The following is a 43,601-nucleotide window of genomic DNA, read 5'->3' as shown; positions in this document are numbered from 1 at the left end:
GGATTGCCGTTTATTCCTGTAGTTTTAGGACTGTGGACTAAAATTACCAACGTAGATGTCTAACATTGGCTACCTATGAGTAGCTTTGTCTAGGTTTCTACGAGCGGTTTTAGCATTACTATTAATCAATAGAGGCATTTCAAATTGTCAAGTTAAGTTTTTATGATTGAGACCTTATTTCACGCTTATACGCCTCTAGTTATCTGGACAGGCTTGGGACTGCTGCTGTTTCGGTACATCCCAGTTGATTTCCCCAAGCTGCTAAGCCGCTTTCTTTACTGGATTGGGATACCGCTGCAAATTGCAGTTTTAGCCCGTCAAAGTGATTTTTCTGGTGCTGTGGGATTCACGCCGGCGATCGCCATATTCGTGTTATTTCTGAGTACGAGTTTAGCTTGGTTGACTTGGCTGTTATTACGGCGGCTGAGCGCGCGGCACGTCAAAAAGCCATATTTTCAGGGCAAACATTCTCTAGTTAATTTATTTTTATTCAATATAAATTCCCTGACGCGATCGAGCCAAGGCAGTTTTATCCTAGCTGCAATGTTAGGGAATACCGGCTTTGTGGGATTAGCAATCACCCCCGCGATCATCAGCAGCGATAACAACAACTGGGCAGTCTTATACAGCGTCACCAACAACGTGATCGGAAGCTACGGTTTTGGTGTATTTATTGCCAGCTATTTCGGGCGTTCCGATGAAAAAAATCACTGGTGGATTCAGCTCCGGGACGTGCTGACAGTTCCCGCTCTGTGGGCATTTATTATTGGTTTTTTTACGAGAAGTATCCCCCTACCTGAGACAGTAGAATCGGGATTGCAGACTGCAATTTGGGGGGTAATTGCTAGTGCTTTAGTGCTGGTTGGTATCCGCTTGAGAGCTATTAAAACATGGCAAAGTTTTGAACTAGCCTTGGTTCCGTCGCTGTTAAAAGTGGTAATTGTGCCGGTGCTGATCGGATTGGGTGCTAGTTTTTGGGGATTGAGCGGCGATCCGAGGTTGGTTTTGGTGTTGATGTCGGGAACGCCTACAGCTCTTTCGGTGCTGATTTTAGCAGAAATCTATGAACTCGATCGCGATTTGTTAGCTAGCAGCATCGCCCTCACTTCTGTCGGTTTGCTGTTGATGCTTCCGCTGTGGCTTGCTTCGTTTAGTTAATGTTAGCTGAAGGAAGAAGGATGAAGGAAGAAGGAAGAAGGAAGAAGGAAGAAGGAAGAAGGAAGAAGGAAGAAGGAAGAAGGAAGAAGGAAGAAGGAAAAATAGTCGCACAAAGTCTATCTGTATGGCGCACTGCGTACCTTACCCCTAACAATAGCTTGGTTTAGCTAATATTAGCTGAAATTTTAAATCAGCTTGCTAAAATTTCGGATTACAATTAACAATAACTGCACGGGAAAAGACGTTGACATCCTCCACTGCCTAAAGGCGAGTGGAGGATGTCATCACTGCATCCATCAGCTCGACCTAGAGCATAGGAGAGCTTTTACTAATAACTGGTATGCTGCTTGACGAAATTCCTTTAATCGTTCACTGTTCCTGACGGGAGTGGATAGGTTTTCTTTTTCACCCTTATTCTTTCCCGGCGCGGTGGCTCTAGTTCTTCTGAAAGCCACCATTCTCATCTTTATCGGCTGATAATAGTCTAAGAAGTCACTGCGCCGAGCACTGGTGAATGTGGTTGATTTGTATTCAAAAACTCCAGATTCAGTCGGTAGCCGACATTGCGCACAGTTTGAATCAGGCTCGGCTGTCGCGGGTCAATTTCTATTTTTTTACGCAGAGAGAGTACGTGAGTGTCGATCGTCCGGGGGTTGTCAATGGCATCAGGCCAGGCCCGACTGAGCAAATCGGAGCGGGATAGTGGCACTCCTCCAGCTTGAGCCAGCACGTACAGCAGGCTGAATTCTTGAGGAGTCAGCTCGATTTGTGCCTCATACAGCCTGACTCGGCGCTGCACCAAATCAATTTTCAGCAGCCCACACTCCAGCATCGCCGGCGGTATCATCGTGCGGTTGCGGCGCATCAGAGCTTCTACCCTGGCCATAAATTCTTGCATCCCAAACGGTTTAGTCAGGTAATCGTCGGCGCCCGACTTCAAACCTTCCACAATATCGGCTTCCGAATTCCGCGCCGACAGCATCAAAATCAGCGATTGCTGCTGCTTCCCCAGCCAGCGACAAAATTCTAAACCGTCCCCATCGGGCAATTGGGCATCTAAAATCACTAGGGTTGGCTGACGGCTGAAAAATATTTCCCTAGCGTGACTGATATCCGCTGACTGATGCACCCAATGACCGACTTGCTGTAGATGCCAGCCCAAGAGCGATCGCAGGTGCGGATTCCCTTCAACAATTGAAATACTTGCAGATCCCACAACGGCGAGCTTCCTTATCACTAATGGCTACCAGGTTAACAGACCTTTTGTCAAGGTTTTGTAACCATCGTTACTCAAGCCGTAGCTACACTTAAAGCTGCGAACAAACTGATGGTACTAATTTTAAAGATTTGGTCAAGTTGCGATCGTCAGACCGGAGAAAGGTTAAATCATTCTGGCGGTGAGCTTACAATGAAAATAAGACAGTCTACAGCCGATCGACCCCATGACCCAACCGCCTGCTTTGACCGAACCCCCCGACCCAGCCCCCAGTCCCAGGAGGTTGACAAATTGCACAACTGAAACTAGAATTCCTGCAACCGTTCGCTCGGTAGCCGGAACACTCGCCCACTTTGACCGCAAAATTCAGCAACATCCCGACTCTATTAAACGCACGGTGAATTATCTAGGTGCGCGCGAAAGATTCGAGCCACTGCATTGCAGCAAGTGAAATTTTTTCTGGAGGGTAGCCTGTTGAGCAGGGTAAAAACTTTTATTTAGCAATCGCCTCTCTTCTGAGCTTACTCAGTATGAATCTAGGCCATTCCTAAATCCCGCCGTCATTATACACACCACAAAGGATTTCAAACTCACACCATGCTACAAGACACCCAAACAATCCGGCACTACCAAAAACTCACCGACGCCCTCGTCGAAATGTGGCATAGAGGTTATCGCTTCGATGACCTGCGGCTTTACTTAGATGGCTACTTAGCAGCCCTGCGACATTGTAACGGTCTGGAACCCTATCTGATTCACAGATTGGAGGAAGAAGCAGCACGTTACATTCACGACCCCTCGAATTTTGAAATGCCACAGACACAGACACAAACTGAAGCAGACTACTATTAATGCCAAATTCGGTTTAATAAACCCGCTGATTATTGGGTAATTGGCAATTGGTAATTGGTAATTGCCTTTTCTGATACCAAAACTTATTACCAGAATGATTGAACGGGTCAGACCATCCGGTTTTGATAGCAGAGTCAGGAAGTTGCAAGCTGTAGCTGCAAAATAGATGTTTAGTAGGGCGGGGCTGTGTCCGCCCTACTGTTGTTAAAATTAGAAGTTGGGAAAAGTTTTGAGTTCCGAACTAAGAATTATTTAAGTCTTTAACTCACAATTTCCAACTCAAAACTCAAAACTTTCTTTCTCCTTTCCCTTGACTTTTATTTAAGAAGCCAAAGCCACTTCTACAACTTCTTGCAATTCGCCCTTTTGATACATCTCGATCAGAATATCCGAGCCGCCAAGAAACTCGCCATTGACATAAACTTGGGGAATTGTCGGCCAATTGGAATACTCTTTAACACCTTGACGAATTTCCTGGTCTGCCAAAACATCAACAGTTTCGTAAGGCACTCCCAAAGTGTTGAGAATTTGCACCACAGTATTAGAGAAACCGCACTGGGGCATTAACTTATTTCCCTTCATAAATACCATGATTTTGTTTTGCTTAACCAAGTCGTCAATTCTTTCATGTGCTGTAGTCATGGTAGCTCCTAATATTGTTTGAAAATTTTTAAACGTTGACTGACCCAGAAACCGGGTTTTTCAGGAAAATCTCTCGTTATAGCCCTAGATTCCGGTTAAAAAAACCTGGTTTCTTGGGTTCCTAAACGTTGACTGAGGCAGAAACCGGGTTTTTTACGAAAATCTCTGGTTATAGTCATAGATTCCGAGCAAAAACCCGGTTTCTTTGGTTTCTGTGCGCAAGTGCAGCAGTTGACTGAACAATTAAGCAACTGGACTTTTCGCTGCCCATTCTGCGGGAGTTAAGGTTTCCAAGGCCAAAGCGTGGATAGCTTCACTAGCCATTGCCTGTTTGAGAGCGCCGTAGACCAGTTGGTGCTGCTGTACTCGGCTTTTCCCTTCAAAGGCCGCAGAGACTACTCTCACCTGGTAGTGGTCGCCGCCACCGTTCAAATCGTCAATTTTTAGCTTAGCGTCTGGCAATCCAGTCTGAATCATTTCTGCAACTTGAGACGGTGTGACCATTAGTTTCTGTGATAGACGGCTGTAATTTAAATTTTAGTGGAACTACTTGTTAGACGATCGCGGTTGAGTTGCAGCAGGCCGGGGATAGGGCGCATCCACAAAACCCAATTCTAGTAACTGCTGGTAAGCTTTTTTGCCTAAGTCGCGAGTTGGCTGCTGCGATCGAATAATCTGAATTAGTAGGGGGACAGCCAGTTCGGGCTTATTTTGTGCCCGGTGTACCAATGCCAGCCGATAGGTAGCTTCGTCGCGCATTTGGGCTGTTTCCACAGCTTTGGTGCGGTTGCTGTCGGCTAAACGGATGTCAATTCCGGCAAAACTGCTACTCAGTTGTTGATAGAAGTTGGAGAGTTGATTGAAAATTTGGCGAGATTCTTGGAGCTTTTGAGCAGCGACAGTGTAATTTTGATTGGAAATAGCACCGCTGGCTTCTGTCATCAAACGCTGACCTCCTGGAATGCTCAGCACGCCACTGTCTTGCGCCGTAGGGCGGAGATTGCTGGGGTCTGTGGGGTCGTCGGCGGGTTCGACTTGCGGTTGGTTATCTGGTCGAGAAGGTTGTTGTGCTTGGGCTTGGAGCGGTTGCAACAAAGTCAAAACTGCGATCGCCCCGATCGTCATCCGGGCAGTGAAGCGAAGCCAGCAAACAGTTCCAGAGTATACCATGAAATTACTTTGCGCCTCGGCGCTTTAAAAAGATATTTAGCATGAGCCGATCTTACCATTGGCGATCGCAACCGGCTAAGTGTAAACCAATTTTGTGCAAATGTCAAAGGGTGCGATCGGGCAAAAGGCTGTTTAGGAAAAATTCAAGTAGGGACTTGACAGATTGTTCTCGACATGAGAACATAGAGGTGTCGTTTAAAAAACGGTAACCGAATGAGACTAATTTCTCGCAAAAATCTTCTGAGTGCGATCGAACCCTATGCAGATGCCCAGAGTGCGATCGAATCCTGGTACAAGCTCATCAAAGACAACAATTGGGAATCACTAGAAGATCTCCGACAGAAATATTCCAAATCGGTCGATCAAGTCTATGGATATACCATATTTAATATTAAACACAATAGGTATAGATTGATTGTACAAGTTAAATACAAAAGCAAAATTATATATTTTAAAAAATTCTTAACTCATGCCGAATATGACAAAATAAAGTGGAATGATGAAGATGAAGTTAAACAGAAAATAGGTTAATATCCCACTCAATACATCAGGGAAATATTACAGATTCCCTGATGTACTCAATAGATCCAAAACATTTACTCCAAACGTCAAAATCATGATACCGAGAAAGAAACACCCACCTACTACTTGAGAACCATGTCTAAGTAAGCAAGCAAAGGAATGAGAAATGAACATCACAATTGAAAAAACAGCTTACGGTCAACTGCTGGCGAAATCTCAGCCGAAGCCAATCCTGAACGAAGAAGATAATGATCTTGCCCTCGCAGAAGTCGATTTTCTGATGTCTAAGGAAGAATTAACACTAGAAGAAGAAACTTTACTGAGTCTCTGGGGGCTGTTGATCGAAGAATACGAATCAAAATATTACCCAATTCCAGAAGCGACTCCCCAAGATGTTCTGTTACATCTCATGGAAGTTCGCGAACTCAAACAAGCCGATTTAGTGGGTGTGATTGGTTCCAAAGGAGTAGTATCTGAGGTGGTTAATGGGAAACGGGCGATTAGCAAAGCCCAAGCTAAGGCGCTGGGAGAATTCTTTAATGTTAATCCTAGTGTGTTTATTTGAGAGAAGACAGAGATAAGATAATACGGCGGTTGAAACCGCGACTACACAAACACTCACCCGCCTCCGCGGGTTGAAGAGATTGGGCGGTTGAAACCGCCCAGTCTTCTCTCCCAAATTAAACAGGAACATTTCTGATGGTACAATCAAGCAAACCCACCTCCGACACCCTCCAAAACTATCAAGGTATCGGAGTTCCAGAAGCAAGTCTGGCAGTGATTTTGCAGCGCGGCGGCGATGAATTGTTGCTGTCAAAAGTTCCCAACCGCTTTACAGTTCGCCCCTCATCAATAGCATCAGTCTCAAACAATTGGGCTGTAACAATTCCGGCAAAATTTAACCGTCGTGTCGGACAAAGCAATCTCGAAGAATATTTGGTTGCGCCAGAAAACCTAGATCCAGCAATGCAAGCAGCCCGCGCCAGCGATGATGTAGCTTTTGCTAGCCATGTTTATTGTCCGGCGAATAATCCGAGTACATTCTTTTATTTAACTAACCAAATTACTATTCAATTTGGTGAACAAGTAGACGAACAATCGCGAAATGCGATCGCCAACGCAGCAAATTTAACCATAAGTCGGCCAGTCGAAGGAATTCCCAACACCTTCGTCTGCTTCGTCACCAAACAAGCAACAGAAAACCCGATCAAAATTGCCAACCGCCTGACAAGATATCCAGAAGTTCTGGTGGCGGAGCCCAACATTATACTAGAAACTCAGCAGCATTATACACCGCGCGATCCGCTTTATCCCAAACAGTGGTATCTCAATAACAAAGGTGGCAACGAACTTGTCGGCGGTGCTCAAATTTATGCAGAACCAGCTTGGGATATGACTCGCGGCGTGCGATCGATCGTAATTGCGATCGCCGATGATTCAGTAGACTTGACACATCCCGATTTTCAAGGCCAAGGCAAAATCGTCTCACCCATTGATTTCAAAGACGGCGACACTTCCCCGATACCAGTCGCCGAATCGGACAACCACGGCACAAGTTGCGCCGGTGTCGCCGCTGCGGAAGAAAACGGCAAAGGCATTGTCGGAGTCGCCCCCGGATGCGCCCTGATGCCCATCCGTACCACGGGTTTTCTCGATGACGATTCTGTCGAAAAAATATTCAATTGGGCAGTGGAAAAAGGGGCCGCCGTCATCTCTTGCAGTTGGGGCCCAGGGGCAGTTTACTATCCGCTTTCCCTGCGACAAAGTGCCGTCATCACCAAAGCAGCAACCCAAGGGCGGGGCGGTAGAGGCTGCGTGATTCTGTTTGCTGCGGGCAATGCCAACCGCCCTGTCAACGGTACTGTGGACGAGAAAGGCTGGCCGAATAACATTTTGGGCGATCGAACTAAATGGCTAGCAGGATTTGCGGTGCACCCGGATGTGATTGCGGTGTCTGCTTCCACTTCCCTCAACAAAAAAGCAGCCTACAGCAATTGGGGCAACAGCATCTCGGTTTGCGCCCCCAGCAACAACGCGCCGCCGGGAACTTGGCTGCCAGAAACCGGATTTATTGCGACTGGGCCGGAGGTGTCGCAGTATTTGCCAGGTTTGGGGGTTTTTACTGCCGATCGAGTCGGTGTTACCGGCTACGATCCGGGGGACTACACGAATACCTTTGGCGGCACTTCCAGCGCCACTCCAGTAGTCGCTGGAGTGGCAGCTTTGGTGCTTTCCGCCAACCCCCGTTTGACGGCGCGGGAAGTGCGGGGAATTCTCGAACAAACTGCTGACAAAATTGTCGATTCCGAGCCCGATCCGCAGTTGGGAAATCGCATGGGAAATTATGATGCTAATAACCGCCGCAGCGATTGGTTTGGTTACGGGAAAGTGAATGCTTTGAAAGCTGTGCAAGCTGCGGTGAGAAAGGGCGGCGGCAATCCGAATATCGGCGGTGCGAGGTTTAGCGATATTTCTGGACATTGGGCACAGAAATTTATTGAAGCTTTGGCTGCGGCGAATATAATTAGCGGTTTGCCTGACGGTTCTTTTGGGCCTGACAACAGCTTAAATCGCGCTCAATATGCGGCGCTGTTGGTGAGTGCGTTTAGTCCGATTCCGAAGGTGCCGGCGACAAATTTTATTGATGTTTCTGCTAGTTTTTGGGCGAGAAGTGCGATCGAACGGGCGAATCGGGCGGGGTTTTTGTCGGGGTTTCCGGGCTTGAAGTTCGGCCCGAATCAGAATTTGACTAAGGCTGAGGCGATCGTATCTTTGGTTAATGGTTTGGAACTTAAGGGCGGAAATCCTGATGTTGTAAAAGTTTACACCGATCGATCGCAAATTCCTAATTTTGCTTTAAGTGCGATCGCCACTGCAACTGCTTTGAAGATTGTAGTTAATTATCCGGCGCGCGATCGGCTGTCACCGCAGCGGGACATTACCCGCGCCGAGATTTCGGCTTTGATTTACCAGACGTTGGTGGCAATTAATCGCGCAAAGGCGATCGATTCTCCTTACATTGTCTAGCCAATAAATCAACAATAACTATTGTTGGGGCGGGTTCATCAACAATCTATAAGATCAGCCAGAAAACCCGTAAACCCGCCCCAACCCGAATCTTGCGATCGATCGACTCAATAAATATCTGGCAAAATTCACTTTTTAATCAGGAAAATATCTGCGTCAATCTGTGTTTATCTGCCTTGAATCTGCGGTTACTCTATCAATCCAATTTTCGGTAGTCCTATTTAGGTAAGGATGGACATAGCTCTTTTCATGTAAGGCTTTCAGAGCTTGGAGCCAACCTTACAGACCTGAAGTATCCTGGCTTTTTTAATGTATTTGCAGCTACAAAGCCAAGACATGAACGAAATAATCAGCACTTTGAACCCTGTCCTGAGCAGATACTTGGATCTTTCTACACGGTAGTAAATCAATGAACTCCAGACTGCCAAGGAATTTCAACCATCCTTACCTTTAGGGCACTACCGAGAATTCTACACGGTAGTAAATCAATGAACTCCAGACTGCCAAGGAATTTCAACCATCCTTACCTTTAGGGCACTACCCCAATTTTCAACCTCGAAAATCCCCCAAAGCTTTCAATGCAAACTGTGGCAAAGCCAACATTCTACGCCAGCGCCAAGGTTCTTGATAAAGCCGGTACAACCATTCTAAATGATTGTCGCAAAACCAAGCCGGCGCGCGGTCTTTTGTTCCCGCCCAAATATCGAAACTGCCGCCAACTCCCACCCAAATCGACTGAGGACAAAGATGCCGATGTTTGGCAATCCAAAATTCTTGGCGTGGCACTCCCAAGCCCACAAAAATCAGTTTGGGCTGTATCTTTTTAAGACTTTCACAAAATTCTTGTTCTTCATCTGCCGAAAGATAGCCGTGTTGGGAAGAAATCGACAATCCATTAACTTTTTGCTGCCAAGTCTCAGCAGCCGCCGCCGTCACTCCGGGGGCACCTCCAAAGAAAAATATTGGTTCCGAATCCGGCAATTTTCCAGCTAGTTGCAGCAGCGATTCTGCTAGTTCAATCCCTGGATAGCGCTGGGCCGGTTTGCCGCGCATTCGCAAGTACAGCACTACTCCAGAACCGTCGGGTATCACGAGCTCCGCAGAGCGAATTACATCGCCTAAAGCCTGGTTTTGCTCGGCTTGCATTGCCATTTCAGCATTCAGCGTTACGACGTGACTGCCTAACCCTTGATGCAGCCGCTCTATCAGCCAACCTGCATAATCGTCTAATATGTGAACTGGTAGTCCCAGTACGGAAAATTGCGGGCGCGATCGATCCATATTTCTTTCTTTGGGATTTCTGTATACTTAGTTAGTTAAATTAGTTTAGTTTGGCGATCGCCCCTACACAAGTCTGGAACGCCAAAAACCCGATTTTTGCCACCAAAAGTCTGTTAAGTCATCATTCCGTGGCCGATAAACCGGGTTTTGTACGAGACGCAGTACGTCACTGACTTAGAGTTTTGGTCGAAATTGTGATCGCCCGTTAGCGTTCAATTTTCTTGACAGAGCCGTCAGCATACCATTCCATCGGTACTAGCTCAATTTTACCATTAATTTTGACTGTAGAGTAAACGATTTTCACGAAAGCAACGTTGTTGTTATTGTTGTTGTGGCTAGACATGGCAATCACCTTGTTATGTTTGAAAAACTTGAGAAGTGATATAATTTCTGATATATTTAAAAGTCTATTCACCGCAATTCGGCTCGCATCAGGAAAAAAAGGAACACGAAATGGCGATCGCAACAACCCAGCGGCAAACCAGGTTAGATTATTACTACCAGCAAATCAAAAACGTCATCCTCAAGCGCCAGAACCCAATTACCGGTTTGCTGCCGGCGAGTACGGCTGTTACTGCACACGGCGACTACACCGATGCCTGGGTGCGCGATAACGTGTATAGCATTCTGGCAGTTTGGGGCTTGGGTTTAGCCTACCGCAAAATTGATGACGATCGCGGTAGAACATTTGAACTCGAACACAGCACAGTCAAACTGATGCGCGGTTTGCTGTTTGCGATGATGCAGCAATCAAGCAAAGTAGAAAGCTTTAAAAATACTCAGTTGCCGCTAGATGCCTTGCACGCTAAATACAATACTCAAACTGGCAGTATTGTTGTCGGCGATGACCAGTGGGGACACTTGCAGTTAGATGCTACATCTATATTCTTGTTAATTCTTGCTCAAATGACGGCTTCTGGGCTGCACATAATTTTTACAATAGATGAAGTCAATTTCGTCCAAAATTTAGTTTATTATATTGGTAGAGCCTATCGCACACCCGATTATGGAATTTGGGAAAGAGGCCATAAAATTAATCGTGGCAATGCCGAATTGAATGCCAGTTCCGTTGGCATGGCAAAAGCAGCGCTGGAAGCAATGAATGGATTAGATTTGTTCGGAGTTAACGGTTCTCAAGCCTCTGTAATTCACGTTTTACCAGATGAAATTGCCAGAAGTCGCATCACTTTAGAATCACTTTTGCCTCGCGAATCTAGTTCCAAAGAAGTAGATGCCGCTTTATTAAGTGTAATTAGTTTTCCCGCTTTTGCTGTGGAAGATAAAGAATTAGTAGAACGGACTCGCAATAAAATAATCGACAAATTGCAGGGAAAGTACGGCTGCAAACGGTTTCTGCGGGACGGACACCAAACAGTTTTGGAAGATGCCGATCGCCTGCACTATGAACCGACAGAATTAAAGCAGTTCGATCATATAGAATGCGAATGGCCGCTATTTTTCACTTATCTACTCTTGGACGGCATATTTGAGGGAAATCAAGCCCAAGTTGAAGAGTACCAGCAGCGTTTGGCATCTCTGGCAGTCGATCGCGCTGGTTCGCCACTACTACCAGAATTGTACTACGTCCCCGCCGCAAATATAGAAGCAGAAAAGTTAAATCCCCGCAGCCAGCAGCGCTTACCCAATGAAAATGTTCCCCTGGTTTGGGCGCAAAGTTTGTATTTTCTTGGTCAATTACTCAACGAAGGGTTAATCGCAGTTGGTGATATCGACCCGCTAGGGCGCCATTTGTCAGTGGGCCGGCACAGAGAACCTTTAGTGCAAATTGCCCTGTTAGCTGAAGATGAAGATTTGCAAGCAGAATTAGCTGCTAACGGCATTGCAGCCCAAACCCCCAAGCAAGTAGCACCAATTCAAGTCCGCCAGACTAAGGAATTATCCGCTATTTACGCGGAGATTGGACGCAACGATCCACTAGGCTTAACTGGCCGCCCCGTGCGCCGTTTGCGGAGTTTGACGACTTCCCAGGTGTTTAAAATTCGCGGAGAGGCGATCGTATTTCTTCCCTCATTTTTGGACAGAGAAGAATTTTACCTAACTCTAGACTACCATTTTCTAGTATCTAAAATCCAAAGCGAAATAGCTCACATTCACCGCCACTGGTATCAGTTGGGACGACCCACGGTAACGCTGATGCTGACTCACGCAATGCTCGAAACCGGCCGCGAAGCGCTGCTGAAATTGATGAAGCAACTCCGCGACGGAAACTCGGAAAATACGCCTGTCAAACTGGGGAATCTCAACCAGTTAATGCTGACGGCTGGTACCGAGAGCATTGATTTCATGCAACATTTTGAATTCACAGAATCTCCAGTGACAGGTGCAGTAGAAATCCCAACATATCTGAGTTACAATCCCGAAAAAACTTGGCCTTTGGGTCACACCCAAGAATTTAAATTAGAGTGCGAAACTAATCCTGAATTATTGCTCGCCAGCCTGCGAGATTCAGAGAATTTGTACGAACAAATTGAGTTGCTGCACACGCTGATTCGCCTCAAAGGATTAAATTTTGATACAGGATTTGGCGGTAGGGAAGCAACTGTTGAAGTTGTGGATTTGCTCAACGAAGTTTATACGAAAGCTGGAGAAAGTTCGCAATCAAAAATTCAATGGGCAGTTGTCCGCCACGCTGCTGGATTGCTGGACAAAGTTGATATCAGCTTGTCGGATGCGGTAACAGACATTTTGGTGCGGCAAAAACAGATTGCTGTGGGGAAAGCCTACAGCGAAGACTCGCTGATTTCGCGGCCTGGTTCTTACACGGAAATCATGGACAAAATTCGCGAATTCTGTGGAGAAGACGTTCGCGAGCGAGTTCTCACCCAAGAAATTCTCATTTACCTAGGCTTGTTAATTAAAGCAGAACCGCAGTTATTTAAAGGGTTGCTGACTCTGAGAGTGAGTTACTTTATTTTGCTGCTAACTAGCGAATTAGCTCGCGAATTGGGAGTTACGCAAAATGAAGCTTACGAATATTTAATGCAGCTAAGTCCCTTTGAAATTAAAAATCGCCTGCGCCAAGTATTGGCAGAATACGAGGAAATGAATCAAATCCTCAAACAGCAAGAATCCCTGCGCGTCAAACAGCCGGAAAAAGATATTGAATGGGTAGTCGTGTCAGTGTTTGAGGAACCCAAAATGCCTGCGGGTGGATGGCGGCGCAAGCGGCAAATGGAAGGTGCAGTCAACCGCGTACCGAAGGATTTTTATCCGAGTGTTTGGGGATTGTTGCGACACTGCAAAGGCTTGATTATTGGCGATAAATTAGAGCGTCGCAACCGCTTAGATAGCGATATTATTTTAGCGGAAATGACACCGGGAGAAAAGAATTTTGCGCTCCAAATCGAGCATTTGCTGAACAAAATTGTAGCGCCGGAATACCGACAAGTCAATATTGAGGCGCTGATGGAGTTGGCGGCGATCGCCCAGCTAAATCCCGAATTGAAAGTAGAAGAATACATTGTTTTAGATGTATTAGTCGGTCACGCGGTGCGGCTGAATTGGCTGGGAAGACACTCGGAAAGAGCGGATATGTACGATGAAGATAAGGCGGCGGCTTGGCAAGGTTTTTACAATACTTCGCCCTACGTTTGTGCGAGTCACGTGCTCGATGCTTTCCGATTTTTGACGAGGTTTGGATAGATAGTAAGGTGCGCAGTGCGCACCCTACACGTACAGGTTCTGCATTGATATTTAACTTTTTGGGCGGGCTAGAAGCCCACCCCATTGATTGTTTGATTGTTTTTTTGGATGCAGTTTCAATGCTGATCGATCGCTACTACAAACCCCAAACTACAAAACCCCTTTAGAACTGGGAATCCGACTGGCGCGCCGAGGATCGACTTCTACCGCCATCCGCAGAGCCCGTGCAAATGCTTTAAACGCGGCTTCCACAATGTGATGAGAATTTCCACCCTGCAACTGTCTAACGTGCAGTGTCATCTGAGTGTGGTTCACTACCGCCGAAAAGAACTCTCTCACTAATTCGCTATCGTAAGTGCCGATTCGCTGGTTGGGAATTTCCAAGTTGTAACTTAAGTGAGGCCGTCCTGAAAAATCTAGCACTACTTCAATTAATGCTTCATCCAGTGGGGCGATGAAGTGTCCGAAGCGAGAAATGCCCGATCGATCTCCGACAGCTTTTGCTAGCGCTTGGCCTAACGTAATGCCCACATCCTCGTTGGTGTGGTGGTCGTCAATCGCCAAATCGCCGATCGCCTGTACGTCCAAATCAATCAATCCGTGAGAAGCAATCTGCTGCAACATATGGTCTAAAAACGGAATTCCCGTTGAAGCCTTGCAAGTTCCCACACCGTCGAGATTCAGGCTGACAGTCACATCTGTTTCCAGTGTTGTGCGCTTCACCAAGGCGGCCCTGGCTGGTTGAACTGAACTTGCAGGAGGAGGAAGAGGTAGAGAAGGGCGATCGATTATTTCCATAATTCCCAATTTGTCATTCATAGTTATTGATAATTAGTAATTGGGGATTAACACTTTTGTAGCAAACAACAGACAGTTATTGACAGTTGACTGTTGGCAAATCTTGCTGTCAACTGTTAACTATCTAAAAACTTCGCTGACAACTGTCAACTGACAACTGACAACTGACAACTGTCAACTGTCAACTGTCAACTGTTTACAAGCTGTTACATTCCCATGATTTCGTAACCGGCATCGACATACAAAACTTGACCCGTAATCCCGCTAGAGAGATTGCTGCACAGAAAAGCCGCAGCATTTCCCACTTCCTGCTGAGTCACAGTCCGCCGCAGCGGGGCCACTTCCTCAACGTGGTGGATCATGTCCAGAATGCCGCCAACTGCTGACGAAGCCAAAGTCCGAATCGGGCCCGAAGAAATCGCATTTACCCGAATATTTAAGGGGCCGAGTTCCGCCGCCAGATAGCGAACATTCATTTCCAAAGCGGCCTTAGCAATGCCCATCACATTGTAATTAGGAATTACCCGCACGCCGCCCAAATAAGTCAGCGTGATAATACTGCCGCCCTCGGCCATCAGCGGTTTAGCCGCAGCACAAAGCCGCACCAGCGAGTAAGCGCTAATATCCAAAGCATTGGAGAAACCTTGGCGCGAGGTGTTGGTGAAATCTCCCGAAAGTTCGTCCTTGCCGGCAAAAGCCAGACAGTGAACCAGGATATCTAACTTGCCCCATTTGTCGGCGATGGTTTGAAAAGTAGACTCAATTTCGCTCTCGTCTTGGACATTGCAGGGCAAATACAGACTGGGATTGAGCGGTTCCACGAGTTCAGCGACTTTGCGCTCGTGCTTGCCTTTTTCGTCCTTCAAAAAAGTTATGCCGAGATTAGCCCCAGCTTTGTGGAGCTGCTGAGCGATGCCCCAGGCGATCGAGCGATTGTTGGCAATGCCCGTAACAAGAGCATTTTTTCCGGTCAAATCTATCATCTGTAGTTTATCTAGAAGAAATTTGCACCGTTCTCGTTGGCTGTATGCGACAACCCCGCCAGTTTAGACACAACTGATTCAGATTTAACTGATTCAGACACAATTGAGACACAATTGAGACACAATTGAGATTAATTTTGCTGTGGAGCTACATGGAGGGGGAATTGAAAAACTTAAGAGAAGGGCTAGATTTAATCATACAGCGTGTGCTTACCTTAACATTAGAGGGAAGTAACAGAATCCCTGGACATTGGAGGTAGGGCAGTATATTTACTCAATAAGCTTAATCGAGAAGTTACAAACTATTGGTTAGTACAAAGGATCTCGTCGTGACACATGATAGACCGCTAGCAGCCGTGTTCCGCCAAATCAGCGGCGGGGCGTTTCCACCCATTGTGGAAAACTTTGAACGGGGCAAGACAATTTTTTTCCCTGGAGACCCGGCTGAGCGCGTCTACGTTCTCATTAAAGGTGCTGTGAAGCTCTCCAGGGTGTACGAAGCAGGCGAAGAAATTACAGTCGCCCTTTTACGGGAAAACAGCGTATTTGGGGTGCTGTCTCTGATTACGGGACACCGATCGGACAGATTTTACCACGCGGTAGCCTTTACGCCGGTGGAGTTGATCTCGCTGCCGATCGAACAAGTCGAGAAGGCTCTCAAGGAAGACGCAGAATTGCCTATGGTTTTGCTGCGGGGACTTTCTTCTCGGATTTTGCAAACGGAGATGATGATCGAAACCCTCGCACACCGAGATATGGGTTCGAGACTCGTCAGCTTTTTGCTGATTCTGTGCCGGGATTTTGGCGTGCCTGGTACGGAAGGGATTACGATTGATTTGAAGCTGTCCCACCAGGCGATCGCTGAGGCGATCGGCTCGACGCGGGTAACTGTGACTCGTTTACTGGGGGATCTCAGACAAGAAACTATGATCTCGATCCACAAGAAAAAGATCACAGTCCACAATCCGGTAGCCTTAAGCCAGCAATTCACTTGATGCCGAGAAACTATGGGATTTTGGATTTTGGATTCTAGATTCAATCCAAAATCCAAAATCTATAAGAAAAAATCGGAATGACTGCTGGATACATCCTGGTATTTGTAATTTTAGTGTTGGGGGGTGTGATCGCTACTGTCAGCGATCGCCTTGGGACGAAAGTCGGCAAAGCAAGGTTGAGTTTGTTCAAACTTCGCCCCCGCGACACTGCTGTTGTGGTGACAGTGATGGCCGGCAGCATCCTGTCGGCCATTACTCTGGCCATTTTGTTTGCTACCAGCAAGCCTCTGCGAACCGGGGTTTTTCAAATAGACGAGATTCAAAAAAGGCTCAACCAAGCCCGCAGAGAACTCAAAGACACCACTCAAGAAAAAAATCGAGTTGAAACTGAATTAGATGGAGCCAGAGCCGCTCAAGCGCAAGTTAAAGCCAATTTAGAGCAAATTAATCAATCGCTCCAAACTGCTAATGCTGAGCAAGCCCGGACAGAAAAAAAATTAAACTCGCTGCGGGCCCAGCTCAACAGCGTGCAAGCAGCCAAGTCTAAAACCCAAGAGCAGTTAATTCAGGTAGAAGCTGCTAAATCGGACACGGAAGAACAGCTTGCTAGCGTGGAAGCTGCTAAGTCTCGCACCGAAGAACAACTGAAACTTGTTGAAACTGCTCGATCGACTACCAGAGCTCAGCTCGATCGCACTGAGAACCAATTGAAAACAGTTTCCGATCAAAAAACGAATTTGGGATCGGAAATCGCCCAACTGCAAGGGGAACGCCAACTGTTAATCGAGCAGCGAGAGCAGGTGAAAGTTCAAATTGCCCAGCGCGATCGAGAAATTGCCAAGCGAAATGCAGCAATTGCCAAGCGCGACACAGAAATTGTCAATCGCAACGAACTAATTGCCCAGCGGGACAAGGAAATTGCCCAGCGGGTGCAAAATCTCGCCGATCGCGATCGCACAATTGTCGAGAGGGACAAAGTAATTGCCGAGAGGGAAGCACTCTTAGAAACCCTCGCACAGCAACAAGCCCAACTCGAACAGCAGCAAACTGTCTTGCAGCAGCAAGTGCAAGTTTTGGAACGCGACTTTCAGGCAATCCGCGAGGGTACAGTTGCGATCAGGCGCGGTCAAATTTTGGCTGCTGGCGTGGTTCGTATTACCGAGTCCGGTACGGCAAGTCGCGCGATCGATCGACTCTTGCAAGAAGCAAATAAAACCACCGTCGGACTGATGCGGCCGGCAAATACTAAGGTTAGAGATCAGGTTATTCAAATTACTAAGGCAGAAATCGATCAATTAATCAGTCAGATTAAAGATGGTCAAAATTACGTAGTGCGGATTGTGGCCGGCGCTAATTACCTGCGGGAAGAAAAGCTAATTAAGGTATTTGCAGAAGCAGAAATCAATCGAGTTGTGTTCCGGGCGGGAGATGTGATTGCAGGGGTTGCTGTCGATCCGGTGACTTTGACAAACGAACAGGTGCGGGTGCAGTTGCTGCAATTGATCGAAGCTTGTCAATTTCGCGCTCGCCTGATCGGTGTTGTCGGCGGTACAGTCCAAGTTGCGGACAATCGGATTGAAACTTTGGCTGGTTTTATCGATCGATTGCAGCAGTACGAGAAATCGCTGGAGGTTCGGGCGATCGCCACAGATGTCACCTACATCGCCGGCCCGCTGAAAATAGATTTAGTTGCTCTGTCAAACGGAGTCGTTGTTTTTCGCACCGGACAACAAAATCAAGGCCAAACAGATTTGAAAGTTAAGTAAAATAGTTGGTAATTGGGAATTGATTATGATTTTAGGTTTCGATCCGGGTAAAGACAAGTGCGGCATCGCCGTGATGGGTAGAGATAAGAAAGTTTGCTACCATCAAGTTGTACAGTCAGAATCAGCTATATCTACGATTCAATCTCTGTGCGAACAGTTTGCGATCGAGTTATTGGTACTCGGAGATCAAACGACTTCTAAGAGTTGGAAACAAAAACTGACGCAGAGTTTGTCGCCGGAGATTCAAATTATTCGGGTTGACGAGAGATTCAGCAGCTTAGAAGCGAAGGATCGTTACTGGGAAATGTACCCTCCGACGGGACTTTCTCGCTTGATTCCGCAGGGAATGCGGACTCCGCCGCGACCTGTAGATGATATAGTGGCGATCGTCCTAATTGAAAGATATTTAAACAAAAGTTAGTAAGATATTAGGGAGCATCTCATTTTCGCAAAAAAGATGTTTTTTTACAGCCCTATCCCCAGAAAACGACCATAATCAGATTGGTTCGTAGCATCCATCCGAGGACTCGCATTCCCGACTACAAACCGTTAGAGATTGCGGGTAATTGATGCAAATAATATAATTTGGGAAACTCCTTAATAAAAATTCCCTAAAATTAATATATCACAAGCTTGGACAGGCGGCAATTATTCTCAGTCATAAATCAATACGGTTCACTTAATATATTTAGGCCCCGGAGATCCCCCTAAATCCCCCTTAAAAAGGGGGACTTTGAGGGCGTTCTTGTCCCCCCCTTTTTAAGGGGGGTTAGGGGGATCTGTCTTAAGTGAACCGTATTGAGTCATAGATAGAGACTAGATATGATTCTGCTGATTTTATATTTTTAATTAAAATAAAATGCACCCTAATTTCATCGGGATTTCGGATCGCATAACAGTTAGTCCTACTTGATGACAGCTTCGGTCAAGATTACCTTACCATTCTGGCGGACTTGCAGGCGATCGGGGTTAATCGAGTAGATAATATTGCCGTTAGTCGCTTCATAAGTTCCGTCGTCACCTGTAGTTACTTGCATCACATTAATTTGGCTGCCATTTCTTTTGCTGAAGCCCCGGTAAAAAATAGCGCCTTCCTGGGTTTTGCAAATGTATACGGAAAAGTTTGCAGTTGCGAAGAATTCCACCATTTCGGCTTTGGGACATCCGTCAACTTGAGCAATTTGTAGCGGCGCTGAAGGCGGAAAACTCGAAGATGCGGGTTGATTTAGTGCTGTTGCTTCTGCTGGAGGAGTCAAAATGCCGTGAAGCGAAGCTATCCCGAAGGGAATCGCGCTAATGCCAGCCATAACTAGACATAATCTTTTAATTACTTGAACTCGGTCTTTAGCAAACATCTCGTAACTCCTAATTTTAACTATATAATTACATCTTAAGCGATACTTGCTCCATCTGCGATTTTTAATAGTTATTGCGTCATTTTTTGATCGATGACTCAACCGCAGATTTTAGGCAGATTAACACAGATGGAGGCAGATAATTTGCAGAGTTTTTTTGACTCTATCTATTCGAGCTAAGATTGATGGTTGTGTGCAAGACTTTTTCAAATTTAAATTTTTGAACCATCGAAAGGGAAAGAGATCGTACAGTTTTTGTCTCATTTCCCTTTTAATTAAGAAGGACTAAAGTCCTTACTACGAACCTGGTGGTTAATTGACTGTTGCTAACTGTTTATCTTTGATTTCTACGGGTGCAGTCAAAGCTGCTTCCAAATCGGCACAGCCTAGTTTTTCCTCCAAAATTGCCATCACTTCGCGGCCGAAATCATTGGAATTTCGCTGCCAAGCTTCTAAACAAATTTGCCCGAAAAATGAACCCAAAGGCTCAGGATTCCACAGCAATTTGCGCGCTGTCCAAGGCATCAAACTCATTGGATCGTAACCAGGTTTTAGAATGTCCTTTTTGAAGGCGTATTCTTCTAAAATAGTGTGGGGCTGCAAACCGATAAAGAAAATCGCTGGTTCTACTTTATCGACTCCGAAAATCCGCTCTAATTCTCGGTGATAGGCAATAGTTTGCCGGATGGTTTCAAAGGTTTCGTCAATTACGTTAAATGAGTAATTCACAGAAACTAAATCGTTGTAACCGGCTGCTTTTAAATCGCGGCAATTTTCCAAAACTACTCGCAAATTGTAGCCCATTCGCATTTTCCTAACCAGTTCCTGGGAACCGCTGGTGATGCCGATTTCAAAGTAGTTCATGCCCGTTTTTACCATCAAATCGCACAATTCGGGTGTGAGATTGTCCGCACGGATGTAAGCAGCCCAATGGATGTCTGTCATCCCGGAGGCGATGATTTTTTGCAATAATTCGATCGCATCATCGATGAATTTGCGCGCCGGGATAAATTGGGCGTCGGTAAACCAGAAATTGCGGATACCTCGATCGTACAATTGCCGCATCTCCGCCACCACCTCATCCGCCGGATTGATCCGCACTTGTTTTCCTTCAATCACCGTATAAATGCAGTAACAGCAATTGTGGGGACAGCCGCGCTTGGTTTGGACTCCGACGTAGAAGTCCATATCCTGTAGATAATAGGAAAATTCCGGCCAAATGGTTTCGATGTAGTTGTAATCGCAGGCGGTTTTCTCGATGTTGGCTGGCTTTTCGTGAATTAGTCGATCGCGCGGTACAGTTTCGCCAACTACATAACACCTTTCCTGCGCCAAATCTTCGCCCTTAATCAACTTCTCCAGCAAAGCCTCGCCCTCGCCCACCGAAACCACAGTGCCCGTCGGCAAACTGCGTCCCAACTGCTCGTAAAACACGCTCACAGCACCGCCACCGACCACTGCGCGGGCTTCGGGGCGGTATTTCCGGGCCTGCTTCAATCCGCGCTTAACCAGTCCCAGATTGCGCGAGAGTTCGGTGTAGTAGGACGTGGCCAAACGCAATCCTCCGAGTGCTCCCCGCAACTTAGTCAGCAGATTTTTGGCGTAGTAAAACTCGAAGGCATTTTGCAGCGGATTCCCGCCTCTACCTCCGACGGGGGCGTAAATTTGAATGTCCCGCCAAGAGAAAACTAGCAGCGTTGGCTGAAATTCATCGACGATCGCATCCAAACCTTTAGCGTAATCCAGCGGCGGCACCGCGCCTAAGTCGAAAATCCGCTGTTGGACATCGGGAAATAGCTTGTGCACGTGATCGGAAAGGTAGACAACTCCGATCGGGAAAATGGGATTGCAAGGGAGGCGAACGTACAGGACTCGGTTTTCTCGGTTTTCCATGATTGCTATATCCTAAACTGGAACTTTTTCAACTATGTTTATATTCTTTTAATATAACTTTACAATCTCTCTAATTTTCGCAATTTCAGATTAAATATTCTGGAATTTTGCTCAGCAGCTTAAGGTTGAGTTTGTTGGTGGCGATCGGCGAAATTAGCAGAACCAAGGTAATCTTTGAGCAAATACAGCATATTTTGACCGAAAATCGCAGATGGGAGTCTAAAATCGGATATTTATCTGGCTAGATTGAATTTGAGGTGCGATCGGTCAGGCGGTATATTTTTGATCCTATTTTAAACAAATAATACAACTAGAGGCAAGCTCCAAATCCTGATCCAGCAAGTGATCTAACCCACATTCCGCACGTCAATTTGTAGTATACCAAGTAATACGGAAATTCTGAGTTATTTGACGTTTTATTTGTTATATTTGCGTATAAATACTTAGTTTTATATGTTTTTGTGTTTGCAAAACTACCAAACAGGTGTAATAATTACATATTACATTTTGAAGTGCGAAATGTGGGATCTAATATCCAAAAGCTCAAAACTCAAATCTCAAATAGTATGGGTTGGTAGTCGGCTTTACAGTAGGCCGGGATCGCAAGATGTTAGCCTGAGAAGATAACTAAAACTTTTAGGCAAGGCTCCCTTAGCAATTATGGCTCAAATTCTTGACCCAGTACCCTCAAACGCCGACAGCAAGATTCTTTGCTGCTACGTCAACGCCACCAGTCAGATTCAGATTGCTCGCATCTGCAACATTCCTAACTGGTATTTTGAACGAGTGGTATTTCCCGGACAGCGTTTAGTGTTTGAAGCGATGCGGGCCGCAGCATTGGAAATTCACACCGGGATGATGGCCAGTGCAATTTTGTCGGATAAAATTCCTTGCGATCGCTTGCAGATTAACGAAAACCCCTATTCTGCCATCAATTCTAGCAGCTCCCGAGATGAAGCGGCGGGCGATCGCACAGTAATTGCTGCCCGCCCCAAATCGCGAGAAATCTCAGAACCTTTGACAGTACCCGCGCTAACAGCCGTCGATTAATTGGAGTTGTGAGTTTTGAGTTATAAATTGTCAGTGAATTGATAACTCTGCGCTCAAAATTCCAACTTCTGCAAAGCGTTCATTCAGTTGACGGTTGACAGTTGACTGTTGACAGCTTGTCAGTCAGCGAAGTCGAAGGGATGAGGGCGACCTCTACCTGGAAGGAAGAGGATTGGAGTAATGAATAGTCTGATTTTAATTTTTCCCGACAAGGGTTCCGGCTTTAAACCAATTCTTTCTGGTAAAAAGTCAATACTTAAGAATCAAAGTTTCTGAATTGAATTTTAAATCGAAACTCAAAATCGCAAATATTGTCCTGTTTTTGATATTTGCCTGAGTTTTGTTCGCAGGCCGGACAACTGTGCAAAAATATCATTAAACAGCTTTTCTAATTTCAGCCATGTCAGCAGAGCCCGCACTTTCCCCATCTTCCGCCCCAGTATTTGAGCCGGCAGTATTCCGGCTTTCTCCCCTGATTAGAATCACGCTGTTGAGCCTGTACGTCGCCCTGAGTATTCCGTTACCGTTTTTGTCGGAAGTCACGAAAGCACCGGTTCCGCCCGCTGCACTCTGGGTGGCGATTGTTGTCGGCGCAGCGGGCCTCTACGGCGTGCTCAGCGAAAGGGTAATTCTCAGCGAGGAGGGGATTGAAGTTACCTATCCGAAGTGGTTTCCGCGCGTGTTTCGCAAGGGTTGGTCGCTTCCTTGGACTGAGGTAAAAGCTCTCAAACCTCGATCGACCGGTCAAGGAGGTTTAGTTTACTATTTTCTGAGTCATGCGGGTGAAGGTTATTTGTTGCCGATGCGGGTGGCTGGATTTGCTAAATTAGTGCGTTTGGTGGAAGCGAAAACGGGTATTGATACTAGGGATGTTCGCCCTTTGTCGCAGCCTTGGATGTATCTGATTTTGCTGGGATGTACGCTGCTGCTGCTGTTGGTGGATGCGTGGACGATTGTAACTGCGATCGGGCTTAAAGGTAATTTGTAAAATTGAATTTTAGGGCGCACGAAAATGAAAAATAATGAAAAACCCGGTTTCTTTAAGAAGCCGGGTTTTTAGGTATTCTATTGTTGATTAGAAGTTACTTAACTTCAGCAGATCGCCGAGTGTTACGCGATTCGTAGTAAACCCCAGAGCCTGTATCGGAGACAAAATGACAATCCCAGTAAGAGCGAATAAAGCTCTTCCAAATTGGATCGGTTGACTTGCGATAATAATCGCCCAACAGTGGTTTAATTGCTTCCGTTGCTTCCTTCAAGTGATAGTGCGGCATCGTCGAGAAAATGTGGTGGGCTACGTGAGTCCCGATGTCGTGATGGATGGAATTGATGATTCCATAATCGCGATCGATCGTAGATAGCGCACCTTTCAAGAAATACCAATCTTTACCGCGATACCAAGGAATATCCGCTTCTGTGTGGTGCAGGAATGTTACCAAATCCAGCCAAATCACGAATACTACATAGGGAACTAAGTAGAACTTGAGTAAAAACAGCCAACCAAATTGATAGGTTAGCGCGCCTAAAAAGGCTACCATCAAAACTAAGGATGCGGAACTTGTCAACACGTCCCACTTTTCGGAAGGACGGAAAATCGAGCTACCGGGCATGAAGTGAGAACCTTCCTTATCGGGCGATCGCCGAAACAGATAAATTGGATAGGCAAATAACATCAAATAAAAGCGTCCCAGCTTTTCGTACCAAGGCATTTGATTGTATTTGCTCTCCGACACTGGATACCAGCTTTCATCGTTATCCAAGCTGCCTGTATTCGCGTGGTGGGTTCTGTGGCTGATCCGCCAACCGTGGAAGGGTACGAGAATTGGAGCGTGGGAGAGGTGTCCGATCAGGTTGTTGAGCCATTTGCTCTTGGAGAAGGAACCGTGCCCGCAGTCGTGGCCGACTACAAACAATGCCCAAAACATGGTTCCCTGCATGAACCAAAAGATTGGGTAAAAGAACCAGGAATCTAAGGTGTAGGCGATCGCATATAAACCTGCGATAATCCCCAGATCCAAAAAGAAATAAGCTAGAGATCTCGAAACCGAGGGTTCAAAACAATGGGCTGGAATGGCTGCTTTGACATCTTGAAGAGTAAAAGGTAACTCTTTTGTACGAGATGATGAGCCTAGATTGCTCGGCTGATTGAGAACAGTATTTGATTGCACGAAGTTTCCGATTTAAGCTGACTTGAGAAACCACATTCCGCCTTTTAACAGTCACTTTCAGCCCGCAAGGAGCCATATTTTTTACTCTGCAAGGGTTTCTAAAGTTCTTTAGTTCGCATGAATAGCCCGTCCTCGATTCTCAAGCAAGTTGGCTTGGGGAATACTTGTGTGGGAAAATTAGCGCGATCGACCCTGTTATCTAAAAAAATCTCATGTGTCCGTTGTTAGTGCGAAATGCGACTTCAATACTTGAGATCACACTTCTGGAGGAATTACCTCCAGTTCGCAGGTGGCATATAACGCTTAGAGTAGGATTTGTGAACGAGAGTGTAGGCTTGGTCTGTGGAACGAAACCTCACAGCATCGGAGTGTTTGGTTTCACACAAGTTCTACCCAACCCACAGCTCGCTACAATTCACTAATTCTACAATAATTGCTAAAGCTAAGTTTAATGTAACATTTCTACACACATTCTGGCAACGAGTTACCAGAAAAATTAGAAAATTCATAAATCGCAGAAAGTAACTGCGATCGCTTTTCACTTTGGGATTTTCTAGGTGGTAGCCTTTTCTAATATGAGCTTCGCCCGTTTTACCATAGCCGGAATCTCGATCGGATAATCGCCGGTAAAACACGCCGAACAAAAACTTTTCGTGTCTTCATTAGTAGCACTCAGCATTCCTTCCCTGCTCAAGAAAGCCAAGGAATCCACCCCAATTTGATCGCCGATTTCGGCGACAGACTTGGTAGCAGCAATCAACTGATCTTGATTGTCGGTATCGATCCCGTAGAAACAAGGATGAGTCACCGGCGGTGAGGAAATCCTCATGTGAACTTCGGTTGCGCCGGCATCCCGCAAGGCTTTGACAATTTTACGGCTGGTAGTGCCGCGCACGATCGAATCGTCGATAATAATTACCCGCTTTCCTTCCAACACATCTCTGAGAGGGTTGAGTTTCATGCGAATTCCTGACTCGCGCATCGTCTGAGTCGGTTGAATAAAAGTGCGTCCGACGTAGCGATTTTTAATCAATCCTTCGGCGTATGGAATGCCGGAAGCTTGAGAAAAGCCGATCGCCGCTGGGATGCCAGAATCGGGAACACCAATGACTATATCAGCCTCAGTCGGAGATTCTGTTGCCAACAAACGCCCTAGTCGCAACCGATAGGTGTACAAATTTTCACCTCGCATAATGCTATCGGGTCGAGCAAAATAGATCATTTCAAAGACGCAAAGTTTGCGTTTTTGCTGCTGGCTCCAGTGGAAAGAAGCCATACCTTCCTCTGTAATCCAAACCAATTCCCCCGGTTCTACATCCCGCAAAAATTCAGCACCGATAATATCCAAGCCGCAAGTTTCCGAGGCTAAAACGTAGCGTACCGGAGTTGTGGGGAGCCTGCCAATTACCAGCGGGCGGACGCCATACGGATCGCGGACTCCCATCACGCCTTTCGGGGTGGCGATCGTCAAACTAAAGGCTCCTTGGCACATACCAAAGGCACTGATCGCAGCTTCCAGCCAATCTTTGCCCTTGTCTACCTCCGAACCGATCGCCACTGCGATCGCCTCTGAATCCGTCGTGCTGACAAACTCGCAGTTGCGAGACAGCAACTCTTCCCGCAATTCTTTAGTATTGACAAGATTCCCGTTATGTGCTAATGCGAGACTTCCCAGACGAGTTTCGACGACCACAGGTTGAGCGTTGATCACCCGCGACGAGCCGGTAGTAGAGTAGCGAGTGTGTCCTACGGCTAAGTTACCGGGTAAGTGACCTAAACTCGATTCGTTGAAGACCTGCGAAACCAGTCCCATATCCTTGTGCAGGTGGACTGTTTCACCATCAAAAGTAGCAATTCCGGCGGATTCCTGACCTCGGTGCTGCAAAGCATACAAGCCGAAGTAGGTCAACTTGGCGACATCTTCACCCGGTGCGTAGATACCGAAAACGCCGCAAGCTTCCTCGGGCTTGTCGGGTTTGCTAGAATGCTCGTCAGCCTCGAAGGAATGGTTGGGAATCATAGATGGGTGGGTTCCTAATGGGGAAGGTGGGTTAGGGGGACAGTTTCAGCGGGAAATCTTGTTTGCGAAAGCGTCGCATAACTTAACATTCCCTTAATCTTGCCACGGATCTGTCATTATTTCCAACTCGTGTAGCATTTCTGACAGAAGTGATGCGGCGTTTAATGGCATTGTAGTATCGATCGCCCTCAAATCATATATTAACCTTGATTAACGGCGGGCGAGGGATTCGGCGATTGAAAAATACTGTTGGCGAAGTCGGCAAGGGTGTTACCGCTCACATCTGGAATGCAGCAGTGGGGTTCGCTCTGGCTACTTAATAGCTATATGGTTAATTAAATATTTAGTCCCGAACCACTATTTTTAGGGGTGAGGGTAAAATTCTTTTTAAATTCGCCAACAGTCTCTTGAAATTGCTTCTACACAAACAAAGTCCGCCTTTGCGGACTCAAGAAATTCAACCCGCTTGGAGTGGGTTTCGTCTGTGTAGAAGCGGTTAAAACCGCCGGGTTTTTCTGTGTAGAGGCGGTTTCAAACGCCGTGTGTATGGACTGCGATTAGACAGATCCAATCCTACGCTCGATCGCATTATAGAACCGATCGCGCATATCATTCATGCTAACCTCAATTAACACTTGATTGTCAGCACTCACAACCCGCAAAGGTGATTCAGCACAGCAAACTAAACCAATTTTCTGCCACATTTTGGTCAAATGTTCTTCCAGGTAAGACTCCCAAATTCCTTGATTTTTCGGCGCCACTGAAACTATAATGCAGTTGCCCATTTCACCAAATAAAATTTCATCCCAGCGGCCGACATTTGCCGAATTGAAACTGAGATTGATTTCTGCACCCATTTTAGCAGAAATACAGCATTCCGCGAGGGCGATCGCAATTCCACCTTCCGCACAATCATGGGCAGAACCTACCCAACCGCTGCGGATTCCATCGCGACAAACCGATTGCACTTTTCTTTCTAACTCAAAATCTATCCTTGGCGGTTTCCCAGCTACAATCCCGTGAATTGCCGCTAAATATTCCGAACCTCCCAAAGTAGGAGAAGTTTCGATTTTTGGGCTTTCAGATGAAAGTTCTGAGTTTTGGGATGATTCCCCCATTCCCAGCACATAAATTAAATCACCTTTCTTTAGCCAAGCTTGGCCGCAAATCTTCTTCAAATCTGGAATTAACCCCACCATTCCGATTACCGGAGTCGGATAAATTGGTTGAGGATTTCCCTCAGCATCAACCGTTTCATTGTAAAGAGAAACATTGCCGCCAGTCACAGGCGTTCCCAACTCCCGACAAGCATCAGCAATCCCGCGACAAGCTGAGGCTAACTGCCAATATCCTACAGGTTTTTCGGGACTACCAAAATTGAGATTATCAGTAACAGCTAAAGGTTCAGCACCCACACAACTTAAATTTCTCGCTGCTTCCGCTACGACTGCTTTTGCACCTTCATAAGGATCGAGATAAACATAACGAGAATTGCAATCAACAGTTGCAGCAACTCCAGGAATCATCCCCAGGGGCTCTTCCTTCTTGCTAAGGGGGGGATAAACTTTTGGAGTTTCCCTACCTTGTGCCTTTGTAAATAGAGGAATTACCTCTTCTTCCTGTTTGCTTTCGGAAGCTAGAGAAACAGCATTTTCTCTCTGTAGATCCCCCTTAGCAAGGGGGTGTACTTCTAGCCCGTTAGCAAGGGAAGATTGGCAAGGTTCTAGCGGACGCAATCTGATCACCGCAGCATCCGCGCCTCCCGGTAAAACAACAGTATTGTTTTGCACTTGATGGTCATATTGGCGATAAACCCAGCGTTTAGAAGCGATGGTGGGAGTATCCAAAAGTGTCAGCAAAACCTGATTCCAAGTTTGGAAATTACCCTGAACTTCGATGCCGGCTGCGGTGCATTCCGGCAACTTATCCGCCGTCCATTCCCATGCTTTTATAGCATATTCTGGCGGTTCTGTCAACAATTCTCGGTGATAAATTGGCGTGTTATCTGCCAAAGCAGTCGCGGTAATTTCGGCCGCGATTTCGCCTTTAAAGAGAATTCGGACGATCGGCTCTGCGATGACTGTGCCCGCGACTACGGCGTGCAATCCCCAACGATGGAAAATATCGATTAATTCCTGTTCCCGTCCTTTCTCTGCCACAAACAGCATCCGTTCTTGAGATTCCGAAAGCAAGTATTCGTAGGGAACCATACCGCTTTCTCGAACCGGAACTTTATCTAAATCGAATTCAATACCGACACCACCTTTAGCTGCCATTTCTGATGTCGAGCAGGTAATTCCGGCCGCGCCCATATCTTGGGCGGCGACGACTGCACCAGTTTTGAATGCTTCTAAACAAGCTTCAATTAAGGATTTCTCTAAAAACGGATCTCCTACTTGGACTGCTGGGCGGTCATCCATTGATTTGTCGGTCAATTCTGCACTAGCAAAACTCGCTCCTCCCATGCCATCTCTGCCAGTAGTTGAACCGACATAAAGTACGGGATTTCCGATTCCCGATGCCCCGGATTTAACGATTTCTTGGGTTTCCATTAAACCCAAAGCCATGACGTTAACTAAGGGGTTGCCAGAATAAGCTGCATCAAAGTAAACTTCGCCGCCCACTGTGGGTACGCCGATGCAGTTTCCGTAGTGACTGATTCCCGATACTACGCCTTTGAATAATCTCTGAGTTTTGCTATCATCTAAGTTGCCGAAACGTAGAGAGTTTAAAAGTGCGATCGGGCGAGCACCCATTGTGAAGATATCGCGGAGAATGCCGCCGACTCCTGTTGCTGCGCCTTGGAAGGGTTCGACTGCTGACGGGTGATTGTGGGATTCAATTTTGAAGGCCAGTTGTAAGCCGTCTCCCAAGTCTATGACTCCGGCATTTTCTCCGGGCCCGACCAGAATGCGATCGCCCTCTGTGGGAAACTGTTTTAATAGCGGCCGCGAATTTTTGTAGCAGCAGTGTTCGCTCCACATCACGCCGAACATTCCCAATTCAGCCTTATTGGGATGGCGGCCGAGACGCTGAACGATTTCTTCGTATTCTTCGGGTTTGAGTCTTTCGGCGGCAATTTGTTCGGGAGAAAATGGGAGGTTTGACATAATAATTGCGATCGTTTTGTAGATTTTACATCCCAATTAGGGATTCTTTAAATCAGGACTTAGGTATTAAGGCCAAAGAAACCGGGGTTTTTATTTTATCTGCGGGTTATAACGAAGTATTCTCGCAAAAAACCCGGTTTCTGAGCGCCCGTGTGGCCAGGACTGTTAATGCTAATTTCTAGGAGGGGGAGTTTGCTTGTAAGATTGTTCAGATTTTAAGTTCCAGCATGGATTGAAGGTAGTACCAGTTTTGTTTGTGGTTCCGATTAGCTCCTAGCACGCGATCGATTATACAGGGAAATTGAGAACTTACCAAATATCCGATAATAATTGACATATATCTTGTTTTCTGCTAAAGCAACCGCCCCCGACAGTTAAAATGTTCTTAATTCCTCAAACCCTTGTCGAAGATTCCCTCTTCCCTCTTCCCTCTTCCTTCTTCCCTCTTCCTTCTTCCTTCTTCCCTCTTCCTTCTTCCTTATGACTCAAAATCTCAATTTTGCCAACCAAAACTTGCGGAACCGTTCATTTAAAGGGCTTGACTTGTCTGGGGCGAACTTCAGCGGTTGCGACATTCGAGGCTGCAATTTCACCGGGGCGATTTTGAGGGGGGCAAATTTTCAGGGTGTCAGAACCGGACAAAGCCGCCGCCGGATCAAAAAATTGATTGCTAGGGCTGGGGTGACTGCGGTGACTGTGACGACGGCTGGGGCCTTGATTGGACTGATTGGCGGGGCGGATGCGGGGGCTGTGGCGGTTGCTGGGACTGCTGCGACGGCGATTGCTGCGACTCGGGGCGAGGCGGGAATTGTGGCTGGGGCTGTGGCTGGGGCTGCTGCTGCGATCGGCGCTAACGGTATTGTGACATTTTTGGGCGGGGATACTCTCAGGGGAATTGGTTTATTTTTGGTTTCTGGGGTTATTTTGGGGTTAACTGCGATCGGCTTTTTTATCGCTGTTGAAGAAATCGAAAAATTATCGGTAACGTCGTTTAGAAAAGCTGATTTGACTGATGCTGTATTCGATCCGGGGGCGGTTCTCGATGCAGATTTTTCCGATGCGCGAGGTTTGCTTTGGTAGACTGCAAAATCGACTTTTTGCATAATTTTTTGATTGATACAGAAACCGCAGATTTCAGGCAGATTAACGCAGATTAACGCAGATAGATTTTAAGAAAACTGGGCGATTGAAACCGCCGTCTGCATCTTTTCTGATAAAATAGCATGAGAGTGCAAAAAATTTACTTTATGACTAAGTTTCCCCACGATCAGTTTGCTAAAGAATACCTTCAAGAGTTATTGTCGCCTCTCGGAGAAGTAGAAACTAGCAAAGATGTCACCGCTGAAGTCAGAGAAATTGATGTCTGGTTTCAACCAACTTCTTTTGAGGGCGAATATCTCCAAAGTTTAGGTTTATTAGGTAAAATGGCTGCTACTGTAGCTGTGATTGAGCCGTTTCGCAATCCGGTTAATAATGAAGGAATCTTCAGTTGTGTAGTAAAATTATTAAATAGTAGGGCGAAACTGGGGCGGCAGACTAATCGAGAAGACCAGCGTTTAGAAGAAAGACAATTGCCGAGGTTGTGGATTTTAACTCCCACTACTTCGGAACTTTTACTCGACAGTTTTGGTTTTCGGGTTCCCGAAGAGTCTGAGGGCTGGGGGAAAGGAGTTTATTTTTTAACTGAGGTTTGGAGAGTTGGACTAATCGCCATTCACCAGCTACCCAGAGTCCCAGAAACTATGTGGTTGCGGATGTTGGGCCGCGGACGGGTACAGGAACAGGCGATCACAGAATTAAGTGCATTGCCTGTGGATAATCCACTCCGAACTAACGCGCTAGAATTATTGTACATCTTGCAAGCAAATTTGCAAGCGAATACACCACCTATTCCCGCAGGGGATGATGAAGATCAGGAGTTAGTTATGGCGATCGCACCTCTTTTTCAACAACATTTAGAAGCAGCCAAACAACAAGGTCAGGAAGAAGGACAGCGGATGATTTTGGAGAGCTTATTGCAGGTCAGATTTGGAGAATCAGACCCGCTAACTCTCGCATTCATCCCGTTGATATCGGCTTTACCTGTTGCCGAATTTACTGTGTTGCTAGTGCAGTTATCTAATTTGCCTGCGGGACAAAATGAACGCCAACAAGTGCAAAGCTTGCTGGCACAAACAGTTCTGGAAAAATCCTTCAGTCAATCGGGACAATTAGAACAACTCCCGGTGAATCTCATCTCTAATCTGCTGGCTTTATCTCCCGAAATTCTATCATCTTTGTTGGTAGAATTACCTCAATTGTCGATTGAAGAACTGACAGAAAGATTGATACAACCATCGACTTAGAAACAAAATAAACTGACGGGCGATCGCCTGTCAATATTGGGGCGGTTTTTAACAGACACCGCCCCTAAATTTTGTATATGTCAATAGCTACGGTGATGCGTTATTGTAGTTAATAATAGACTGTGATCATTAGTCCTTGTTGTATGAAGCTGCGATCGTTCTTTTCTTTCCTCATTGCTGGCGTTTTGGCACTCTTAGCCTTGAGTGCCGGCGGTTTTTACTGGCTGACAACCAAAACTCCCCTAAATTTGCTCGCCGGTGGGCCGACAACTACTCCGGCTGCGGCTGTGTTTGTCTCGAAACAAGCGCCTTTGTTAGCTTCTATGCTGGTAAATCCCGATCGCCTTGAAGCATTGCGGCAAATCTTTGCCTCTCCCGAAGAAAGAAGCCGATCGCACGCTGAATTCGAGCAAATCAAAAAAAGCCTCCTCGCCAATACAGGCCTGGATTACAGTCGCGATATCCAACCTTGGATCGGTGACGAAATTACCCTCGCCGTAACCAATCCCGATTTTGACGATCGCGATCGCAACAACGGCCAACAAACCGGGTTTCTGCTGGCAGTTTCCTCCCAAAATGCCGATCGCAGCCAACAATTTCTCACTTCCTACTGGCAAAAAGAATCTCGTAAGGAGAAAACAGTGCAGTCGGAACTATATAAAGGCGTAAAAATATATTATAAAGAATCACCAATAGCAAAGAAAAAAACTGATCCAATTTCGCCTTTCAACCCGCTTTCTCTGCCGAATTCAACTTTGCCACCCAGCTTTGCAACTGCGGCAATCGGCGGCACTTCTGATTCTGGAAATAACAGTAGTTTTGTTTTATTTGCCAACAGTCCGAACGTGCTGCGAGATGCAATTAATAACGTTGAAACAGCCAACCTAAATCTTAAAAATACCCCCGAATATCAAAAAGCTGTGCAGCAGCTAACTCAAGGCAGAATAGCTTTAGCTTTTGTCAATTTTCCGCAGTCAGCCACCGAACAAAATTCCCAAGTTTCTCCCAATTCCCTCGCAGTTGCTGTCGGAGTCAACCGACGCGGATTGCTGGCCCAAACTGCTTTGGTGACATCGCGAGACAACACAGCCGTTCCCACACTCTCCGCACCAGTCCAAGCCTTGCAGTACATACCCTCAGCCAGTCCTTTCGCCGTCGCTAGCACCGATTTAAGGAATTTTTGGACTGATTTGTCATCGGCGGTGTCCGCCAACGCAGAAGTCTCAAAATTAGTCGATCGCACGATCGGAGATATTCAGCAAAATTGGGGCGTCAATTTGCCGCAAGATATATTTAACTGGGTACAAGGAGAATACGCTTTAGCAGTGGTTCCAAGTTCGTCAAACACTCCCGACTGGATTTTTGCTGCGGAAAAATCTGCGGATGCTCAAAAGGCGATCGACAAACTTGATGACATTGCCCGCAGCAAAGAATACAGCATCGGCAACTTTACTCTCAGAAACCAAAAAATTACCGCTTGGACGCAGTTGACAACGAGCCAGAATTATGATCAAAAAAATAAAACAAAAAGTGCGATCGAAACCGAGGCAAAAGGAGTTCGAGCCACAGTCGGTAAATACGAAATTTTCACTACTTCAGTAGAAGCAATGGATGCAGCGCTCAAAGCAGCCGAAACAGGCTCTTTAGTTGCCAATCTTGATTTTCAAACCAGCATCGAACCGCTACCGCCATCTAACGACGGCTATTTTTATTTAGACTGGCCCTCCAGCAGAGCAATTTGGGAAAAACAAATCCCGCTGTTGAGGTTAATTGAACTTTCCGCGAGACCATTTTTCGACCACTTGCGATCGCTCACCGTCACCAGTACGGGAGAAATCACAGGAATTCGCAAAGCCACCATATTTATGCGGCTGAATTAGTCATTAGTCATTAGTCATTAGTCATTAGTCATTAGTCATTAGTCATTAGTTATTAGTCATTAGTCATTAGTAACGGACGCGCCTATCACGCTAAGAAACCGGGTTTCTACGAGTTTTGGGTTGAGTGACGATAAATATTGAAAGAAACCCGGTTTCTCAGGTGCGCGTGAGTAAGAAACCGGGTTCCTACGAGTTTTGGGTTGAGTGACGATAAATATTAAAAGAAACCCGGTTTCTCAGGTTGGCGCGCGTGAGTAAGAAACCGGGTTTCTACGAGTTTTCGTAACAGAAACGATCAATATTGAAAGAAACCCGGTTTCTCAGGTCGTGAGTCCACCTTACTCCAATACCTCTCGGTTAAGGAACTTTGGTTAACAATCCTTAACGAGTTTACAAGCATTTCAGGAGATTAAATCCTACAATTTTGTGCTTAACCGAGAGGTATTGCACCTTACTCTACTTGTCAACTAATGCCCAATGCCCAATGCCCAATGCCCAATGCCCAATGCCCAATACCCAATGACAACTGACTAATTACTACTCAGGGTTTACTACTATTGGGTTGACTGGTGTTTTTGGTTTGCCAAAATAAGCTTGAAATACCTCTTTGGCGATCGGGGCCGCGGCAACAGCACCAAAACCGGCATTTTCCACAATCACGGCGATCGCAATTTCTGGCTTTTCAGCAGGCCCGAATGCCACATATAGCGAGTGATCCTCCTGTCCGATGACCTCCGAAGTCCCTGTTTTGCCCGCCGTCAGCGGAATCGAACCGTCATTGAGTCCCTGTCCCGTACCCTCGGAAACTACTGCGATCAATCCTTCCTTAACCACCTGAACTGTCGAAGGTTTGATCCCGATCTTTACCCGTTGAGTCTCTGGAGTGCCAGTCATAGAAGTCAAAAGATGGGGCTTGACTCGATAGCCGCCGTTAGCGATCGAACTCACCATTACCGCCTCCTCCAAAGGAGTCACCAACACCAACCCCTGACCGATCGACATTGTTACCGTATCGCCCTCATACCAAGGTTCTTTATATATTTTCTCCTTCTCGGCCGGTGTCGGAATTTGACCGTGACTGCCCCCGCCTAGCCCCAAAAGATTCAAATTCGTATCCTTGCCAATTCCCAAGCGGTGTCCCCACTTAGAAATTTCCTCTGGCCCGGTACTCATCCCCACTTGATAAAAAAACGTATTGCTGCTGAAAGCCAAAGCATCCCGAAAGCCGATGTCGCCGTAACCGCCGCTGTGTTCATTAAAATTAATTCCGCCCACAGTAATGTAAGACGAAGTACCCAAAATTGAGTCTGGCGAAAACTTGCCTGACTCGATACCGGCGACAGAAGTCACAATTTTAAAAGTGCTGCCTGGGGGATAGCCTTGCATCGCCCGATTCAAAAATGGATCTTCCTGGTCTTGAAGAGTTGCCCAGTCATCCTTAGTGATTTTTCGCGTAAACAGATTGGGGTCAAAAGTCGGGTGGCTGGCGAGAACTAATACCGCGCCGGTTTTGACATCCAGGGCGACGACTGCTCCCCGGCGGTTCCCCAGGGCTGTTTCCGCTGCTTTTTGCATGGACAAGTCGATGGTTAGCTGCACTGCCTCGCCCGGTTTCGGGGGTGTTTCTCCCATGAGCCGCAATTCTTGATTTTGGGCATTTACCTCGATCAGCCGATCGCCCCAAACTCCCGCAATCTCCTTGTTAGAACTCGCTTCTATGCCCATCTGACCGACAATCATCCCCATCGGATATTCCGGGTGAGCTTTCAAATCTTCTGCGGTAGCTTCGCCAATATATCCCAAAACATGAGCCGCCAAACTGCCTTCGGGATAGTAGCGGTTTGCTTCGGGCCGCACTTCCACTCCCCGCATTTGTCCCACCTGTTCTGCTAGCGGTACAAACACCTCTGGCGGCATCGCTTGCTTGATCCGCACGGGTCTGTAGGATAGAGGATCGACCTTTTTTAATTTCTCTAATATTTCTTTAGCCGGGATTTTCAGCAGCGGACTCAACTTGTCTGCTGTCACTTTCCACTGTTCCGGCGTTTGTTCTTTCGGCCACAAATAGACCGATCGAGCTAAATTGTTTCCCGCTAGCAGCTTGCCTTTGCGATCGACAATATGTCCGCGATTTGCCGGCATTGGCACTAGGCGAACCCGATTGTTTTCGGCCCGTTCCCGGTTTTGCTTACCTTGTACCAGTTGCAATTCCACCAGCCGACTAGCGTGCAGGCCCAGCAAACCGGTTGCCACCAGCATTAATACGATCGCCCGATGTATCGGACGCGACTGTTTCTTAGGAGTTTCCCCCAGAGTTTTGTCTGAAGAGCGAAATTCTGAGAGCGAATAAATTTGTCGTTGCATCATTCTATAGGTAGATGTCAAATCCTAGATCTTAGATTTCTGATTCTCAAGTTTGCAGTATACAGCATCAGACCGGGGCGATCGGCTTTCACTGTTAGGCGCAGCGGAACGATCGATAATAACTCATGACTAATAACTCATCACTATTGACACTCTCAGCGAAGACAGCGACTGAGATTCTTAAGATTTTGCAACCTTAATATCCTGATTGCTCAGGTTCCCAAACTCACCGCGTTTGCTCTTTGAGCGCAGTGATACCTTTTGGGCGTTTAGATGGCTAGCACCAAGTTTCGCGTCCTGGCCCGCGTACTATTGTCAAAACTCGATCTCGAATAGTTTTTGCAGCGCCAATATCAGCGTGTTCGTGATAGCCACATTCGACACACATGAACTTTTCACCATCTCTATTCGACTTGTCGATATGACCGCAATTCCTGCATTCTTGGCTAGAGTGTTTAGGATTGATTTTAATTGTGATTTTTCCTTGCTTCACAGCAAGATACTCAATCTTCAAAATCAATTCACCCCAACCTGCATCAGAGATAGAACGATTCAAACCTTTTTTTCTGGATTGTCCATTCCTAAGAAACCTCCCAGCTTTTTTGTCAGTTGTCACCTTGCATCGGCGCATCATCCTAGAGATGTTTAAATCTTCTAGGGCAATCACATCGACGTTGCGAGACACAATCTTGTTAGCAACTTTCCATTGATGCGATTGGCGTTTATTACCAATCTTTTGATGAAATCGCCCAACTCTGATAGCCGCTTTTTTGCGGTTTTTGCTACCTTTGACCTTACGGCTAACTCGCCTTTGTCTAATTTTCAGAGTCCGCTTAGCTTTTTTGTTGGTTGCAAACTTGGGATTCTCGATTTGATATCCATCAGAAAGGTGAACCAACTTAGTTATTCCTAAATCGCACCCTATTACTTTGGGATTATTACGCCTGAGTTTAGCGCTGTATTCAGGTACAGATTTATCCTCTATTCTGAGGGAAATATACCAACAATTTTGACGTTTTCTAACCGTGCAAGCCTTGATGGTAAACCCATCTGGGATTGAGCGAGAGTTATGAAATCGCATCTGGCCCAGTTTAGGGAGATAGATTTTATTGCCCTTTAGTTTTACGCCCATCACATAAGTAAAAGACATAAAGTTGCTACGGTTTTTGAACCTGGGAAATCCTCTGCCTTCAAAGAAATTCTTGTAAGCAGTGTCTAAGCGTTTAACATTCTGTTGTAGAACTGTTGAATCTATTTGAGCATACCAATGTCTAGCAATTTTCAATTCTGGCAATGCTGTAATTTGAATGTCCGCCGCACTTCTACGGGGATTTCTAGCCTTACCTTCTCGATCAAACTTATAGTCTTTCCAGGGATTTCCAGTTGCGCCACTTTTGCTAACGAAACAGGTTAACGGTGAAATTTCGCCATAAGTTCTAATATCGCAGTAGTCGCCTTGGACAAACTGTTGGCTGTATTGGGTAATCCTGTCATTTAGACACCAGTTGTAATGACTTCTAAGCATATTTACCCAAGCCGACATCTTTAAGACTTGCGTTTGATTGGGGCGCAATTTGTAAATATAGTTTGTTAGCAATCTCACTCACCTCCTTGTTCATATCTTAATATAGCAGGCGCCTTTTAAATATTAAGAATCAAGAAAGATTCACGGCGGTTAAAACCGCCCGTGCCGCTTACATCTCATGGCTAAAGCCGATGAGTTTTCCGCTTGCCGAACTTTTTTTATAACTCATGACTGCTGACTAATCGTCCAAGCACCAAGAAATAGCCAGCACAATTAAGATCAGGCTCAGCCAATTAGGAAAGTGAAGCCAGCCGAAGATCTCTACAGGTAACATTATTAAACCCCATGTCAATAGGGCACCGATCGTCAACAGCAAAGCCAAAATTATCATAAAAAAACTCGGTAAGTGGGAAACTCAGTGGCTTTAGCCTCGGAGAGGGAAACGACACGGGTGGTTTTAACCACCGTGAATCTTTCCATCACCGCCTTGGGATTGCTTGGCTAGGTGTACTTTTGTAATGTACTCTCAATGGGAAAATTACCATTTCAAGCTTCACAATCCTGTACGCATAATGGTTGCCTTTGTTGGGCCTCCCTTACGGGGTAATGTTAGCTTGTCGGTCAATGTTATCAGGGCTTGCGCAGGGCTAGCAGCACTGTAAAGCGTGACTTTAGAACTTGTTTAACCACTAGCGACAGAGCAGGGGACTAGCTTCGCATCCACAGGGTGTCGTGACCTAAATAACGTAGTCAGTTAAAACTATAGCTGGTCAGAATAGCTTGTGAGTAATTTCTCGCGACCAAGCGAGCGTGTCTTTAGACCTGAGTTCCTGACATCGAGCATCTTGAGAGCGTATAATTTCGGATGTGAGCCGATCGCGTGTGGCAGAACTCGGAGTGGCACGATCGAGGGCGATCGCACAGGTCAGGGTTCCGATGATAGAAATCAGGAACAAAAGCCACAAGCTTTTTCACTCAATTAAACAAAAATTGTTCTTCCTCTCCAAGTTCCGATTCTTGGGACTCAGACGAGTATATTCTGAGTTGTAATTTTAAGTTGTGACACAGGAGTATTGCCATGTGGTTCCATCTACCAGTCCATTTCAAAAACAGTGCGCTCTTAGCTGCTACCTGTGCGATCGCCGCCCTCCCAGTTTTAGCAGAAACAGCCAACTTCGGCACTTTAACTTTATCGCGAGGTTTTGACTCCCCAACAGCAATGTTGAGAGGTTCCACAGGCGGATCGTACTCTCTCTCTGCCATTGCTAACACCGATCGCCACAAAAACAAATGTTTGGGCTTTGCCACTCCTACTCCAGACCACATCATAATCTTGCAGCAAAACTTTTCAAAACTCGCAATCCAAGTCAACAGCGGAGGGAAGGACACAACCTTAGTCGTACAAGGCCCCGGTAACAGCGTGCGCTGCGGAGACGATACAGGTCAGAATAAAGATGCCAGCATTGTAGATTCAGACTGGCAAGCAGGATCTTACAGGATTTGGGTCGGTACTCTCGAAGCCGGAGCCAAGTCTAACTATACAATCTCACTACAGGAATAGAACGCAGCCACGCTGTGGGATGGACACGCTAAAATATTCTACATCCTCAAATTTTTCTCCCAATCGCCCGATCGCCCGATCGACCACTAATATCATGTCCGTTCGATTAGATTGGATCGCGCGTGCGGACTTAAGTCCGCAACCGAACAAGCGGACTTAAGTCCGCGCTACGAACCGTTTATGTTGTGACAATCGACCGAACACGATCTAACTTCCGCGATCGAGTAAAATTGTAAAATTGAAAGTGGCGTGTTTAACCAAAATTGGGAACTCCGAAAGTGCTTCATACCCTTAAAGCTGACTTCAGTATAATTTTCGATCGCGACCCAGCCGCTCGCAACTGGCTGGAAGTATTGTTTTGTTACCCAGGTCTTCAGGCCCTAGTGCTGCACCGCCTCGCACACTGGCTTTATTTACTGGGACTTCCCTTCATTCCCCGCTTGATTTCCCACATTGCTCGGTTTTTGACAGGAATAGAAATTCACCCAGGTGCAACGATCGGCAAAAGCGTCTTCATCGACCACGGTATGGGGGTTGTCATCGGCGAAACAGCAATAATCGGCGATTTTGCCCTAATTTACCAAGGTGTCACCCTCGGAGGCACAGGCAAAGAAAGTGGCAAGCGTCACCCTACCGTCGGCGAAAATGTAGTTGTCGGTGCGGGGGCCAAGGTACTAGGAAACCTGCTAATTGGCAACAACGTTCGCATCGGCGCAGGTTCCGTCGTCCTGCGCGATGTACCGTCAGACTGCACGGTAGTAGGGATTCCCGGCCGCATCGTGTATCGATCGGGAGTCCGCGTCAATCCCCTAGAACACGGCAGTTTGCCGGATTCGGAAGCTGTGGTAATTCGCTCTTTGCTCGATCGCATCGAATCCCTCGAACAGCAAGTAAAAAGTTTGGTTCCTCAAGCATCTGTCTCCTTAACTTCTGTTCCCAATTCCTATTCAGCATTTCCACATTTAAACCAAACCAACAATGTAGCCCTAGCTGAAAAAACCGAAGTTGTTGCCGCCGCTTGTCAGTTAAAAGATAAAGCAATTCAAGAATTTTTCGACGGCACCGGCATCTAAAATTTGAATTGGCCAAACAGGGCATTGGGCGAAGCGAAGCGGAGGGATTGGCCAAACAGGGCATTGGGCATTGGAACTGACAACAAATAACCAATAACCAATAACCAATAACGAATAACCAATAACCAATAACCAATAACCAATAACTACTGACTACTGACTTCTTTTTCAAGGATTGACCGATCGCACAAACCAATTTCCATCTGCATCGCGTCCGTAAAGCGATCGGTTCTGCGGTTCCCCCCGCAACTCCAAAAAATCCACCGTTTCGGGTTCCAACAACAGCAAACAAAAATTCGACAGCGGCTCGTGAGCATCTGGGGAAGCAGAATCAAAAGCACCAAAATCCGCCTTATCTTCCCCCGGTGCAGGCCAAGCAAACTGCGATCGAGCAGCCTCAGAAAGCTCCTGCCAAGCTGTGCGGCGCGCTGTAAACAACTCGGAATCTGCATCGGATTGCCGCACCAAAATAAGTTGTCCGGCAATCCGAAATTGTTCGCGAGTTTTAGGGAAATACCAGCAAATCTCCCCCCAAGGATAGAGGTCAATTTCCTCGGTCTTCTGACTGCGAATATCAGTAATAAACTTCAACTGATTAGTATCTCCTAAAAAACCTCGAAAAACCACAGTGCGGTTAGCCGGACGCCCAGTGGCGCGAACCGTTGCTAATTGCAAGTAGCGGGCAAAAGCAAGGCTGCGGTTGCGGTGCAGAGCTCGCGCCAAGGGCGATCGCCAAAGTGCTAAACACATAAAGGAAGGAAGAAGGAAGAAGGAAGAAGGAAGAAGGAAGAAGGAAGAAACAGTTATCCGTCAATTCCCTGTCATACTATTGGTAATTTTATGTCAAATACACACTCAAAACTCACAAATATTGAAACTCCCCACAGCGGCTACCACTGGGACAGTAGTTCCCGGCGCTTTTTTGAAGGCTGGTACTACCGAATAACATTACCAATTCACGGACAATCCTTTGCCTTCATGTATTCCATCGAAGACCCCAGAGGCGGTCAACCATACAGCGGCGGTGCTGCTCAGATTTACGGCCCTAAAGATAGCTATTTATGCCGCACCTTCCCCGACGTAAATAAATTTTGGGCGCACCGAGAAAGCTTGGGTTTAGGACATTGGGGCAAAACAAATTTACAAATTAAACCCGCATATTTAGAGCCGCAAATATTCGACAGCCACATCGAAGAAGGCTATCAAGCTACTGCTACCTTAAATCAAGGTTATCTGCATGATCCCGGAAGTGGCAGTCACTGTTATTGGGAGTACGAAATTAAACCAATTTACGGCTGGGGAAACTCTGCTGAACTCCAAAAATCTACGGCGGGAATGCTATCTTTTCTGCCCGTATTTGAGCCTGGATGGCAAATTTTAATGGCTCACGGTTTAGCCACAGGATGGATCGATTGGAACGGCGAACGCTACGAATTTACAGATGCTCCCGCTTACAGCGAAAAAAACTGGGGCGGTGCTTTTCCGCACAAGTGGTTTTGGATTAATTGCAATTGTTTTCAAGGCGAAAGTGATTTAGCTTTAACTGCTGGCGGCGGCAGGCGAGGCGTGCTGTGGTGGATGGAATCGGTAGCAATGATTGGCATCCATTACCGAGGCAAATTTTACGAATTTGTGCCTTGGAATTCGCAAATTAGTTGGAATATTGAACCTTGGGGAAGCTGGAAAATCCAGGCGAGAAACAGTCAGTTTGAAGTTGAGTTAATTGGGACTACAAACAGTTCTGGTACTTATGTGCGAACTCCTACAGCCGAGGGTCTGGCTTTTTGTTGCCGGGATACGACGCACGGCGAATTACGCTTGCAACTGCGAGAATTATTGGGCCCAAATGTTGAAAAAAATGGCAAGCAGCGCTCTAAAATTATCTTAGAGGCTCAAAGTTCTTTGGCCGGTTTGGAAGTTGGTGGCGGGCCCTGGGATGACGTTTGGCGATCGAATTAAATCAGCAGTCATTAGTCATTAGTCATTAGTCGGTCAACTGCCAACTGCCAACTGTCAACTGTCAACTGTCAACTGTCAACTGCCAACTGTCAACTGCCAACTGTCTTCAGACCGACTTTACTTTAAATTCAAGCCAATTTCTTCATTATTAATAGAGCCGTCGGGCATTATTGCCCCATTCAGCACCGCACCTCTGAGATTTGTTCCCGTTAAATTAGCACCTTCTAAATTAGCATTGCTGAGATTCGTAACTTGCTTGGAACCTCGGAAAAAGAAGCTGTGTAAGTCAGCATTTGTCAAATTACTGTCTGCCAAATTAGCATATTGCAAATCAGCACCGTGTAGCGTCGCATCAGTTAAATTAGCTTGAGTGAGATTGCTTCCCCAAAGTCGAGAATCCAACAAATTAGCATCTTGTAAATTAGCGCGACTCAGATTTGCCAAAGTCAGATTAGCATCCCACAATTTAGTTCGGTTTAAATTAGCTTCAGTCAAATTTGCTCGACGGAGATCCGTCCCCAAAATATCAGCATTTGCTAAATTAGCGCCACTGAGATCTGCGTCCGAAAGGTCAGCATTTTTTAAATTAGCGCCGGACAAGTTGGCGCCGGACAAATTAGCGCCGCTCAAGTTGGCTTCTTGGAGATTAGATCCTCGCAAATCGGCAGCGCTCAAATCGCATTGCTTCCACAAAAAGCTGACGCACCAATTATCTTTTAATAGCTGACTCACATCCTCGGCATTCGCGGCCAGAACTGGAGGAGTCAAGTAGAGAGTGAACAGGACGATCGCCAATACTGCCACCGCTAAAGTTTTTAACCTCAGAACTCTTTTCATTGACACTAATTTGCGCAATAGATTCTTGATGTGTAATCAAAGCATACCAAAGAATCGGCAACTTTCATCAGCAATATTACTCAAAAATATTAGTGAAATGTCGATCGCCGTTAGCCCAGCCCCCAACTTAACTCGGCCAGTCACGGGCGAATCCTCTTACCTAGAAAACGGGTTGCTTCACAGATGCGTCGGTGCCAGACAATTTTTTTCCCGAAACCCGGTATCAGATGCTCGCAAGTGCGATCGGGATTTACTGATAGCATAGATCATTACAAGGTACTAAGCTTTTGCCCATTTAAATTGTATATTTCAATAGACCTCTTGCAAAATAATTTTATGATATAATGGAAAGTTTTGCTTTACTGGATTGAATCCAAAGTCTTAACTT

The 43,601-nt window shown here is 46.3% G+C and carries 38 protein-coding genes; 20 read left to right on the top strand and 18 right to left on the bottom strand.

The window, feature by feature from the left end:
* The first annotated feature begins 162 nt into the window (after positions 1–162).
* Positions 163–1,158, top strand: coding sequence for an AEC family transporter (locus tag QUB52_RS19855; RefSeq protein WP_332974505.1), 996 nt, complete (start codon positions 163–165; stop codon positions 1,156–1,158).
* Positions 1,158–1,325 carry a hypothetical protein gene (locus tag QUB52_RS19850; RefSeq protein WP_332974504.1) on the top strand — a complete coding sequence of 56 codons (168 nt, stop codon included), beginning with the start codon at positions 1,158–1,160 and terminating at the stop codon, positions 1,323–1,325. The genes QUB52_RS19855 and QUB52_RS19850 overlap by 1 nt, the downstream gene beginning before the upstream one ends.
* A 317-nt stretch (positions 1,326–1,642) precedes the next feature.
* Here the strand turns inward: QUB52_RS19850 and QUB52_RS19845 are convergent, their stop codons facing one another.
* A complete protein-coding gene (locus tag QUB52_RS19845) occupies positions 1,643–2,374 on the bottom strand; it encodes a response regulator transcription factor (RefSeq protein ID WP_332974503.1) in 732 nt (243 codons plus the stop codon).
* A 226-nt stretch (positions 2,375–2,600) separates the two neighbouring features.
* On the opposite strand from QUB52_RS19845, the gene QUB52_RS19840 reads away from it, so the two are divergent.
* A complete protein-coding gene (locus tag QUB52_RS19840) occupies positions 2,601–2,825 on the top strand; it encodes a hypothetical protein (RefSeq protein ID WP_332970575.1) in 225 nt (74 codons plus the stop codon).
* Between the two features lie 146 nt (positions 2,826–2,971).
* Positions 2,972–3,226, top strand: coding sequence for a DUF6761 family protein (locus QUB52_RS19835; protein WP_265233078.1), 255 nt, complete (start codon positions 2,972–2,974; stop codon positions 3,224–3,226).
* A 321-nt stretch (positions 3,227–3,547) separates the two neighbouring features.
* Here the strand turns inward: QUB52_RS19835 and grxD are convergent, their stop codons facing one another.
* The 3 genes from grxD to QUB52_RS19820 form a co-directional block, all read right to left on the bottom strand.
* Complete coding sequence (gene grxD / locus QUB52_RS19830) at positions 3,548–3,868, bottom strand: Grx4 family monothiol glutaredoxin (protein WP_265233079.1); 321 nt, start codon at positions 3,866–3,868, stop codon at positions 3,548–3,550.
* A gap of 243 nt (positions 3,869–4,111) precedes the next feature.
* Positions 4,112–4,372, bottom strand: coding sequence for a BolA family protein (locus QUB52_RS19825; RefSeq protein WP_265233080.1), 261 nt, complete (start codon positions 4,370–4,372; stop codon positions 4,112–4,114).
* 42 nt (positions 4,373–4,414) lie between these two features.
* Positions 4,415–5,038 carry a hypothetical protein gene (locus tag QUB52_RS19820; protein WP_332974501.1) on the bottom strand — a complete coding sequence of 208 codons (624 nt, stop codon included), beginning with the start codon at positions 5,036–5,038 and terminating at the stop codon, positions 4,415–4,417.
* A 213-nt stretch (positions 5,039–5,251) separates the two neighbouring features.
* Between QUB52_RS19820 and QUB52_RS19815 the strand changes: the two genes are divergently transcribed.
* The 3 genes from QUB52_RS19815 to QUB52_RS19805 all read left to right on the top strand — a co-directional run bounded on the left by QUB52_RS19815 (position 5,252) and on the right by QUB52_RS19805 (position 8,587).
* Complete coding sequence (locus tag QUB52_RS19815; protein ID WP_332974500.1) at positions 5,252–5,569, top strand: type II toxin-antitoxin system HigB family toxin; 318 nt, start codon at positions 5,252–5,254, stop codon at positions 5,567–5,569.
* Positions 5,570–5,726: 157 nt separating this feature from the next.
* Complete coding sequence (locus QUB52_RS19810; protein ID WP_332970577.1) at positions 5,727–6,125, top strand: helix-turn-helix domain-containing protein; 399 nt, start codon at positions 5,727–5,729, stop codon at positions 6,123–6,125.
* A 134-nt stretch (positions 6,126–6,259) separates the two neighbouring features.
* Positions 6,260–8,587: a S8 family serine peptidase gene (locus tag QUB52_RS19805; RefSeq protein ID WP_332974498.1), complete on the top strand. Its 2,328-nt coding sequence runs from the start codon at positions 6,260–6,262 to the stop codon at positions 8,585–8,587.
* A gap of 549 nt (positions 8,588–9,136) precedes the next feature.
* Here the strand turns inward: QUB52_RS19805 and QUB52_RS19800 are convergent.
* Together QUB52_RS19800 and QUB52_RS19795 are read right to left on the bottom strand one after the other, a co-directional pair.
* Positions 9,137–9,868, bottom strand: coding sequence for a WecB/TagA/CpsF family glycosyltransferase (locus tag QUB52_RS19800; RefSeq protein WP_265233085.1), 732 nt, complete (start codon positions 9,866–9,868; stop codon positions 9,137–9,139).
* 205 nt (positions 9,869–10,073) lie between these two features.
* Positions 10,074–10,211 carry a hypothetical protein gene (locus tag QUB52_RS19795; protein WP_332974497.1) on the bottom strand — a complete coding sequence of 46 codons (138 nt, stop codon included), beginning with the start codon at positions 10,209–10,211 and terminating at the stop codon, positions 10,074–10,076.
* A 110-nt stretch (positions 10,212–10,321) separates the two neighbouring features.
* Here QUB52_RS19795 and QUB52_RS19790 point away from each other — a divergent pair, with 110 nt between their 5' ends.
* A complete protein-coding gene (locus tag QUB52_RS19790) occupies positions 10,322–13,531 on the top strand; it encodes a glycoside hydrolase family 15 protein (protein WP_332974496.1) in 3,210 nt (1,069 codons plus the stop codon).
* 150 nt (positions 13,532–13,681) lie between these two features.
* On the opposite strand, the gene hisB is transcribed toward QUB52_RS19790, so the two are convergent.
* Complete coding sequence (hisB, locus tag QUB52_RS19785; RefSeq protein WP_375339773.1) at positions 13,682–14,329, bottom strand: imidazoleglycerol-phosphate dehydratase HisB; 648 nt, start codon at positions 14,327–14,329, stop codon at positions 13,682–13,684.
* A gap of 206 nt (positions 14,330–14,535) precedes the next feature.
* Positions 14,536–15,312 (bottom strand): enoyl-ACP reductase FabI, encoded by a 777-nt coding sequence (fabI, locus tag QUB52_RS19780; RefSeq protein WP_265233089.1) that lies wholly within the window; start codon positions 15,310–15,312, stop codon positions 14,536–14,538.
* A 329-nt stretch (positions 15,313–15,641) separates the two neighbouring features.
* Between fabI and ntcA the strand changes: the two genes are divergently transcribed.
* The 3 genes from ntcA (at position 15,642) to QUB52_RS19765 (ending at position 18,494) form a co-directional block, all read left to right on the top strand.
* A complete protein-coding gene (gene ntcA / locus QUB52_RS19775; RefSeq protein WP_265233090.1) occupies positions 15,642–16,307 on the top strand; it encodes a global nitrogen regulator NtcA in 666 nt (221 codons plus the stop codon).
* A gap of 77 nt (positions 16,308–16,384) precedes the next feature.
* Positions 16,385–18,073 (top strand): DUF3084 domain-containing protein, encoded by a 1,689-nt coding sequence (locus QUB52_RS19770; protein ID WP_265233091.1) that lies wholly within the window; start codon positions 16,385–16,387, stop codon positions 18,071–18,073.
* A gap of 25 nt (positions 18,074–18,098) precedes the next feature.
* The gene (locus tag QUB52_RS19765) at positions 18,099–18,494 is read left to right on the top strand and encodes a pre-16S rRNA-processing nuclease YqgF (RefSeq protein WP_106333111.1); all 396 of its coding nucleotides are present in this window, start codon (positions 18,099–18,101) and stop codon (positions 18,492–18,494) included.
* 484 nt (positions 18,495–18,978) lie between these two features.
* Here the strand turns inward: QUB52_RS19765 and QUB52_RS19760 are convergent, their stop codons facing one another.
* Both QUB52_RS19760 and QUB52_RS19755 read right to left on the bottom strand, forming a co-directional pair.
* Entirely contained in the window at positions 18,979–19,428 is a 450-nt protein-coding gene (locus QUB52_RS19760; RefSeq protein ID WP_265233092.1) for a hypothetical protein, read from the bottom strand.
* A 312-nt stretch (positions 19,429–19,740) separates the two neighbouring features.
* A complete protein-coding gene (locus tag QUB52_RS19755; protein WP_332966352.1) occupies positions 19,741–21,321 on the bottom strand; it encodes a photosystem II high light acclimation radical SAM protein in 1,581 nt (526 codons plus the stop codon).
* A gap of 660 nt (positions 21,322–21,981) precedes the next feature.
* Here QUB52_RS19755 and QUB52_RS19750 point away from each other — a divergent pair.
* Complete coding sequence (locus QUB52_RS19750; protein WP_265233094.1) at positions 21,982–22,371, top strand: DUF1830 domain-containing protein; 390 nt, start codon at positions 21,982–21,984, stop codon at positions 22,369–22,371.
* A gap of 400 nt (positions 22,372–22,771) precedes the next feature.
* Positions 22,772–23,359, top strand: a complete 588-nt coding sequence (locus QUB52_RS19745; protein ID WP_265233095.1) for a hypothetical protein — start codon at positions 22,772–22,774, stop codon at positions 23,357–23,359.
* 94 nt (positions 23,360–23,453) lie between these two features.
* Here QUB52_RS19745 and QUB52_RS19740 read toward each other — a convergent pair whose 3' ends face one another.
* From QUB52_RS19740 to purL, 3 genes are all read right to left on the bottom strand, one after another.
* Positions 23,454–24,539: a fatty acid desaturase gene (locus tag QUB52_RS19740; RefSeq protein ID WP_332974495.1), complete on the bottom strand. Its 1,086-nt coding sequence runs from the start codon at positions 24,537–24,539 to the stop codon at positions 23,454–23,456.
* Positions 24,540–25,092: 553 nt separating this feature from the next.
* Positions 25,093–26,559: an amidophosphoribosyltransferase gene (gene purF, locus QUB52_RS19735; RefSeq protein WP_332966345.1), complete on the bottom strand. Its 1,467-nt coding sequence runs from the start codon at positions 26,557–26,559 to the stop codon at positions 25,093–25,095.
* Positions 26,560–27,116: 557 nt separating this feature from the next.
* Complete coding sequence (purL, locus tag QUB52_RS19730) at positions 27,117–29,669, bottom strand: phosphoribosylformylglycinamidine synthase subunit PurL (protein ID WP_332974494.1); 2,553 nt, start codon at positions 29,667–29,669, stop codon at positions 27,117–27,119.
* A 480-nt stretch (positions 29,670–30,149) separates the two neighbouring features.
* Between purL and QUB52_RS19725 the strand changes: the two genes are divergently transcribed.
* The 3 genes from QUB52_RS19725 to QUB52_RS19715 all read left to right on the top strand — a co-directional run bounded on the left by QUB52_RS19725 (position 30,150) and on the right by QUB52_RS19715 (position 33,894).
* Positions 30,150–30,749, top strand: a complete 600-nt coding sequence (locus tag QUB52_RS19725) for a pentapeptide repeat-containing protein (protein WP_332966342.1) — start codon at positions 30,150–30,152, stop codon at positions 30,747–30,749.
* A gap of 167 nt (positions 30,750–30,916) precedes the next feature.
* On the top strand, positions 30,917–32,014 hold the full coding sequence (locus QUB52_RS19720) for a flagellar assembly protein H (RefSeq protein ID WP_332974493.1): 1,098 nt from the start codon (positions 30,917–30,919) through the stop codon (positions 32,012–32,014).
* A 143-nt stretch (positions 32,015–32,157) separates the two neighbouring features.
* Complete coding sequence (locus QUB52_RS19715) at positions 32,158–33,894, top strand: DUF3352 domain-containing protein (protein ID WP_332974491.1); 1,737 nt, start codon at positions 32,158–32,160, stop codon at positions 33,892–33,894.
* 537 nt (positions 33,895–34,431) lie between these two features.
* On the opposite strand, the gene mrdA is transcribed toward QUB52_RS19715, so the two are convergent.
* From mrdA to QUB52_RS19700, 3 genes are all read right to left on the bottom strand, one after another.
* The gene (gene mrdA / locus QUB52_RS19710; protein ID WP_265233104.1) at positions 34,432–36,261 is read right to left on the bottom strand and encodes a penicillin-binding protein 2; all 1,830 of its coding nucleotides are present in this window, start codon (positions 36,259–36,261) and stop codon (positions 34,432–34,434) included.
* A gap of 274 nt (positions 36,262–36,535) precedes the next feature.
* On the bottom strand, positions 36,536–37,855 hold the full coding sequence (locus QUB52_RS19705) for an RNA-guided endonuclease InsQ/TnpB family protein (protein WP_332976244.1): 1,320 nt from the start codon (positions 37,853–37,855) through the stop codon (positions 36,536–36,538).
* Positions 37,856–38,553: 698 nt separating this feature from the next.
* Entirely contained in the window at positions 38,554–38,748 is a 195-nt protein-coding gene (locus QUB52_RS19700) for a hypothetical protein (protein WP_265233106.1), read from the bottom strand.
* A 113-nt stretch (positions 38,749–38,861) separates the two neighbouring features.
* Here QUB52_RS19700 and QUB52_RS19695 point away from each other — a divergent pair, with 113 nt between their 5' ends.
* Both QUB52_RS19695 and cysE read left to right on the top strand, forming a co-directional pair.
* Complete coding sequence (locus QUB52_RS19695; RefSeq protein WP_332974488.1) at positions 38,862–39,344, top strand: hypothetical protein; 483 nt, start codon at positions 38,862–38,864, stop codon at positions 39,342–39,344.
* Between the two features lie 278 nt (positions 39,345–39,622).
* Complete coding sequence (gene cysE, locus QUB52_RS19690; RefSeq protein WP_265233108.1) at positions 39,623–40,417, top strand: serine O-acetyltransferase; 795 nt, start codon at positions 39,623–39,625, stop codon at positions 40,415–40,417.
* Positions 40,418–40,585: 168 nt separating this feature from the next.
* Here cysE and QUB52_RS19685 read toward each other — a convergent pair whose 3' ends face one another.
* Positions 40,586–41,167, bottom strand: a complete 582-nt coding sequence (locus QUB52_RS19685; RefSeq protein WP_265233109.1) for an Npun_F5749 family FMN-dependent PPOX-type flavoprotein — start codon at positions 41,165–41,167, stop codon at positions 40,586–40,588.
* Between QUB52_RS19685 and QUB52_RS19680 the strand changes: the two genes are divergently transcribed.
* On the top strand, positions 41,118–41,363 hold the full coding sequence (locus QUB52_RS19680) for a hypothetical protein (protein WP_265233283.1): 246 nt from the start codon (positions 41,118–41,120) through the stop codon (positions 41,361–41,363). The genes QUB52_RS19685 and QUB52_RS19680 overlap by 50 nt on opposite strands.
* On the top strand, positions 41,258–42,376 hold the full coding sequence (locus tag QUB52_RS19675) for a tocopherol cyclase family protein (protein ID WP_265233110.1): 1,119 nt from the start codon (positions 41,258–41,260) through the stop codon (positions 42,374–42,376). The genes QUB52_RS19680 and QUB52_RS19675 overlap by 106 nt, the downstream gene beginning before the upstream one ends.
* A 117-nt stretch (positions 42,377–42,493) precedes the next feature.
* Here QUB52_RS19675 and QUB52_RS19670 read toward each other — a convergent pair whose 3' ends face one another.
* The gene (locus QUB52_RS19670) at positions 42,494–43,213 is read right to left on the bottom strand and encodes a pentapeptide repeat-containing protein (protein WP_332974487.1); all 720 of its coding nucleotides are present in this window, start codon (positions 43,211–43,213) and stop codon (positions 42,494–42,496) included.
* Between the last annotated feature and the right edge of the window lie 388 nt (positions 43,214–43,601).

It is taken from the genome of Microcoleus sp. A6-C6 (assembly GCF_036705955.1).
Taxonomy (GTDB): domain Bacteria; phylum Cyanobacteriota; class Cyanobacteriia; order Cyanobacteriales; family Microcoleaceae; genus Microcoleus.
Note: the sequence above shows the minus strand (reverse complement) of the source record. Positions and strands in the feature narration are given on the sequence as shown.

Coding starts and splice junctions, on each gene's coding strand:
- QUB52_RS19715 (WP_332974491.1), top strand. CDS start 32,158: ATGAAGCTGCGATCGTTCTTTTCTTTCCTCATTGCTGGCGTTTTGGCA.
- QUB52_RS19805 (WP_332974498.1), top strand. CDS start 6,260: ATGGTACAATCAAGCAAACCCACCTCCGACACCCTCCAAAACTATCAA.
- QUB52_RS19855 (WP_332974505.1), top strand. CDS start 163: ATGATTGAGACCTTATTTCACGCTTATACGCCTCTAGTTATCTGGACA.
- QUB52_RS19825 (WP_265233080.1), bottom strand. CDS start 4,372: ATGGTCACACCGTCTCAAGTTGCAGAAATGATTCAGACTGGATTGCCA.
- QUB52_RS19720 (WP_332974493.1), top strand. CDS start 30,917: ATGACTAAGTTTCCCCACGATCAGTTTGCTAAAGAATACCTTCAAGAG.
- QUB52_RS19695 (WP_332974488.1), top strand. CDS start 38,862: ATGTGGTTCCATCTACCAGTCCATTTCAAAAACAGTGCGCTCTTAGCT.
- QUB52_RS19820 (WP_332974501.1), bottom strand. CDS start 5,038: ATGGTATACTCTGGAACTGTTTGCTGGCTTCGCTTCACTGCCCGGATG.
- purL (WP_332974494.1), bottom strand. CDS start 29,669: ATGTCAAACCTCCCATTTTCTCCCGAACAAATTGCCGCCGAAAGACTC.
- QUB52_RS19835 (WP_265233078.1), top strand. CDS start 2,972: ATGCTACAAGACACCCAAACAATCCGGCACTACCAAAAACTCACCGAC.
- QUB52_RS19850 (WP_332974504.1), top strand. CDS start 1,158: ATGTTAGCTGAAGGAAGAAGGATGAAGGAAGAAGGAAGAAGGAAGAAG.
- QUB52_RS19685 (WP_265233109.1), bottom strand. CDS start 41,167: ATGTGTTTAGCACTTTGGCGATCGCCCTTGGCGCGAGCTCTGCACCGC.
- QUB52_RS19760 (WP_265233092.1), bottom strand. CDS start 19,428: ATGTTTGCTAAAGACCGAGTTCAAGTAATTAAAAGATTATGTCTAGTT.
- QUB52_RS19765 (WP_106333111.1), top strand. CDS start 18,099: ATGATTTTAGGTTTCGATCCGGGTAAAGACAAGTGCGGCATCGCCGTG.
- QUB52_RS19670 (WP_332974487.1), bottom strand. CDS start 43,213: ATGAAAAGAGTTCTGAGGTTAAAAACTTTAGCGGTGGCAGTATTGGCG.
- QUB52_RS19745 (WP_265233095.1), top strand. CDS start 22,772: ATGTCAGCAGAGCCCGCACTTTCCCCATCTTCCGCCCCAGTATTTGAG.
- QUB52_RS19755 (WP_332966352.1), bottom strand. CDS start 21,321: ATGGAAAACCGAGAAAACCGAGTCCTGTACGTTCGCCTCCCTTGCAAT.
- QUB52_RS19675 (WP_265233110.1), top strand. CDS start 41,258: ATGTCAAATACACACTCAAAACTCACAAATATTGAAACTCCCCACAGC.
- grxD (WP_265233079.1), bottom strand. CDS start 3,868: ATGACTACAGCACATGAAAGAATTGACGACTTGGTTAAGCAAAACAAA.
- QUB52_RS19750 (WP_265233094.1), top strand. CDS start 21,982: ATGGCTCAAATTCTTGACCCAGTACCCTCAAACGCCGACAGCAAGATT.
- QUB52_RS19840 (WP_332970575.1), top strand. CDS start 2,601: ATGACCCAACCGCCTGCTTTGACCGAACCCCCCGACCCAGCCCCCAGT.
- hisB (WP_375339773.1), bottom strand. CDS start 14,329: ATGGAAATAATCGATCGCCCTTCTCTACCTCTTCCTCCTCCTGCAAGT.
- purF (WP_332966345.1), bottom strand. CDS start 26,559: ATGATTCCCAACCATTCCTTCGAGGCTGACGAGCATTCTAGCAAACCC.
- QUB52_RS19790 (WP_332974496.1), top strand. CDS start 10,322: ATGGCGATCGCAACAACCCAGCGGCAAACCAGGTTAGATTATTACTAC.
- QUB52_RS19800 (WP_265233085.1), bottom strand. CDS start 9,868: ATGGATCGATCGCGCCCGCAATTTTCCGTACTGGGACTACCAGTTCAC.
- QUB52_RS19815 (WP_332974500.1), top strand. CDS start 5,252: ATGAGACTAATTTCTCGCAAAAATCTTCTGAGTGCGATCGAACCCTAT.
- mrdA (WP_265233104.1), bottom strand. CDS start 36,261: ATGATGCAACGACAAATTTATTCGCTCTCAGAATTTCGCTCTTCAGAC.
- QUB52_RS19810 (WP_332970577.1), top strand. CDS start 5,727: ATGAACATCACAATTGAAAAAACAGCTTACGGTCAACTGCTGGCGAAA.
- QUB52_RS19725 (WP_332966342.1), top strand. CDS start 30,150: ATGACTCAAAATCTCAATTTTGCCAACCAAAACTTGCGGAACCGTTCA.
- fabI (WP_265233089.1), bottom strand. CDS start 15,312: ATGATAGATTTGACCGGAAAAAATGCTCTTGTTACGGGCATTGCCAAC.
- QUB52_RS19795 (WP_332974497.1), bottom strand. CDS start 10,211: ATGTCTAGCCACAACAACAATAACAACAACGTTGCTTTCGTGAAAATC.
- QUB52_RS19770 (WP_265233091.1), top strand. CDS start 16,385: ATGACTGCTGGATACATCCTGGTATTTGTAATTTTAGTGTTGGGGGGT.